At 33.9% G+C, this 57671-nt stretch carries 50 protein-coding genes (2 of these 50 only partly in view); 30 read left to right on the top strand and 20 right to left on the bottom strand.

Annotation, left to right across the window (positions count from 1 at the left end; translation table 11 throughout):
• Window positions 1-94 carry the 3' portion of an MGMT family protein gene (locus FF52_RS13495; RefSeq protein ID WP_008466273.1) on the top strand. Its footprint begins 233 nt before the window's first position, so only the last 94 of its 327 coding nucleotides appear in the window; its start codon lies off the left edge, out of view; it ends in the stop codon at window positions 92-94.
• 187 nt (window positions 95-281) lie between these two features.
• Here FF52_RS13495 and FF52_RS13490 read toward each other — a convergent pair whose 3' ends face one another.
• Both FF52_RS13490 and FF52_RS13485 read right to left on the bottom strand, forming a co-directional pair.
• Entirely contained in the window at window positions 282-1607 is a 1326-nt protein-coding gene (locus FF52_RS13490; RefSeq protein ID WP_008466272.1) for a sensor histidine kinase, read from the bottom strand.
• A gap of 138 nt (window positions 1608-1745) precedes the next feature.
• Window positions 1746-3095 carry a sigma-54-dependent transcriptional regulator gene (locus tag FF52_RS13485; RefSeq protein ID WP_008466271.1) on the bottom strand — a complete coding sequence of 450 codons (1350 nt, stop codon included), beginning with the start codon at window positions 3093-3095 and terminating at the stop codon, window positions 1746-1748.
• A gap of 160 nt (window positions 3096-3255) precedes the next feature.
• Here FF52_RS13485 and FF52_RS13480 point away from each other — a divergent pair, with 160 nt between their 5' ends.
• From FF52_RS13480 to FF52_RS13470, 3 genes are all read left to right on the top strand, one after another.
• Window positions 3256-4500 carry an efflux RND transporter periplasmic adaptor subunit gene (locus FF52_RS13480; protein ID WP_008466270.1) on the top strand — a complete coding sequence of 415 codons (1245 nt, stop codon included), beginning with the start codon at window positions 3256-3258 and terminating at the stop codon, window positions 4498-4500.
• A 145-nt stretch (window positions 4501-4645) separates the two neighbouring features.
• Window positions 4646-5353, top strand: coding sequence for an ABC transporter ATP-binding protein (locus FF52_RS13475; RefSeq protein ID WP_008466269.1), 708 nt, complete (start codon window positions 4646-4648; stop codon window positions 5351-5353).
• A 131-nt stretch (window positions 5354-5484) separates the two neighbouring features.
• Entirely contained in the window at window positions 5485-7911 is a 2427-nt protein-coding gene (locus FF52_RS13470; RefSeq protein ID WP_008466268.1) for an ABC transporter permease, read from the top strand.
• Between the two features lie 66 nt (window positions 7912-7977).
• On the opposite strand, the gene FF52_RS13465 is transcribed toward FF52_RS13470, so the two are convergent.
• Window positions 7978-9579 (bottom strand): L,D-transpeptidase family protein, encoded by a 1602-nt coding sequence (locus FF52_RS13465; RefSeq protein ID WP_008466267.1) that lies wholly within the window; start codon window positions 9577-9579, stop codon window positions 7978-7980.
• Between the two features lie 405 nt (window positions 9580-9984).
• Between FF52_RS13465 and FF52_RS13460 the strand changes: the two genes are divergently transcribed.
• The 4 genes from FF52_RS13460 (at window position 9985) to FF52_RS13445 (ending at window position 12502) form a co-directional block, all read left to right on the top strand.
• Window positions 9985-11115 (top strand): Mrp/NBP35 family ATP-binding protein, encoded by a 1131-nt coding sequence (locus tag FF52_RS13460; RefSeq protein WP_008466265.1) that lies wholly within the window; start codon window positions 9985-9987, stop codon window positions 11113-11115.
• Window positions 11116-11193: 78 nt separating this feature from the next.
• Entirely contained in the window at window positions 11194-11433 is a 240-nt protein-coding gene (locus tag FF52_RS13455) for a NifU family protein (RefSeq protein WP_008466263.1), read from the top strand.
• 214 nt (window positions 11434-11647) lie between these two features.
• Complete coding sequence (locus tag FF52_RS13450) at window positions 11648-12127, top strand: hypothetical protein (protein WP_008466260.1); 480 nt, start codon at window positions 11648-11650, stop codon at window positions 12125-12127.
• Between the two features lie 57 nt (window positions 12128-12184).
• A complete protein-coding gene (locus tag FF52_RS13445) occupies window positions 12185-12502 on the top strand; it encodes a 2Fe-2S iron-sulfur cluster-binding protein (protein ID WP_008466258.1) in 318 nt (105 codons plus the stop codon).
• 68 nt (window positions 12503-12570) lie between these two features.
• On the opposite strand, the gene FF52_RS13440 is transcribed toward FF52_RS13445, so the two are convergent.
• From FF52_RS13440 to FF52_RS13425, 4 genes are all read right to left on the bottom strand, one after another.
• Window positions 12571-13080 carry an SMI1/KNR4 family protein gene (locus tag FF52_RS13440; protein ID WP_008466256.1) on the bottom strand — a complete coding sequence of 170 codons (510 nt, stop codon included), beginning with the start codon at window positions 13078-13080 and terminating at the stop codon, window positions 12571-12573.
• 120 nt (window positions 13081-13200) lie between these two features.
• On the bottom strand, window positions 13201-14190 hold the full coding sequence (locus tag FF52_RS13435; protein WP_008466254.1) for an aspartate-semialdehyde dehydrogenase: 990 nt from the start codon (window positions 14188-14190) through the stop codon (window positions 13201-13203).
• Window positions 14191-14364: 174 nt separating this feature from the next.
• Window positions 14365-14745: a large conductance mechanosensitive channel protein MscL gene (mscL, locus tag FF52_RS13430; RefSeq protein ID WP_008466253.1), complete on the bottom strand. Its 381-nt coding sequence runs from the start codon at window positions 14743-14745 to the stop codon at window positions 14365-14367.
• A 201-nt stretch (window positions 14746-14946) separates the two neighbouring features.
• Complete coding sequence (locus FF52_RS13425; RefSeq protein WP_008466251.1) at window positions 14947-17418, bottom strand: bifunctional UDP-N-acetylmuramoyl-tripeptide:D-alanyl-D-alanine ligase/alanine racemase; 2472 nt, start codon at window positions 17416-17418, stop codon at window positions 14947-14949.
• Window positions 17419-17617: 199 nt separating this feature from the next.
• Between FF52_RS13425 and FF52_RS13420 the strand changes: the two genes are divergently transcribed.
• The gene (locus tag FF52_RS13420) at window positions 17618-18223 is read left to right on the top strand and encodes a hypothetical protein (RefSeq protein ID WP_035691522.1); all 606 of its coding nucleotides are present in this window, start codon (window positions 17618-17620) and stop codon (window positions 18221-18223) included.
• Here FF52_RS13420 and FF52_RS13415 read toward each other — a convergent pair.
• Window positions 18218-18922 (bottom strand): porin family protein, encoded by a 705-nt coding sequence (locus FF52_RS13415; protein WP_008466247.1) that lies wholly within the window; start codon window positions 18920-18922, stop codon window positions 18218-18220. The two genes, FF52_RS13420 and FF52_RS13415, sit on opposite strands and share 6 nt — an antisense overlap.
• A gap of 227 nt (window positions 18923-19149) precedes the next feature.
• On the opposite strand from FF52_RS13415, the gene FF52_RS13410 reads away from it, so the two are divergent.
• The 4 genes from FF52_RS13410 to FF52_RS13395 all read left to right on the top strand — a co-directional run bounded on the left by FF52_RS13410 (window position 19150) and on the right by FF52_RS13395 (window position 25452).
• Entirely contained in the window at window positions 19150-19503 is a 354-nt protein-coding gene (locus FF52_RS13410; protein ID WP_035691519.1) for a hypothetical protein, read from the top strand.
• 160 nt (window positions 19504-19663) lie between these two features.
• A complete protein-coding gene (locus FF52_RS13405; RefSeq protein WP_008466245.1) occupies window positions 19664-21871 on the top strand; it encodes a TonB-dependent receptor in 2208 nt (735 codons plus the stop codon).
• Window positions 21872-22031: 160 nt separating this feature from the next.
• The gene (locus FF52_RS13400) at window positions 22032-24140 is read left to right on the top strand and encodes a prolyl oligopeptidase family serine peptidase (protein WP_035691516.1); all 2109 of its coding nucleotides are present in this window, start codon (window positions 22032-22034) and stop codon (window positions 24138-24140) included.
• A 316-nt stretch (window positions 24141-24456) separates the two neighbouring features.
• Complete coding sequence (locus FF52_RS13395) at window positions 24457-25452, top strand: Gfo/Idh/MocA family protein (protein ID WP_008466240.1); 996 nt, start codon at window positions 24457-24459, stop codon at window positions 25450-25452.
• Window positions 25453-25564: 112 nt separating this feature from the next.
• Here the strand turns inward: FF52_RS13395 and FF52_RS13390 are convergent, their stop codons facing one another.
• Window positions 25565-26497: an outer membrane beta-barrel protein gene (locus FF52_RS13390; protein ID WP_008466238.1), complete on the bottom strand. Its 933-nt coding sequence runs from the start codon at window positions 26495-26497 to the stop codon at window positions 25565-25567.
• A 177-nt stretch (window positions 26498-26674) separates the two neighbouring features.
• A complete protein-coding gene (dnaE, locus tag FF52_RS13385; protein ID WP_008466237.1) occupies window positions 26675-31210 on the bottom strand; it encodes a DNA polymerase III subunit alpha in 4536 nt (1511 codons plus the stop codon).
• Between the two features lie 467 nt (window positions 31211-31677).
• Here dnaE and FF52_RS13380 point away from each other — a divergent pair, with 467 nt between their 5' ends.
• From FF52_RS13380 to leuB, 6 genes are all read left to right on the top strand, one after another.
• Complete coding sequence (locus FF52_RS13380; protein ID WP_008466236.1) at window positions 31678-32481, top strand: SDR family oxidoreductase; 804 nt, start codon at window positions 31678-31680, stop codon at window positions 32479-32481.
• A 77-nt stretch (window positions 32482-32558) separates the two neighbouring features.
• Window positions 32559-33479, top strand: coding sequence for a helix-turn-helix domain-containing protein (locus FF52_RS13375; RefSeq protein ID WP_008466235.1), 921 nt, complete (start codon window positions 32559-32561; stop codon window positions 33477-33479).
• Between the two features lie 516 nt (window positions 33480-33995).
• Window positions 33996-35390 carry a 3-isopropylmalate dehydratase large subunit gene (gene leuC / locus FF52_RS13370; RefSeq protein ID WP_008466234.1) on the top strand — a complete coding sequence of 465 codons (1395 nt, stop codon included), beginning with the start codon at window positions 33996-33998 and terminating at the stop codon, window positions 35388-35390.
• 107 nt (window positions 35391-35497) lie between these two features.
• The gene (gene leuD, locus FF52_RS13365) at window positions 35498-36094 is read left to right on the top strand and encodes a 3-isopropylmalate dehydratase small subunit (protein WP_008466233.1); all 597 of its coding nucleotides are present in this window, start codon (window positions 35498-35500) and stop codon (window positions 36092-36094) included.
• Window positions 36095-36366: 272 nt separating this feature from the next.
• Entirely contained in the window at window positions 36367-37887 is a 1521-nt protein-coding gene (locus FF52_RS13360) for an alpha-isopropylmalate synthase regulatory domain-containing protein (protein WP_008466231.1), read from the top strand.
• Window positions 37888-38040: 153 nt separating this feature from the next.
• On the top strand, window positions 38041-39096 hold the full coding sequence (gene leuB / locus FF52_RS13355) for a 3-isopropylmalate dehydrogenase (protein ID WP_008466229.1): 1056 nt from the start codon (window positions 38041-38043) through the stop codon (window positions 39094-39096).
• A 125-nt stretch (window positions 39097-39221) separates the two neighbouring features.
• On the opposite strand, the gene FF52_RS13350 is transcribed toward leuB, so the two are convergent.
• Entirely contained in the window at window positions 39222-39566 is a 345-nt protein-coding gene (locus tag FF52_RS13350; RefSeq protein ID WP_008466228.1) for an RNA recognition motif domain-containing protein, read from the bottom strand.
• 110 nt (window positions 39567-39676) lie between these two features.
• The gene (locus FF52_RS13345) at window positions 39677-40171 is read right to left on the bottom strand and encodes a DUF6252 family protein (protein WP_008466227.1); all 495 of its coding nucleotides are present in this window, start codon (window positions 40169-40171) and stop codon (window positions 39677-39679) included.
• A gap of 189 nt (window positions 40172-40360) precedes the next feature.
• On the opposite strand from FF52_RS13345, the gene FF52_RS13340 reads away from it, so the two are divergent.
• The 3 genes from FF52_RS13340 to FF52_RS13330 all read left to right on the top strand — a co-directional run bounded on the left by FF52_RS13340 (window position 40361) and on the right by FF52_RS13330 (window position 42237).
• The gene (locus FF52_RS13340; RefSeq protein WP_008466226.1) at window positions 40361-40921 is read left to right on the top strand and encodes a 30S ribosomal protein S16; all 561 of its coding nucleotides are present in this window, start codon (window positions 40361-40363) and stop codon (window positions 40919-40921) included.
• Between the two features lie 15 nt (window positions 40922-40936).
• Window positions 40937-41461 carry a ribosome maturation factor RimM gene (rimM, locus tag FF52_RS13335; RefSeq protein ID WP_008466225.1) on the top strand — a complete coding sequence of 175 codons (525 nt, stop codon included), beginning with the start codon at window positions 40937-40939 and terminating at the stop codon, window positions 41459-41461.
• A gap of 113 nt (window positions 41462-41574) precedes the next feature.
• Complete coding sequence (locus tag FF52_RS13330; RefSeq protein ID WP_008466223.1) at window positions 41575-42237, top strand: tRNA1(Val) (adenine(37)-N6)-methyltransferase; 663 nt, start codon at window positions 41575-41577, stop codon at window positions 42235-42237.
• Here FF52_RS13330 and FF52_RS13325 read toward each other — a convergent pair.
• From FF52_RS13325 to FF52_RS13310, 5 genes are all read right to left on the bottom strand, one after another.
• The gene (locus FF52_RS13325) at window positions 42234-43529 is read right to left on the bottom strand and encodes an HlyD family secretion protein (RefSeq protein ID WP_008466222.1); all 1296 of its coding nucleotides are present in this window, start codon (window positions 43527-43529) and stop codon (window positions 42234-42236) included. The genes FF52_RS13330 and FF52_RS13325 overlap by 4 nt on opposite strands.
• Window positions 43530-43531: 2 nt before the next feature.
• Window positions 43532-45724 carry a peptidase domain-containing ABC transporter gene (locus FF52_RS13320; protein ID WP_008466220.1) on the bottom strand — a complete coding sequence of 731 codons (2193 nt, stop codon included), beginning with the start codon at window positions 45722-45724 and terminating at the stop codon, window positions 43532-43534.
• A gap of 314 nt (window positions 45725-46038) precedes the next feature.
• Window positions 46039-46230, bottom strand: coding sequence for a hypothetical protein (locus FF52_RS23775; RefSeq protein WP_008466219.1), 192 nt, complete (start codon window positions 46228-46230; stop codon window positions 46039-46041).
• Window positions 46231-46473: 243 nt separating this feature from the next.
• A complete protein-coding gene (locus FF52_RS23770) occupies window positions 46474-46656 on the bottom strand; it encodes a hypothetical protein (protein WP_008466216.1) in 183 nt (60 codons plus the stop codon).
• Between the two features lie 62 nt (window positions 46657-46718).
• The gene (locus FF52_RS13310; RefSeq protein ID WP_008466214.1) at window positions 46719-48275 is read right to left on the bottom strand and encodes a vitamin K epoxide reductase family protein; all 1557 of its coding nucleotides are present in this window, start codon (window positions 48273-48275) and stop codon (window positions 46719-46721) included.
• A 527-nt stretch (window positions 48276-48802) separates the two neighbouring features.
• Here FF52_RS13310 and FF52_RS23545 point away from each other — a divergent pair.
• Together FF52_RS23545 and FF52_RS23540 are read left to right on the top strand one after the other, a co-directional pair.
• Complete coding sequence (locus FF52_RS23545) at window positions 48803-48946, top strand: rSAM-modified peptide (protein WP_085949278.1); 144 nt, start codon at window positions 48803-48805, stop codon at window positions 48944-48946.
• Between the two features lie 42 nt (window positions 48947-48988).
• Window positions 48989-49132: an rSAM-modified peptide gene (locus FF52_RS23540; protein WP_085949277.1), complete on the top strand. Its 144-nt coding sequence runs from the start codon at window positions 48989-48991 to the stop codon at window positions 49130-49132.
• Between the two features lie 23 nt (window positions 49133-49155).
• Here FF52_RS23540 and FF52_RS13305 read toward each other — a convergent pair whose 3' ends face one another.
• Window positions 49156-50931 carry a helix-turn-helix domain-containing protein gene (locus FF52_RS13305; protein ID WP_008466212.1) on the bottom strand — a complete coding sequence of 592 codons (1776 nt, stop codon included), beginning with the start codon at window positions 50929-50931 and terminating at the stop codon, window positions 49156-49158.
• A 165-nt stretch (window positions 50932-51096) separates the two neighbouring features.
• Here FF52_RS13305 and FF52_RS13300 point away from each other — a divergent pair, with 165 nt between their 5' ends.
• The 6 genes from FF52_RS13300 to FF52_RS13275 all read left to right on the top strand — a co-directional run bounded on the left by FF52_RS13300 (window position 51097) and on the right by FF52_RS13275 (window position 56053).
• Window positions 51097-52275: an acyl-CoA dehydrogenase family protein gene (locus tag FF52_RS13300; protein WP_008466210.1), complete on the top strand. Its 1179-nt coding sequence runs from the start codon at window positions 51097-51099 to the stop codon at window positions 52273-52275.
• A 91-nt stretch (window positions 52276-52366) separates the two neighbouring features.
• Window positions 52367-53149 carry a DUF3050 domain-containing protein gene (locus FF52_RS13295; RefSeq protein WP_008466208.1) on the top strand — a complete coding sequence of 261 codons (783 nt, stop codon included), beginning with the start codon at window positions 52367-52369 and terminating at the stop codon, window positions 53147-53149.
• 133 nt (window positions 53150-53282) lie between these two features.
• A complete protein-coding gene (locus tag FF52_RS13290; RefSeq protein WP_008466206.1) occupies window positions 53283-54056 on the top strand; it encodes a helix-turn-helix domain-containing protein in 774 nt (257 codons plus the stop codon).
• A 67-nt stretch (window positions 54057-54123) separates the two neighbouring features.
• Entirely contained in the window at window positions 54124-54552 is a 429-nt protein-coding gene (locus tag FF52_RS13285) for a hypothetical protein (RefSeq protein ID WP_008466204.1), read from the top strand.
• 52 nt (window positions 54553-54604) lie between these two features.
• Complete coding sequence (locus FF52_RS13280; RefSeq protein ID WP_008466201.1) at window positions 54605-55357, top strand: SGNH/GDSL hydrolase family protein; 753 nt, start codon at window positions 54605-54607, stop codon at window positions 55355-55357.
• A gap of 189 nt (window positions 55358-55546) precedes the next feature.
• On the top strand, window positions 55547-56053 hold the full coding sequence (locus tag FF52_RS13275) for a GNAT family N-acetyltransferase (RefSeq protein ID WP_008466198.1): 507 nt from the start codon (window positions 55547-55549) through the stop codon (window positions 56051-56053).
• Here the strand turns inward: FF52_RS13275 and FF52_RS13270 are convergent.
• Together FF52_RS13270 and FF52_RS13265 are read right to left on the bottom strand one after the other, a co-directional pair.
• A complete protein-coding gene (locus tag FF52_RS13270; RefSeq protein WP_008466195.1) occupies window positions 56043-57074 on the bottom strand; it encodes a hypothetical protein in 1032 nt (343 codons plus the stop codon). The genes FF52_RS13275 and FF52_RS13270 overlap by 11 nt on opposite strands.
• A protein-coding gene (locus tag FF52_RS13265; protein ID WP_008466193.1) for an NAD(P)/FAD-dependent oxidoreductase crosses the window boundary here: on the bottom strand, window positions 57052-57671 show its 3' portion. 1009 nt of this gene lie beyond the right edge of the window; 620 of the gene's 1629 nt are visible here — the last part of the coding sequence; the start codon falls outside the window, past its right edge — the gene reads right to left on this strand; the stop codon is at window positions 57052-57054. Before FF52_RS13265 ends, FF52_RS13270 begins: the two co-directional genes overlap by 23 nt.

The following is a 57671-nucleotide window of genomic DNA, read 5'->3' as shown; positions in this document are numbered from 1 at the left end:
GCAGCAGCTTTTAGAAAACGAAGGAATCAAGGTGGTCAACAATCAGATTGTAGATTTTGAAAAGCATTTCTGGAAACCGGAAGTTGAATCGTAAAAATCATTTTTACCATATAAGTGATATAAGTTCATTTTAGAAGAAAGAATTTATATTTTTATTTTTCTCTCGCAGATTTTGCAGATCTAGCCGATTCTCTTTTTAAAATTCAAAATCTGCCGAATCTGCAAAATCTGCTGGAACAAAAAAAATCTTTGCGTCTTAGCCCCTTTGTGGCTAAACCACTTTAGATTAAACAAATCACAAAACTTGTTTTATCTTCATCCGTTTGATAGCTTAGATAACCTCCATGTGCTTCTATAATATTTTTAGAAAGCGTTAATCCAATTCCCGCTCCATCTTTTCTAGTCGTAAAAAACGGAAGAAAAACTTTATCTCGAATCTCAGCATCTACTCCTTTCCCATTATCGGCAATCACAATAAAAAAGCGATTGTTTTCAGTATAGCTGGAAATCAGCAGTTTCTTTTCTGTTTTTTCTTTTAATGCATGAATACTATTGGTAATCAAATTGATAATCACTTGCTCCATTTGATTTTTATCAATCATAATAGAACGTGAACTGTGTATTTCATTTATCAATTCGATTCCTTCGTCTTTCAAGATCGGACTCATAATTCGTAAACAATCTTCAAATAAAGCATTAATTGGCGTCATTTGCTTGTTTGGCGTTGGCAGCATTGCCAGTTTACGATAATTCTCCACGAAAAACTGCAAATGATCACTTCTATTGATAATGGTTGAAATACTGCTTTTGATGTCTTCAAAATCATCTTCTTCTAATTCTTCCTGATCTACAATATGAAGCAAATTCTGCGAAAGCGCACGAATCGGCGTTAAAGAATTCATTAATTCATGCGAAATAATCTTCATTAAATTAATCCATGCTTCTTTTTCTTTTTTCTCGATCACGCGCTGAATGCTATCTAGCAAAATGATAAAATATTCTTTATTATACGTTTGAGTATGCGAAGTCTGAAGCATAAAAGTCTGAAGGTCTTGATCTTCAATTTTGATCGAAATGGCAGTTTTAAGTTCTGTAAAACCGCCCTTTTCAATTTCATTGCATAAACTCGGAAGATAGTTTTTAAGGTATTGCCAATGGCTTACTTTTGGCACTTTGAAGAGATTTGAAAAACAGTCATTCATTATAAAAATAGACCAAGAATCGTTTTCTTTCTCTAAAATTAAAGCAGCAGTATCTATACTGTTCAAAATCGAACGATAGATTATTTCTTTGGAAGTCTGTTCTTGTCTCTGGGTTTTTAGCGTATCGTACAACAGATACAAACTATTGAAATTATCTCTTTTATGCTCTTCTGGAAAATGGGCAGAAAAGTCATCATGAAGAATTGAGTTTATCGTTTTATCATAAAACAGCAATTGGTTTTTGACAAAAAAATACATTTCGAAAAGGAAAATCAAAACAAAAACACCAACTAACAATGCATTGAATCGAAATCCTTTATAAAACAATAATGCACTGCAAAGAAAGAGCGCCATGACAAACACAACTCTTACGAACAACGCGTTATAAAATTTCCAGTTTTTCATTTAGTTTTTTTGTTTGCCACTCCCGATAGCTATCGGGATAAAAAGATTAAAGGTTTTTTTTATCTGCTAAATTTGCAAAATCTGCGTGAAACTAAAATTTAAGATAAAGTAAAAATCTTGACTCTTGCTTCTTTTTCTCTAATTCTTCAAATCGTATTTTTCTATTCTTCTGTACAACGCAGCACGCGACAATCCTAATTCTTCTGCAGTTTTACTGATGTTTCCGTTGTGTTTGAACAATGCTTTTTCGATTGCACCTTTTTCCATTTCCGATAACGGATTTTCATCATTGTCTTGAATTTCCTCAAAATCCAAAATATCCAAATCCATTACAGAAATAGTATTGTTTTCAGCCAAAATCAAAGCGCGTTCGATTTTGTTTTCCATTTCGCGGACATTTCCTTTCCATGGATATTTTTCCAGATATGATGCCGCAATATCTTCAAAACGCCAGTTTTCCTGATTGTATTTTTCGGCAATCTGTTCCAAAATAAAGTTAGCCATTGGCACAATGTCATCTTTTCTTTCGCGAAGAGACGGAAGATTTATTTCCATTGTATTTATTCTGTACAATAAATCTTCACGGAACGTTTTATTCTTTACCTCAGTTTTTATATCACTGTTTGTAGCTGCGATCACGCGAACATTCAATGGTCTTGGCTTGCTTTCGCCCAAACGCGTTACGGTTTTGGTTTGCAAAACATGCAATAATTTAGCTTGAAGATGTAGCGGAATATTCCCAATTTCGTCTAAAAAAATAGTTCCGTTTGAAGCATTCTCGAAACGGCCTGGAGTATCGATTTTAGCATCTGTAAAAGCACCTTTTGCGTAACCGAAAAGTTCGCTTTCAAATAAATTGTCACTTAACGAACCCAGATCTACATGCACAAAAGGCTGGTTTCTTCTTTCAGAATGCTGATGGATAAATTCTGCAAAAACATATTTTCCTGTTCCATTTTCACCTAAAATCAAAACATTGGCATCTGTTCGAGCTACTTTTTCGGCGATAGAATACGCTTGCTTTATTTTTGCCGAAGTTCCAACAAAGTATTTCTTTTCAGTTTTTTCTACCTTTTCAGCTGTTTTTTTACTGTTTTTTCTGCTTTCAGTAACCGCTTTATCAATAACTTCTAACAGCTTTTCGTTGTTCCAAGGCTTTAGAACATAATCAAAAGCGCCAATTTTAATGCCTTCTACAGCAGTTTCAATTTTTCCAAAAGCCGTCATTAAAATCACAATAGTCTGCGGAGAAAGTGTTTTGATTTCTTTTAGCCAATGAATTCCTTCGCGCCCGTCTTCAAAACCAATTCGGTAATTCATATCCAGCAACACCACATTTATGTCATTTTCGCTTAAAATTGAAATGATTTTTTTGGGACTATTGGTTGTAAAAATGGTTTCGAAATGCTTTTTAAGAATCATTTTTGCAGAAAAAAGAATTTCTTCCTGATCGTCGACAACTAATATTTGGGCTAGTTTTTTTCTCATGTGGTCTTTTTTCTGTCCGCTTACGAACGGTCAACTGTTCATTATCGGACACTGCTTTTTTGAAGTGTTTTCTGAAGCCTCTTTAAAATCAATACTTTACAAATAATAAATTCTATGGCACAGTATTTACCTATTGATTATCAGTAAAATATTTAAAAAAATGGACACGATAATTCCTCGTAAAAATAAAAAATTTAGATATCTCGCAATAGCAATTGCTGTTTTTTTAGTTTTGCTTACCATCTCGGTTTTCGCTTTTAACACCAAAAGAACTTTAAATGTAAAAGCAGACGAATTGGTAATTCAAAAAGCGGAAAAAGCCTTTTTTGAAGATTTCGTAGTTTTTCAAGCAAAAGTAGAACCTTTGAATGTGATGCTGGTAAACGTTACCGAAGGCGGTTCTGTAAAAGAGATTTTTGTAGAAAATGGCGCAATGGTTACCAAAGGACAATCTCTGGCTCGTTTGTATAATCCGAACACAGAATTGAATTATCTGACTCAGGAAACTGCTATTATTGAGCAAATCAACAATTTGAATACGGGGAAATTAAACATCCGAAATCAGGAATTAAACTTAAACAAAGATTTAGTTTTAATTGAACATGATTACAACGATGCCAAAAGATTGTACGACATGAATGCAAAGCTGTACGACAAGGATGTAATTTCTAAAAATGACTGGAACACCTTTAAAGAAAGCCTTCGTTTTCAAGAAGAACGCAAAAAAACAATTCAGCAGAGCATTCAAAAAGAAAAACAAAGCAATCAGGTTCAGATTTCTCAAATAAACCGTTCGATCCAGACTATGGAAAAGAGTTTGGATATTCTTAGAAATAACAAAAAGAACTTTTTAATCACAGCGCCAGAAACAGGTCGACTGACTTCTTTTGAACCTGTTCTAGGGAAGACTTTTCAGGCAGGCGCAAGTATCGGAAAAATTGATTCTAATAAAGGATACAAATTGACTGCCGAAGTTGACGAATTTTATTTGGAAAAACTTAGAGAAGGATTAAAAGGCCAAGTAGAATTTAAAGGCAAAAATCTTGAAGTTATCGTAACTAAAGTGATTCCTGAGGTTAAAGGCGGAAGATTTACCGTAGAATTGGCTTTTGCATCGAAAGAAAATATTGTGCTTCAGGACGGACTTAGCTTTGGCGTAAAATTGATTTTATCTGAAAAGAACAAAACTTTAGTTATTCCGAGAGGCGCTTTTAATCAGGAAGCAGCCGGAAAATGGATTTTTGTAGTAAACGGAAATAAAGCCGTAAGAAGAAATATCAAATTAGGACGCGAGAATCCTTCTTACTACGAAGTTTTAGAAGGCTTAAAAGAAGGCGAATCTGTAGTCACTTCTTCTTATACCGATTATAAAGATATTGAAGAGCTTTCTCTAAATAAAGAATAGTTTATTTGGTTTCAGGTTTCAAGGTAACGCAACGAAAAAACATGAAACTTGAAACTTGAAACAACAAAAAAACAAATAAAACAATCATCATTTCAATCATCAATCAAAAAACGATTTTAATAACATTTCAAAACCTTAAAAAATTATGATCACAATTCAGAATTTAACCAAAGTTTTTAGAACAGAAGAAATAGAAACTGCTGCTTTGAGCGGTATCAATTTAGAAATAAAAAAAGGTGATTTTCTAACTATCATGGGACCTTCGGGCTGTGGAAAATCGACTTTATTAAACATAATCGGTCTTCTTGACGGCGCTAGTGGCGGAAGCTACAAATTACTAGATCAAGAAATGATTGGTCTGAAAGAAAAAGGAAGAGCGCAGGTGAGAAAAGAAAACATTGGTTTCATTTTTCAAAATTTCAACCTAATCGATGAACTTTCTGTTTACGATAATATCGAACTGCCTTTGCTTTATAACAATGTAAAAGCTTCTGAAAGAAAACAGAAAATTGAAGCTATTGCTGAAAAATTAAATATCTCTCACCGTTTGAAACATTTTCCGCAACAGCTTTCTGGAGGTCAGCAGCAGAGAGTTGCCGTTGCAAGAGCTTTGGTAAATGACCCTAAAATTATTTTGGCCGATGAGCCAACAGGAAACTTAGACAGTAAAAATGGTAATGAGGTAATGGAACTTTTAACCGATTTACATGCTAAAGGTGCTACTATTTTGATGGTTACCCACTCTGATTATGATGCTTCTTTTTCGCAGAGAACCATTCATATGAAAGACGGAGTTATATTTTCTGAAAAGTTAAATCAACGTAATGTTGATGTTTTTATGGACGCTAAATAATAAAGTGATGATTAAAATTATTGTTACTGCACTTGTAGTTCTGGTAGAATTAGTGTGCAAAATATTTACTATGATTTAAGACCGAAAGGTTTCAAAAAAACTGCCATATCAACTATAAAATATACATCAAAATGATTTTTAACTGGTTCAAAATATTTATATATCATTTAAGACAAAGCAAACTGTTTTCGTTTTTAAATGTTCTGGGATTAAGCATCGGAATTGCTTCAATTATTTTTGCCATTCTTTACTGGAATAATGAGCATTCTTACGACCAATGGAATCCGGAAAAAGAAAACTCTTATTTGGTTCTTAACAAAATTGGCTCGGGAGACATTTGGGCTTCCAATTCGATTCCTTTTGGAGAAACTTCCAAAGCAAGCATACCAGAAATTGAGGAAATATGCTTTATGAACAACTGGTACGACGAAGAAGTGATCAAATATAAAGATCAAAAATTGTTGACTAAAAACATTATGGTTTCTGATGAAAATTTCTTCGACTTTTTCCCTTTCGAAATCGTAAAAGGTGCCAAACAGAATATCTTAAAAGAAAAAAATAGTGTAGCCATTTCTACTGAACAGGCCGAATTGCTTTTTAAGAATGAAGATCCTATTGGAAAATCTATTTCATACAATAATAACATTTACACTGTTAAGTCGGTTTACCGATTAATTAAACCTTCATCAATTGAACCAACATACGTTTTTAGCGGTGTAAAAAGAGAAGGAGATTTAAATAGCTGGGGGAATTTTAATTATGGCTTAATGGTCAAAATTAAAGATGGAGTTGATCCCGCTCTTGTTTTAAAGAAAATGCAGAATGTAGTTTATATAAACAGAACGGTAAAAGACGCTAAAGAAAGCGGACAAACTGTCGAACAATATATTAAAGAAAATGGTGAAGTAAAAGTAATTATAGACCAACTGAAAACATCTCGTTTGCACGGTACAAAAAGTTCAGGAGGGAAAAATTTTCCAGAAGGTTATGGCAATTTAAAATTGCTTTATATTATGCTAGGTTTATCTGTTTTGATTTTAGTTTTATCATTGGTAAACTATATCAATTTGGCGACAGCATCGGCAATAAAACGCGCCAAGGAAGTTGGAGTACGCAAAATCGTAGGCGCCTCTAAAAACCAGATTATTGCTCAGTTTATTTTTGAAACTGCCATAATCGTAACATTAGCCATTTTATTTGCTTTGGCTATTGTAGAACTATCATTGCCTTACTACAACAACTTCCTGAACAAAACACTAACTATAAATGGCAGTGAATTCTACCTGCAGCTTATTTTAATATTTGGATTAGTAATCATTTTTGCAGGTATTTTCCCTGCCATTTATATTTCAAATTTTGAAACTTTAAAAGTTTTGAAAGGGAATTTTTCAAGAAGTAAAAGTGGTATCTGGATTCGAAATTCTATGCTTATTTTTCAATTCGGAATCGCTGCATTCTTTATTATTGGCGCATTAATTGTCAATTCTCAAGTTAATTATATGATGGAAAAAGATTTAGGTTTCAGCGGAGATCAGGTAATTTCTATTCCATTTAATAACCTTGATAGATCTAAACGAACAGACCAATATTTAGCCACCAAACAAGAAATCAAAAAAATACCCGGCGTTTTAGGTGTTTCTGCTTTTGCGGGATCTTTTGGAGGAAGCACCAATTCTAGCTCTGGCTTTAAGCACAATGGCATTTTTGTACAGCCAAGAAATGTGGAAATGGATTTTGGTTTCCTTGATATGATGAAAATTAAAATTGTAAAAGGGCGTGATTTGTCTCCTCAATATGCTTCAGATACCATAAGCAGCATGCTTATGAATGAAACCTTAGTAAAAACACTTAATCTTAAAGACCCTATAAATACTATTATAACATCTGGATGGGGAAATGATAAAGGCAATTTGAAATTTAAAATTGTAGGGGTTGTTAAAGATTTTAATATCACTGGCCTTCAGGACAAAGTCCCTCCAATGGTATTCATAAACTTACAAACTTTAAAATGGAATAATTTTAATAATGTGCTTGTAAAGGTTTCTCCTAATAATTTAACAGAAACGTTAGAAAAATTGAAATCATATTGGGAGAAGAATATCAATCCAGACTATCCGTTTGATTACGAATTTGTTAACAAAGGATTTGCGAAGACTTACGCGGAGCAAGTAAAACAGAAAAATCTGTTTTTCATCCTAAATTTGGTTGTAATTGTAATTGCTGTATTTGGATTGTTTGCTTTGGCATCATTTTCGATGGAGAGAAGATTGAAAGAAATCGCCATTCGAAAAACATTAGGAGCCGAAACAGATATCCTCTTAAAAGAATTATCGAAACAATATATTGTTTTCTGTTTAATAGGATTTGGAATCGGAATTGTTCCTGCTTATATATTATTACAGAAATGGCTTGAAGATTTCGCTTTTAGAATTGGAATTTCGACAGTACCTTTTGCAATTGCCTTGATTTCTCTTTTGATTTTAACTTTAGTAATCGTTTTAACAAAAGCATTTCAGGTCACCAAAATAGATGTCTTAAAATATTTAAAATACGAATAAGCTTGTAGACCATTTTTTTTTAAAGAAGCCCGACAGATTTCAGTAAAATCCGTCGGGCTTTTATGTTTAATCTCTCATGGTTACAGCATCATTATAAATCAGCTTGTCTAAACTCTGATCTCGATCATAGACATCTGGAAAAAAGTTGACTTCTCCGTTGTCCTGAACCCAGCAGGTAAAATAACCTATATAAACCGGTATTTTGCGTTTTAGCATACAAGTTGTTTCTTTTTCTCCGCTCATAGCGCTGTCAATTTTTTCTACAGGCCAGTCTGGATCGTCTTTTAGAATATGCAGTGCAAGCTGTTTGGCTTCTTTAACATTTATACAGCCATGGCTAAAAGTGCGCTTTTCAAATTCAAACAAACTTTTTGCTGGCGTATCGTGCATATAAATATCGTTTGGATTGGGGAACATAAATTTTACTAATCCAAGAGAATTCTTTGGTCCAGGTTTTTGTCTCACTTTCCCTCCATTCCATTCCATATTATGATCTGCCAAATAATTTTTATCATTTGCAATCTGAAGTTTTAATTCGTTTTGAATAATACTCGTTGGCACATACCAATACGGACTAAAAACAATTCGATCCATATTGCCGCTAAAAATTACAGTCTCACTAAGTCTATTGCCAACAAAAATATCCGAAACCAGATCATATTTTCCGTCCTTAACATAAAAAAGCCTGAATGAAGGAATATTTACCATAACATATTCTTCAGCCTTGGCCAATTTAGTCGGAATCCATCTGCATCTTTCCATATTCAGCATAATCGTTCTGATTCTTTTGCTGATTGGCTCATTCATCTGATTGATAATATCTCTCGTTAGAGCATAATTAATTTTTAAATTGTATCTCTTTTTATAATTTAAAACTCCCGCCATCAATTCTTCATCATAAATATCGCTTCCAGAATCTTGTTTTAAATCTCCGACCACAAATAAGCGATTTCTAATTTGTTTTATGGCAATAGCAGTATCATCTGGCCTTAAATCTTTAAAAGTAGCACTGTCAATCGTAATTTTCTGCCATAGATTATCGGTTTCTATTTTACGGTATTTTTTTAGTGCATCTTTCAATCTGTAGTATTGGCTAAATAAAAGATTATCATCTTTATCCAATCGATCAGAATCTACCATTAATGAATCTAGAATGTGAGTATACGAAATAGATTTTGCAGGAAGGTACCAGCCTATTTTTTTCAATGTCGCAGGATCAACTCCAGAATATACATTACTGGCATAAAATACATACATGCTTGTCAGCAGTAATTCGGTATCTAGCTGTGATGGTTTACTTGAAGCGCTTTCGTTAAAGGCTTCATCAATTTGTTCTTTATAGGGCATTTTCTCTTCAATTCCCTGATCTTTCAGAACATTTACTTTCTGATATAATAATGAGCCGAATTCTGTTATACTTTTATCATCATACCAAATAGATTTATAATCTTTGGCTTTGTAAATACCCTCAACATCTTTCTGATATTTTTTAAGTTTAGGATATTTTTTAAAAAAGGCATTAATCGAAGCTGCGTCAAGAGTAATGACAGAAACAGTTTTTGAATTTGTTATATCAGCCTTGCTTTTGGCACTATTGGAAAATGAATTGAATGAAAATGCAAAAAAACTGACTGTAACAATAATTAAAGAAGAAGTAAAATTTCGCATATTTTTAAAGTTTTAAATTGGTAGAAACAACTTTAAAAAAAATACCGAAAACCCAATAAATTGCTCAAAAAACCTTAGTTTTCACATATTTTTTTCATATCTGACAATCATCGATTTGGGCTATCAAATATAATGAAGTTTTGTGAGAATTTTATTTAATCGGAAGAAAAACTTATATAAAAATATTCAGTTAAATCGAAAAAGTTTTTCTCAAATCATCAAATCAGTTTTATCATTTTTTATAAAAATTACTTTTGAATAATTTTGAATAATCTCAATATCAATAATTACAATTCAAAAACGCTTAATTTCCGAACTTAATCTGTTATCTTTGCACCCTGAAATCAGTTTAAATAAATATAATCTTATGAGATTGATTTTGGAGAATAAAAAAAGCCCATTACAATGAAACTAGATAGAAAAGAAATTCTAAAAGCTTTAGAGACCATCACTATTGCTGGAGAAGGAAAAAATATGGTTGAAAGCGGTGCCGTAACCAATGTAATTACATTTGGAGACGAAGCTGTTGTAGACCTTGTATTGCATACACCTGCTATGCACATCAAAAAAAGAGCGGAAGATGATATTAGAAAAACAATTCATGATTTAATATCTCCTGATGCAAAAGTAAAAGTAAACATTAAAGTTGAAGCTCCAGAAAAACCGGAAATTAAAGGCCGTGCGATTCCTGGAATCAAAAATATTATTGCAGTGGCTTCTGGTAAAGGAGGAGTAGGAAAATCTACCGTAACTGCAAACTTGGCTGTTACGCTTGCCAAAATGGGGTTTAAAGTTGGTGTTTTGGATGCCGATATTTACGGACCTTCAATGCCAATTATGTTTGATGTTGAAAATGCAAAACCTGTTTCTGTAACAGTTGACGGAAAATCAAAAATGAAACCAATTGAAAGCTACGAAATCAAAATGCTTTCAATCGGATTTTTTACAGCTCCAAGCCAAGCTGTAATCTGGAGAGGGCCAATGGCCGCAAAAGCATTAAACCAAATGATTTTTGATGCAGATTGGGGAGAATTAGATTTCATGCTTCTTGATTTGCCTCCTGGAACTGGAGATATCCACCTTTCTATCATGCAATCGCTTCCAATTACTGGAGCTGTTGTAGTAAGTACTCCGCAAGCGGTGGCACTTGCAGATGCTAAAAAAGGTGTGGCTATGTTTATGCAAGACAACATCAATGTTCCTGTTTTAGGAATTATTGAAAACATGGCATATTTTACACCAGAAGAATTGCCAGAAAACAAATACTACATTTTTGGACAAGAAGGTGCTAAAAACCTTGCCGAAGATTTAGGCGTTCCATTTTTAGGAGAAGTTCCAATTGTACAATCTATTCGTGAAGCAGGAGATTACGGTCGTCCAGCAGCATTGCAGACTGCGTCTCCAATAGAAAAAGTATTTGAAGGAATTACTAGAAATGTTGTACAAGAAACCGTGAACAGAAACGAAAGCTTGCCTGCAACAGAAGCAATCAAAATTACAACAATGGCAGGCTGTTCTGCAGTTAAAAAGAATTAGATAATTGAGATAATGAGATAATTAGCTAATTTTAAAAAATTTTCTAATTGGCACATTTTCTAATTGAACATTAATATTATGACAACAGAAGAAATAACAAGCAATGTTTTATTGGCCTTAGATGAGATAAGACCATTCTTAAAATCTGACGGTGGAGATATTTCATTAATCTCTATTGAAGATGACAAACATGTAAAAGTTCGTTTGGAAGGAGCTTGCATTAGCTGCAGCGTTAATCAAATGACCCTAAAAGCGGGTGTTGAAACTACAATAAAAAAATATGCTCCGCAGATCGAAACTGTGGTAAATGTAATGTAACAAAACATCGTCTTTTTATAAGAATTGAACCTTTAAAGTTTAACAAGAATAATAAGTGTTTTGTTATTTGATTAAGAAAATGATAATATAACACTAAAAAAAAGACGTTTTTTGTCACATTCATAAAAAACAACGCAAAGATTTAAGAGTTTCAGTTAAGGAATTGTTACATTTTTAACTTAAATTTGTCACAAAACCCTTAAAATCTTAAATTATGAAAAACTATTACGCTCTTTTTTTCTTATTGTTTTTTGTTTCTGTAGATTATGCCCAAAGTAAGAATGTTGTGGTTGACAAGGCTTGGGTAAGTGAATCTGAAGAATGGTCGGATTTTCAATATTCAGGTAAGATTGTTTTTTCAATCAATCCAAATGAAGAACCTGGAACATTACGAATCGGAAACTATGACTTCTTGTATGACTTTGTTGAAGGCAAAGCCAAATTTACGGTTAAAACAACTTATAGTTCAGCCGAATTCTCTCATCCGAGAAAAATTTCTGCTTCAACAGACAAACAAGGTGTTTTAAATACGACTTACGAAGGAACATTAGTTTTTCAATCCGACAGAGATTACTATTCTGTAATTGCAGTAGTTACAATTCTTGAAAAAAATGATAATGTTCTTGGTGTAAAAATGCGGTTAAAGGACAATAATAGAAAAGAATACGCATTTAGTACTAAACCTACTAGCTAATATAAATTAGGATTTTTTCACGTTATAAAATCCTGCCAAAAAATTCCAATAATTAAAATGGATGTATTAATAAAGATTAAAGATCGAGAAGGAGTTGTACACGAATTACAAGCTCCAACCGATATGGCAATGAATATAATGGAGTTATGCAAAGCATACGAACTTCCTGTTGAAGGAACCTGCGGAGGAATGGCCATGTGCGCTTCTTGCCAGTGTTACGTTCTAAATGATGTTGCATTACCAGAAATGGGTGACGATGAAGAAGCCATGCTTTCGGAAGCATTTTATGTGAAGTCTAATAGCCGTTTAGGCTGTCAGATTCCAATTACTGAAGATTTAGAAGGATTGGAGTTAGAGTTGGCACCAGAATACTAAAAAAACAAATTTACAATACTATAAATTCCAAATTCTAAAGCATCTTCTGCTTGGAATTTGGAATTTTTTTAATTGGAATTTAACAGACCACTTGGATCAAAAGGCTCAAATTCTCTTTCAGAAAAAGCTTCTGTCAAAACTCCTGATGAGCATAGCCAAGTAATTGTTTCTTCTAAAGAATTTCCTGCTTTATAAATCATTTCGCTATATCTAGGCAGAATATAATATTGATTATTTAGAAATATAATTTCATCGCCATCAAAAGTATCTCCAATTCGGATAGATTTCAGCACTTCTTCCTTGGTTAAAACTTCTTTTCCTTCATCCCAAAACCAATATTCAGTAATACGGTTTCTCCATTCTTCCAAGGTTAAAACAATAGTTTCAGGAAGATAAATCCGTACATAAGTACCTCCAAGAATACCGCTTCCATATTTTTGAACATACTCTTTATAATCTTCATCAAAAGTTATGTTTAATGTTTTCTCACAAGCCAGTATATCTTCTTCATCGGCTGTAAAAAGATCTGTTTTATTGGTGTTATAATTAGGGATTATTTTATAGTTATCGAAATTCATAGAGTTTAAATTTTAACCGCTAAGTTACCTATTTATTAAAACTATTTCTCACAAAAAAACCGTAATTACATTGCTGCAATTACGGTTTTTCCTTTATAACAATTTAATTTAATCTCCCGATTATACCAAACCTGCTTTAATTAAGTATTCAGCGATTTGGATGGTGTTTGTTGCAGCTCCTTTTCTTAAATTGTCAGCAACAATCCACATGTTTAAAGTATTTGGCTGGCTTTCGTCACGACGAATTCTTCCAACAAACACCTCATTTTTACCTTCTGCATATAATGGCATTGGATAAGTAAAAGTATCTAAATTATCTTGAACCACAACTCCATCTGTATGGTGCAGAATTTCACGAACTTCATTTACATCAAAATCATTTGTAAACTCAACGTTCACAGCCTCACTGTGTCCGCCTACAACTGGCACACGAACTGCAGTAGCTGTAACTCTGATGGTATTATCACCTAAGATTTTTTGAGTTTCGCGAACTAATTTCATTTCCTCTTTAGTGTACCCGTTTTCTTCAAAACTATCGCAGTGTGGAATTGCATTTCTGTGGATTGGATATTTGTAAGCCATATCTCCCTGAATTCCTGCGTACTCGTTTTCTAATTGTTTAACTGCTTTTACACCAGTTCCTGTAATAGATTGGTAAGTAGAAACGATAATTCTTTTAATGTTGTATTTTTTGTGCAAAGGAGCCAAAGTCATTACCATTTGAATAGTAGAACAGTTTGGGTTTGCAATAATTTTATCTTCTTTAGTTAAAACATCAGCATTGATTTCTGGAACTACCAATTTTTTAGTAGGATCCATTCTCCATGCAGAAGAGTTGTCGATGACAGTTGTTCCGGCAGCAGCAAATTTAGGAGCCCATTCTAACGAAGTATCTCCTCCAGCAGAGAAAACAGCGATATCCGCTTTCATATCAACAGCCGTTTGTAATCCTACTACTTTATATTTGGTTCCTTTGTATTCTATTTCTTTTCCTACTGATCTTTCTGATGCAACAGGAATTAATTCTGTAACAGGAAAATTTCTTTCTGCTAAAACTTTAAGCATTACTTCGCCTACCATTCCAGTAGCGCCTACAACTGCAATTCTCATTTTTATATTTTTAAATAATCAATTAATCTAATTTGTAACGCAAAAGTAAGTATAATAAAAGTCATGACAAGGTCATTCACAAAAAATAACAAAATGTTTAATTTGTAACATTTTATAAAAAAACCGCCTCTTTAGAAGGCGGTTAAGTTAGACTTGTGTAGCGGTATTATATTTTTATTTATTTTTCAATAAATCTCTAATTTCTGTAAGCAATTCTTCTTGGGTTGGTGCAGCAGGCTGATTAGGTGCTGGCTCCTCTTTCTTTTTAAGACTGTTTAGTGCTTTAATAATCAAGAACAAAACAAAAGCAACAATGATAAAGTTAATTACTGCTGAAAGAAACATACCGTATTTAACTCCTCCGAAAGCAGTTAAATCTTCAATTTTTGACAAATGAGCTGCATCTAAAGCAGGTTTTAATACCAGCGGCGTAATTACATCCTCAATAAATGAGCTTACAATTTTACCAAAAGCCGCTCCAATAATTACTGCAACAGCAAGATCAACTACGTTGCCTTTCATTGCAAATGCCTTAAATTCTGAAAAAAATCCCATATCTGATTTGTTTAGTTTTTAATAAATGAATATCGAAAATACGCAATTTTATTGAAAAAAACACATTCGGCATCCTCTTTTGAACCATATAAGTTATAATAGAAATTATAAGCGTCACGCGATTGAAATGCATAGTACGCTAAAAAAAGAAGTACATTTGGACAGAGATGGACTTATATATCTTATATGGTCTAAATACTATTATCTAAAAAATACCCTCTTAACGCGCTGCGAAATACTCGTCATGATCTCATATGGAATTGTTTTTAAGGCTACAGCCATCTCTATCACAGTCGGACTTTCGCCAAAAATAATTACCGAATCGCCTTCTTTGCAATCTATATGACTTACATTAACCATCAGCATATCCATGCAGACACTGCCTACAATTTTTGCTTTTTGATTTTTAATGGTTACATACCCAACTTCATTTCCCCATAATCTCGAAATTCCATCTGCGTAACCAATTGGGATCGTCGCAATTTTGGTTTCTCGGTCTGCCATAAAACGACGTCCGTAACCTACGCTGTCGCCTGCAGGAATGGTCCTAATTTGAGAAATTATAGATTTCAGAGTTCCAACATTTTCCAAATATTTCTGTTCTGCAGGATCGTTTGAAACACCATACAAACCAATTCCTAAACGAACCATACTGTATTGTGCATCAGGAAAATTGCTAATTCCCGAAGTATTCAAAATATGTCGAATTGGATTGATATTTAATTCTAATATCAATTTTGAAGAAAGTTTTTCGAACAAAGCAATCTGCTGTCTTACAAAATCAAAATGTTTTGGTTCGTCACTTGTCGCCAAATGCGATAAAATACTCTGAACACGAACTGTCGAATTGCCTTTTAAAGTCGCAATCAGCTCATCGATTGTATTATTTTCAAAACCTAAACGATGCATTCCCGTATCCATTTTGATATGAATTGGATAATCTTTTAAATTCTTTTCACGAGCAATTTTTAAAAAGGCATTCAGTCCTTTCAAGCTATAAATTTCAGGTTCTAGCTGATACTGAATCATAGATGGAAAACTCGTCGATTCTGGATTCAAAACCATAATTGGCACTTTTATGCCGCCATTTTTTAGTGATATTCCTTCATCGGCGAAAGCCACACCCAAATAATCAACTTTATGATGCTCCAAAAGTTTAGCAATTTCTAAACCTCCATTTCCGTAGCCAAATGCTTTTACCATAACCATCATTTTGATACCTGGCGCCAATTTCGATTTATAGTAATTAAAATTATGGCTGATGGCATCTAGATTTATCTCTAGAATGGTTTCATGCGTTTTTTCTTCTAGCAACGAAACGATTTCTTCAAATTCAAAAGATCTTGCTCCTTTTATTAAAATCGTTTCATTGTGAAAATTAAAATCATCGATTGCAGCAATAAAATTGCTTGTGTTTTCAAACATAGTACTATTTGGAAACTTAGCTGCAAAAGAAGATATTGTTGGTCCAATACCAATTATACGATTAATTTTATTGTCTGAAATTAACTGGGCTACTTTAGAATATAATTCTTCATTTGTAAACCCGCTCTGAAAAATATCTGATAGAATGACTGTTTTTGAAGCTCCTTTTTTCTTCTGGCTTTCCAAGAAATCCAAAGCAATTTTAAGCGACTGAAAATCGGAACTGTAACTATCGTCAATAATACTGCAATTATTGATTCCATTTTTCACTTCCAAACGCATTCGAATTGGGTATAGCATCTGGATTCGACTTTGGATTGTCTCCTGATCGTAATTAAGATGCAGTAAAACCAATAAACATGAAATTGTATTTTCTATAGAAGCTGAATCGTTAAACGGAACTTCTAAATTGAAAGTTTCATTTTGATAATGGTATTGAATAAAAGTATGGTCGTTTTTATATTCTCGTTTTTCAATAAAAACATCAGCTTTTTTATCTGTAAAACTCCATGAAAAAAGCTTTCGCGGATGAATCATATATTCTGCGGCAAACTGAGTCAGGCATGATTCTACAACCTCTGTTTTTTGATAAATAATGATCGGACAGTCTTTAAACAAAAGCAATTTTTCATCAATCTTTTGTACTAAATTCAAAAAGCCTTCATCATGCGCACTTCCAATATTGGTGAGTACACCTATTGTGGGTTTAATGATTTTCTCCAGTTTAACCATTTCATTAACTGTCGAAATTCCAGCTTCGAAAATGCCTAAATTATGTTTTTCATTAATTCCAATTACCGAAAGAGGAACTCCAACTTGAGAATTATAACTTTTTGGACTTCTAATAATATTATAGTCAGGACTTAATAAAAAATTAAGCCATTCTTTTACAATGGTCTTACCGTTGCTTCCTGTTAATCCAATAACCGGAAAATGGAAAAGACTTCTATAATAGGCTGCAAATCCCTGAAGTGCAAGAAGCGTATTTTCGACCACCAAAAAATTAGCTTTATCAGCGTAACCCTCTGGAATATATTGAACAACAAAATTCCGAACATTGTTTTCTATTAAATCAGGAATAAAAGAATGAGCATCGTTATTAACACCGGCCAGAGCAAAAAATAAGGTTTGCGATCCGTTTTGAAGCGAACGGCTGTCAATTGAAATATGATCTATTAAAATAGCAGCATTTGAGCCAGTCCATTTGGCATTTAACACTGAAATCAGGCTTTTTATATTTATGCTCATTTAGAAATTTCTTTTTTTCAAATTTAAAAAAGGTTTGCCACTAATTTCCCAAATTTTCACTAATTATTCTATTTGCATCTTTCTTAAAACTATGGCTACAGATTAAAGGATTTTGTAAATGAATTGCTAAAATTTGTGTAATTCGTGGCAGAAAACATTTATTGAGTATATTTGTTTTTACACCACAAATTTCCATGTTTTGAAAAAAGTACTTCCCATATTCTCCTATATATTACATCCGATTTTTATATCGCTATACGCTACTTTGTTTTACTTATTTTATAAAGACGATATTTTTAGTACGCAGGAAAAATATTTCGTTTTAATACAGATTTTGGTCATTAATGTAATTGTTCCTGTCTTATTTTATTTATTGTTAAAATCGACTGGCCATGTAAAATCAATAATGTTGAGTCAGACTTCAGAACGAACGATTCCGCTCATTTTGCAGTGTTTTTTATATATTTTGCTCGTAAAAAGAAGTATCGTAATAACGCGTTATCCTGAGCTTCATTTCTTTTTTCTTGCCGCTTTATTCAGCACTATTTTAGCATTGGTGTGCGTGCTTTTTAAAACAAAAGCAAGTTTGCACATGGTGGCTATCTCAGGATTAACGATTTTTATTATCGGATTAAACATTCATCTTCAGCTGCATAATCCGTATTGGCCAGCTTTGCTTATTTTATTGTCAGGGATTGTGGCTTCATCGCGTTTAGAAATGAATGCTCATACTTCAAGAGAAATACTAATCGGATTGTTTATTGGAATAATGCCACAGCTTTTATTTTTATATCTATGGTTATAAAATATAAAAAATAAGTCCCGCGTTTAAGGTTTTCATATTGATCTTTTCGCCATTCAAAGTCGTTGCTGACTTAAATAATGGACTTAAACCATAATACACATACAAATTCCAAGTATTGTATCCTGCAGCAAGATAGGGTCCGTACTGAAATTTATTAATATCAGCATTATTGTTGATTTTATATGTTTTTTCACCATCATCAAGAGTAGATGCGCTCGAAAAAATATAACTCAGTTTTACGCCGCCATAAATACGCCAGAACTTAGTGCTTTCATATGTAGAATTACGCCATCTAAACTCAATTGGAAGATCTACAGAATATTGTCTATACCGATTAGAAACAAATTCGCCATAATCGTTAACTCCATATATTATAGATCCCGAACCGTCCTCGGAAATGGTCAGATTTTGATAATAATTTTGATAACTTAAACCTAAACCCGCAGCGATAGCAACGGTTCTGGATTTATTAACGGGCATGTCACGCAAGAAACCTCCTGAAAGTCCAAGAGAAAATTTATTCTGCTTAAAATTGATTGGAATATCGGTAAACATATTATAGGTAACCGAAAAATAAAATTGGTCTTCTCGATACAGAGAGTCTATTTTTATAACTGGTTTTATCTCAGGTTTAACTTCTTCTTGTGCAAAAGAGTTAAAAAAAGTGAGTAAAAATAAGCAGCTAAAAATAATTCGCATATCGTGGTCTGTTTTTTTTAAAGAGATAATTATAAACAAACGTTTTTATACGCCCATTTATTTCACATACAAATATAACATAATGCTTTCTGCAGTAAAGATACAAAGTAAAAATATTCTCATTTTGACTGCGAATAAAATTAATTGCTGCATTATTTTCAATAAATCCATTCTCTGAAATAAAAAATTAATCAATTTTGTTTTTATCTTTTATACCTTTGCAGAGTATGAAGAAAAAGCAACTCATATTAAGTCTATCATTTGCTGTAACGATATTGTTCTCGATATTGTTTCAGTCGATACACAGTTATGAGCATATCGTAAAACAACTTTCAGAAAAACAATGTCATCATAATTACAATGATCCGAGCGGAGAAATAACGCATCAGCATCATGATTATGACGTTTGTTTTGTTTGCCATTTTGCTTTTGAATCTTTTATTCTTCCGCAAAATTTCTCTTTTGAATTTCATGCATTTGATAAAGAAACGCCTTATTTCTTCCCATTTTCAGAGAAGATTTTTTCTATTTCAAACACTTCGTATTTCTTACGAGGGCCACCTTTCGCTATAGTTTCTTAAGTTTCGATTATTCGAAAAAATTACATTTCTTTTAATTCAAATTCAAAAAACATTGAGTTTCCTAATCCTATTTTCATCAATTAGGATCAGAATGCTTTATTGTACGTTTTTGGTTTTCATTCGAAGAAAAAAATCCATTTAACTATAGCATCATTTTCAAATGAAAAAATTTATAATTGCCCTTATTTTAGGGTTTTCGGGCGTACTGACTGCTCAAAATTCGGTTTCAGGAACTGTAACCGATAATCAAAATAATCCATTGCCAGGAGTTTCTGTTTATGCTCCAGAATTACATAAAGGGACCACGACAGATGCAAACGGAAAATACGAATTGAATAATCTTCCAAATGGAAGCCTTCGCATTGCTTTTACATATGTTGGATATGCGAATCAAAATAAAACTATTGCAAAATTGCTTAAGCAAAACACATTAGACATTGCTCTTGAAGAGTCTATTTTAGAAATGGATGAAGTAGTGGTTTCGACTCCTTTTAACAAACTGCAATCGCAACACGTAATGAAAATTGAGCACGAAAGCATTAAAACATTACAGCAGAAAGGAACTTCAACTTTAATTGAAGGTTTGGCGACAATTCCGGGAGTTTCTCAGATTTCAACGGGAACTTCTATCGGAAAACCTGTAATTCGCGGATTAAGCGGTAATCGTGTTTTAGTGTATTCACAAGGTGTTCGTATCGAAAATCAACAGTTTGGAGACGAGCATGGTTTAGGTTTAAATGATGCGGGAATTGAAAGCGTTGAAGTTATCAAAGGCCCTGCTTCTTTATTATACGGTTCTGATGCTTTAGGAGGTGTTTTGTATTTTAATCCTGAAAAGTTTGCTGACGCTGGCGATTTTAAAGCTAATTTCAGCCAAAAATATTTTACAAATACACAAGGGAGCAATTCTTCTATTGGATTAAAAACTTCTACAGATAACTGGAAATTCTTAGCTCGCGGAAGCTACAACACACATTCTGATTACAAAATTTCAGGTGGCGATCGCGTCACAAACTCTCGTTATAACGAAACTGATTTTAAAACTGGAATCGGTTACAGTAATTCAAGTTTTTCAAGTGTTTTAAGATACAACTACAACAAACTGGATATTGGAATTCCTGAAGACGGAATTGCAGAACAATCTTCAAGCAAAGACACTCAATTTCCACGACAGGGGATTTTCAATCATTTATTGAGTTTAAACAATGTAATCTTTTTTGAAAATTCAAAACTGGATGTTGATTTAGGATATATTGCTAATGACAGAAGCGAATTTGAAGACAGCAATGAAGCTTCTCTACATATGAAATTGAATACTTTCAACTATAACGCAAAATATCATTTTCCTAAGTTTGGAAAAATTGAAACTATTCTGGGAGTTCAGGGAATGCATCAGACCAATAAAAATTCTGGTGAAGAATACTTAATTCCAGACGCCACAACCAATGATTTTGGAGTTTTTGGAACTGCAAATTACGAATGGGACAACAGCGTTATTCAAGCAGGATTGCGTTTTGACAACCGAAACATTACTTCGATCGCTCACGGAATCGAAGGTGAAGAAGGATATTTCCAAGCTTTAGACCGATCTTTTGACAGTTTTAATGCTTCTTTGGGGTATAAAACCAAACTTGCAGAACCTTTAACTTTCCGTTTGAATGTTGCGACAGGATTTAGAGCTCCAAACTTAGCTGAATTAACTTCAAATGGTGTTCATGAAGGAACAAACCGTTACGAAATTGGAAATGCAAATCTGAAAACAGAACAAAACGTTCAGACCGATTTAAACTTAGAATACAAAAACTCACACTTTGAATTTTTCGTAAACGGATTTTACAATCACGTAAACAACTACATCTATACTTCGCCAACTGGAGAAGTTCTAGATGACAATGACGTTTTTGCATACGTTCAAGATAATGCTCAATTGTATGGTGGTGAAGTAGGTCTGCATTTTCACCCGCATCCGTTAGATTGGCTGCATTTTGAAACTAGTTTTGAAACCGTTACTGGTAAAAAAGAAAACAAAGATTATCTGCCTCTAATTCCTGCAAACAATTGGAATAATACTTTGAGAACTGAATTTAACATCAAAAACTGGCTAAGCGAAGGTTTTGCTTCGTTAAATGTTTCTTCAACTTTTAGCCAAGATAATGTAAGTGGTTTCGAAACGGCTTCTAAAGGGTATACTTTGGTAAATTTAGGTTTTGGTGGAACTGTCAAACTAGGAAAAACGGCTTTCGATATTACCCTAAACGGAAACAATTTATTTGATAAAAAATATATTGCGCACCTTTCTAGATTAAAAACAGATGGTATTCCAAACATTGGAAGAAATATCGTTTTGGGCGTAAATTTCAATTTATAAGATTTGTTTAACCGCAAAGAACGCAAGGAAAAACGGAGAGAGCGCAAAAGCTTTTATAAACTCTGCGAACTTTGCGAAAAACTCTTTGTGTTCTTTGAGGTTAATAACACAACAATCTCACAGAAAGTGCTATTTTTGTTACAACAGATAAAAACTAACTATGAAAAAAACATTTTTATTAATGGCAATTACAACCGCTGGAATTTCGTTTGGACAAGGTAAAATGCAATATCCGCAAACTAAAAAAGGAGAAACTGTTGATGTTTACTTTGACACCAAAGTAAGCGATCCGTACCGTTGGTTAGAAGATGATAAATCTGCCGAAACCGGTGCTTGGGTAAAAGCTCAAAATGAAGTTACTTATGCTTATTTAGATAAAATTCCGTTTCGTGAAGAACTTAAAAAACGAATGGAAAAACTTTGGAACTACGAAAAAATTGGAGCTCCATTCAAAGAAGGAAAATTTACTTATTACTCTAAAAACAACGGACTTCAAAATCAATCTGTTGTTTATAGAAAAGATGAAAGCGGAAAAGAAGAGATTTTCTTAGATCCGAATACTTTCTCTAAAGATGGAACCACTTCTCTTGGCGGACTTGATTTTTCTGAAGATGGAAGCAAAGCTGCTTATGCAATCTCTGAAGGAGGAAGCGACTGGAGAAAAGTTATCATCATTGATGCACTTTCTAAGAAAGTTTTAGAAGATACTTTGGTTGATATAAAATTCAGCGGTATCTCTTGGCACGGAAATGAAGGTTTTTACTATTCTAGTTATGACAAACCAAAAGGAAGTGAATTATCTGCTAAAACAGATCAGCACAAATTATATTTTCACAAACTAGGAACTTCTCAAAAAGACGACAAAGTAATTTTTGGAGCTGACAAAAAAAGAAGATATGTTGGCGGATATGTTACTGAAGATAATCGTTATTTAGTGATTACAGCTGCCAATTCTACGTACGGAAATGAATTGTACATTAAAGACTTAACTAAGGCCAACAGTCCAATCGTTACAATCGTTGACAACTTTGATAGTGACAGTGGTATCATTGACAACCAAGGAAGCAAATTGTTTATTGAAACAGATTTTAATGCTCCTAACAAACGTGTTGTAACGGTAGATGCTGCAAATCCAAAACCTGAAAACTGGAAAGATTTTATTAAAGAAACCAAAGATATTTTATCTCCATCAACTGGTGCTGGATATTTCTTTGCAAACTATACTAAAGATGCTGTTTCATTTGTACAGCAATATGATTACAATGGAAAACTAGTTCGTGAAATCAAACTTCCAGCTGTCGGAACTGCAGGTGGTTTTAGCGGAAAAAAGAACGAAAAGATTTTGTATTACAGCTTTACGAATTACACTACACCTGGAAGTATTTACTCTTTTGAACCAAAATCTGGCAAGTCTGAAATCTACCAAAAACCAAAAGTAGATTTCAAAAGCGAAGATTATGAGTCAAAACAAGTTTTCTATACTTCAAAAGACGGAACAAAAGTTCCGATGATTATTACATATAAAAAAGGGACAAAATTAGACGGTAAAAACCCAACGATCCTTTACGGTTATGGTGGATTCAATATTAGCTTAACGCCAAGTTTCAGTATTGCTAATGCGGTTTGGATGGAAAACGGCGGAGTTTATGCAGTTGCTAACTTAAGAGGTGGCGGTGAATACGGAAAAAAATGGCACGATGCGGGTACAAAACTTCAAAAGCAAAATGTATTCGATGACTTTATCGCTGCTGCGGAGTATTTAATTGCTCAAAAATATACCTCATCTGATTATTTAGCTATTCGCGGAGGATCTAACGGTGGTTTATTAGTTGGTGCCACTATGACTCAGCGTCCAGATTTAATGAAAGTAGCATTGCCTGCGGTTGGAGTTATGGATATGCTTCGTTACAATGCCTTTACAGCAGGTGCAGGTTGGGCTTTTGATTACGGAACTGCTCAAGACAGCAAAGAAATGTTCGAATACTTAAAAGGATATTCACCTGTTCATAACGTTAAAAAAGGAACTCATTATCCAGCAACAATGGTTACTACTGGAGATCATGATGATCGTGTAGTTCCTGCACACAGTTTTAAATTTGCATCTGAATTACAGGAAAAACAAACAGGAGAAAACCCAGTTTTAATTAGAATTGATGTAAAAGCTGGACATGGCGCAGGAAAATCTGTTGCCGCTACTATTCAAGAGAATGTAGATATTCAAGCTTTCACGCTTTACAATATGGGTTTTAAAGCTTTACCGAAAAAGTAAGACTTTAAGCCGAAATTTTTTAAGCCACGACTTCACGAATTATTTTCTGAATATCGTGGCTTTTTATTTGCCTTGAATTACACGAATTTTCTTTTTTCTTCCTCTCGTAGATTTTGCAGATAGAGCTATTAAAATAAAAATTCTGTATTAATCTGCTTAAATCATTTTATCCCGATAGCTATCGAGAGCGTGAAATAAATTTGTGCAATTCACACAACAATTTTAAACGTGTAGATTAAAATAATTCGTGAATTCGTGGCAGACCTTTTTTAAACAATCCATTTCTCTTAAATTTGAAAAACTTAAAACTTACACAATGGAAATTATAAAATGGGGAATTATTGGCTGCGGGAATGTGACCGAAGTAAAAAGCGGACCTGCTTTTCAGAAAGCTCCAAATTCAGCTTTAGTTGCAGTAATGCGAAGAGATGCGGCTCTTGCTGAAGATTACGCAAAACGTCATAACGTTCCTAAATGGTATTCTAACGCTGAAGATTTAATAAATGATCCAGAAGTTGATGCCGTTTATATTGCCACTCCTCCTTCTTCTCATAAAGAATATACCCTTTTATGTGCAAAAGCTGGCAAACCCGTTTATGTAGAAAAACCAATGGCTCTGACTTTTGAAGAATGCAACGAAATGATCAATGCCTGCAAAGAACATAATGTTCCCTTATTTGTTGCTTATTACAGAAGAGCTTTACCACGTTTTTTAAAAATAAAAGAAATTATTGATCAGGGAAAATTAGGAACTATTAGACACGTAAACTGTGTTTTGTACCATCCTTTTGAAGCACGTTATGATGACGAAATCAATCTCCCGTGGACCGTTTTACCACATATTTCTGGTGGCGGAATCTTTGTTGATTTGGCTTGTCATACTTTAGATTTTCTTGATTTTGTTTTAGGTCCGATAAAATCAGTTCGCGGACATGCGACTTCTCAGTTACTGGCTTATCCTGCCGAAGATGCGGTTTCGATGTCATTTTTATTTGAAAATGGAGTTCACGGATCTGGCATTTGGAATTTTGCGAGTTTTGAACGTTACGACAATACTGAAATTGTGGGTGACAAAGGGAAAATTTCATTCTCTACTTTCGGAAACGATCCGCTTCATATTCAATATGCAAATGGAGAAAAAGAAAGTCTCACTATAGAAAACCCGCTTCACATTCAGCAGCCATTTATTGAAACTGTTATTGCTGAATTATTAGGGAATGAAGGCGCTTCTCCATCTAAAGGAACTTCTGGCGCAAGAACCACTTGGGTTATTGATCAGGTTTTGAAGGAGTTTAGAGAGAATTCGAAATAGTTCGCACTGTTTGTCATAGAAATCGAAATGACAAAAAATGAGCATAAAAAAGAGGATATTCTTTCGAATATCCTCTTTTTGTAAACTATAAACTATAAAAAAATTGGAAAAATTATAGGCTGTATTTAAGTCCAAAAGTCAATCCAAGACCTGAGATACCAACGTAAGAACTAATATCGTCTGTTGCTTTTGTATTATCAAAACCTGCTGCATTCGTAACTTTACTATTCGAAGTAGTGTTAATTTGCTCTACATATTTTGTATGACTTGCAGAATAAGATGCGTCAGGACGGAAAGATGTTGGAGTATTTAATTTATCTACACCATTTTCAGTATACACTTCTGTTTCTTTAGTTTTCCCATGAACTGTAAAATTGCGGTACTCTAATTCAGCAAAAATCGAAATATGGCTGCCTAATTTATAAGATGTCCCTAATGCTGCCATAAATCCAACTGTAGGATTAGGCTTTACCACATCTTTAGTATAACTGTTAACTACTCCAGCTGGATTAGTATATGTTCTGTTTGTTTCAATTGTTAAATCTCCATGAATTGGAACAATAACCCCTACTTTTGTATAAGGCTCAAATCCATGTGTTTGACCCAAGAACAAAACCAATGCAGGAGCTACATCAAAAGCTCTAATTTTTCCTTCTGCTTTACCTGTTGCAAAAGTTGGTCCTGCAGCTACTAATCTATTTGTTGTTTCAACCATAGTTTTACTGGCACTGCTAAAATAATTAAAACCTACCTCTACTCCTAAACGTGGAGTAAAACGATATCCTGCAGTTAAACCGCTACGAAAACCTTCACCAAAAGAACCATGATTTGTTTCTCTAGAGATTAAAGTCGTACCGTCTGCTGCATAAACATCTGTATTAGGCAAGGCTCCTGAAACAGTTGGAAATTCTGTTGCAGCCGTTTGAATAAAATATGATCCTCCTAATTTAAAATACCAGCTTTCTGGTTTTTCTGCTTTTTCTGTCTGCGCCACTGTCGCCATTGAGCAAACTAATAATCCTAATAAAAATAGGTTCTTTTTCATAATTTTGATTTATTGATTAGTACAAACATAGAATATTTTAACACATTCGTACAGTTTGTAAAGTTAGACTTGGAACGAAAACGTTGTAATTTGGCGCAATATTACTAAAAAAGTATTATGCATGCATATTTTTAACACAAAAAACTACCATCTTTTTAAATTTTAACTGTTAATTTTTTAGTTCAATTTAAAATTAATCTGCATTTTCTCCAATTCTTGCAATAATTCAGTTGAGATTCTAACCTTCACACGGCGGCTAGGCATCGTTAATTTGGTTACTACTTTTATTTCTTCAACTTCATTTACCTCTTGCACTTTTGTACTTTCGAGTGCCGCATCTTCATTTTCATTCTCATCTTCAAAAACGGCATCATCGGCTTCAAAATCGGTTGGCGTTTCTATCTCAACTAGACGCTTTATTTTTTCTAATTCCATAATTTCAAAAGTTACTGAATTCTCTCCTTTATTTTCAGCAAACAAATGACTTAATTTATGAATAAACTCCGGATGCAGATCTTTAATATTCAATAAAACAATTAACTTTTTAGCGAAAGCTTCCAAAATATCCTGCAATTGGCGAATCTCCACAAACTGCATTCTAGGATCCGATTTTTTACCAGTATCGTGATTTACCCATCCATCTTTAATCAATATTTTTATAAAAGCAAAATTGTTCTGAATTAAGAAATGGCGGAATTTCAAATATTCTTCTCCAAAAATCTTAAACTCATAACTCTCATCATAACCTTCTAAGTTGAAAGCCGCCCAACCTTTTCCGTTTTTAGCCACACGATGTTGGACGTTATTAATAATTCCAGCAAACATTAGATTTTTCCCCACATACTCGTTCATGCTTTTTAATGCTTCTAAACGGGCATTACAGAAATATTTCATTTCGAATCTAAAATCATCAAGCGGATGTCCAGAAATATAGATTCCGACAACTTCTTTTTCTTTTGCCAGTTTTTCCATTGTACTCCAGTCTTCGCAAGGTGGCACAACAGGCTCTGCGATTTGCACTTCGCTGGTTTCGCCAAACAAACTTACTTGTGAAGAGTTTTCATTTTCCTGAAACTTAGATCCGTAGCGCATTGCTTTTTCGTAGAAAGTTATTCCGTCACCATCATCATGGAAATACTGCGCTCTGGTAGTTCCTTCAAATGAATCAAAACCTCCAGCCAATGCTAAGTTCTCAATCGCTTTTTTGTTAGCTGCGCGAAGGTCAATTCGCTTCGCTAAATCAAAAATCGATTTATATCTCCCATCTTTTCTGTTTTCTACGATCGTTTCTACAGCTCCTGCTCCCACGCCTTTAATAGCGCCCATTCCGAAACGAACCGCATAATCATCATTTACTGTAAATTTATAGTACGACTCATTTACGCACGGCCCTAAAACCTGCAATCCCATACGTTTACATTCCTCCATAAAGAACGAAACCTGTTTGATATCGTTCATGTTATTGGAAAGTACCGCTGCCATATATTCGGCAGGATAATGCGCTTTCAAATAAGCCGTTTGATATGCAATCCAAGCATAACAAGTCGAGTGCGATTTATTGAAGGCGTAACTCGCAAAGGCTTCCCAGTCTTTCCAGATTTTCTCCAAAATTTTAGCATCGTGGCCTTTTGCTGCAGCTTGTTCAACAAACTTCGGCTTCATTTTGTCTAGTACGTCTTTTTGCTTTTTACCCATCGCTTTACGCAAGACGTCGGCCTCACCCTTTGTAAATCCTGCCAAAGACTGAGACAAAAGCATTACCTGCTCTTGGTAAACGGTAATTCCGTACGTTTCAGACAAATATTCCGCACAGGCATCTAAGTCGTATTTGATTTCTTCGTCGCCATTTTTTCTCCGAACGAAAGACGGAATATACTCCAAAGGCCCTGGACGATATAAGGCGTTCATGGCAATTAAATCTCCAAAAACTGTTGGCTTCAGGTCTTTCATGTATTTCTGCATCCCGGGTGACTCGTATTGGAAGATTCCAACAGTTTCACCTCTTTGGAAAAGCGCATACGTTTCTTCATCATCGATTGGGAAAGTATCTGGATTCAATTCAATTCCCGTTCTATATTTTACCAGTTTTACGGTATCTTTTATCAGCGTAAGGGTCTTCAGACCCAAGAAGTCCATTTTCAGCAATCCGGCACTTTCTGCAACCGAGTTGTCAAACTGCGTTACATATAAATCGGAATCTTTTGCGGTTGTTACGGGAACATAATTCGTAATATCTGATGGTGTAATAATTACCCCGCAGGCATGAATTCCCGTGTTACGCATAGATCCTTCCAAGATTTTTGCCTGCTGAATGGTTTCTCCTGCCAAATCATCTTCATTTGCAATGGCAATTAATTCTTTTACATTGTCAAATTCGTCCGAACGAAGGGCTTTTTTAACCTCCTCTTCACTCTCGGAAATAAAACGCGCCAAATTCCATTTTGACGGCATCATTCCCGGAATCAATTTTGCGATTCTATCGGCTTCAAATAATGGCAAATCCAGTACACGAGCTGTATCACGAATTGCCGATTTGGTCGCCATTTTACCATATGTGATAATCTGAGCTACCTGTTTTTGACCGTATTTGTTGATTACGTATTCCATTACACGTCCACGACCCTCGTCATCAAAGTCAATATCAATATCGGGCATCGATACACGGTCAGGATTTAGGAAACGCTCAAAAAGCAAATCGTATTTAATCGGGTCGATATTGGTAATTCCGAGACAGTATGCAACGGCAGAACCCGCTGCAGAACCACGTCCAGGCCCTACCGAAACGTCCATTTTTCTTGCCTCAGCGATGAAATCCTGGACAATCAAGAAATAACCGGGATATCCTGAGTTCGAAATTGTCATCAATTCAAAATCCAGACGTTCCTGAATCGATTCTGTGATTTCGCCATAACGTCTTTTTGCTCCTTCCATGGTAAGATGTCGCAAATAAGCATTTTCCCCACGAACGCCATTGTCTTTTTCATCTTCAGGATCAACAAATTCCTGTGGAATCTCAAATTTAGGAAGCAAGACATCTCGATAAAGCGAATATCCTTCTACTTTATCTACAATTTCCTGAATATTGATAATGGCTTCTGGCAAATCGGCAAAGAGCTTTTTCATCTCTTCTTCCGACTTGAAATAATATTCCTGATTTGGAAGTCCGTAGCGGTAACCACGTCCTCTTCCTATTGGCGTTGCCTGTTTTTCACCGTCTTTTACACAAAGTAAAATATCGTGAGCATTGGCATCTTCTTTATTTAAATAATACGTATTATTTGTCGCAATTAATTTTACATTGTGTTTTTTTGAAAACTCAATTAGGGTTTTGTTGACACGATTTTCATCTTCCTGATTGTGTCGCATCACTTCCAAGTAGAAATCGTCTCCAAATTGTTCTTTCCACCAAATCAAAGCTTCTTCAGCTTGGTTTTCACCGATGTTCAGGATTTTACTCGGAATTTCTCCATACAAATTCCCAGACAAAACCATGATATCACCTTTGTATTGTTCTACAATCGTGCGATCTATTCTCGGAACATAATAAAAACCATCTGTATAGGCAATCGAAGCCATTTTCGCCAAATTGTGATATCCGGCTTTATTTTTAGCCAATAAGACAACTTGGTAACCATTGTCTTTTTTACTTTTATCTAAATGGTTGTCGCAAATATTAAATTCGCAGCCAACTATTGGTTTAATTTCGGTTTCCGTCGGTTCTTCTCCCGCTTCAACCAAAGCTTTGTTTTTTGCGGAAGCGCCTTTGTTGTGGTTCATGACAGCACTCACAAAGTGGAAAGCTCCCATCATATTTCCAGTATCGGTCATAGCAACAGCCGGCATTCCATTTTTAGCGGTAGCAGCCACAATATTACCTATTCCTATAGTCGATTGAAGTACCGAAAACTGTGTATGGTTATGTAAATGCGCAAATTTTGCAGCTTTAAAATCGGCTTTGTCTTCTTCTGAAACAACATTTTGCTGCCCTTCTCCAGCTAAAGCTTTAAGCTGTTCCCTGATTTTATCAGAAGCCGCTTTTAAATTGATGTGTTTTAAACCAATAAGCTTAAATGGCTCTGGATTTCTTTCCTGAAAATCTTTGAAATATTCTTTCGGAACGTCAAGCTCTTCTTTAGTAAAAACTTCTCTTCTAACCAATTCTAAGAAACAACGCGTAGTTGCCTCAACGTCGGCAGTTGCGTTGTGCGCTTCCGCGAAAGGAACATTGAATAAATATTCATGCAATTCGGTCAAAGTTGGAAGTTTGAATTTTCCTCCACGACCTCCCGGAAGCTGTAACAATGAAGCTGTAACTTCGGTACAAGTATCCAAAACAGGGATTGAAGCCATAGTAGAATCTACTCCCATTCTATGGAATTCTGCACCCATAATATTCACGTCGAAACCTAAATTCTGTCCAACAATGAATTTGGTTTTACTTAAAGCAATATTGAATTTCTCTAAAACTTCGGCCAAAGTGATTCCATCGGCTTCAGCCAATTCAGTCGAGATTCCGTGGATACGTTCAGCATCATACGGAATGTTAAATCCTTCTGGTTTTACCAAATAATCCTGATGTTCAACAAGCTGTCCCATTTCATCATGAAGCTGCCACGCGATTTGTATACAGCGAGGCCAGTTGTCAGAATCGGTAATTGGGGCGTCCCAGCGTTTTGGTAATCCGGTTGTTTCGGTATCGAATATTAAATACATAGAGTTGTAAAAAGTCAAATTTTAGAACTCCAAATTCCAAATCACAAACATTGCAAACCATTGATAACATGAAATATAACAAAATGTGAAATGAAAAATAGGAGGAATTCAAATTTACGCTTTTTTTACAGAAATAAAGAAGTGAAAGTTGTTAACAAAAACGTTAATTTAAATACGCTCGTAAATAAATAAACACATAGAAACATAGATTTTAGTTTTGTAAAAAGAGATTTTAGAAAATCTAGATTTTCACATATAGCTATGTGTATTTAAAATAAGTATAACGCCTTTTTATACAAAGAAAAACTATGTCTCTATGTGTTTAAAATAATTAAACTCAAAGCTTTTTAATCCAAAAAAGTTCGATTATCCATTTTGGATACTCATTACTCCAAAATGAACACTTTTAAACTACAGTGTATCGTGAACTTTGCTTCATCAAATTATAACAATTAAAAATAATAATCATGAAAACAATTTTTATCACAGGCGCATCATCAGGTTTAGGAAAAGCAACAGCAAAATTATTCCACGAAAAAGGATGGAACGTAATCGCAACCATGAGAACTCCTGAAAAAGAAAAAGAACTTTCTCAATTACCAAACGTAACGCTTTTACCTTTAGACGTTACCAATTTTGATCAAATTCAAAATACAGTTCAAAAAGCTCTAGAAATTAGCGATATAGATATTGTTTTTAACAATGCTGGTTATGGATTAATAGGCCCTTTGGAAAGCCTTACGGATGATCAAATTACAAAACAGCTAAACACTAATTTATTGGGAGTAATTCGCGTTACAAATGCTTTTATACCGTATTTCAGAGAAAGAAAAAGCGGTTTGTTTATCTCTACAACTTCTATTGGCGGATTGATTGCTTTTCCTTTAGGATCAATTTATCATGCAACAAAATGGGGATTAGAAGGCTGGAGCGAAAGTATGGCTTATGAATTGAATCCGTTTGGAATACATATTAAAACGGTTTCTCCTGGCGGTATCAAAACTGAATTTCTTCATGGTTCATTAGATACTGGTGCCAAACCTGAATATCAGACAATGGTAGATAAAATGTTTGCTAGTGTTGACACCATGTTTGAAATGGCATCAACTCCAGAACAAATTGCCGATGTTGTTTACGAAGCTGCAACTGACGGAAAAAATCAATTAAGATATGTTGCCGGCGAAGATGCAAAAGCATTTTACAAACAAAGACTAGAAGTTGGAGACGAAGTTTTTCGTTCTGAATTTGGCAAACAATTTTTTGGAGAATAATTCATTTCAAACTAATACCGTTCAGGTTTCAAGAAGCCGAACGGTATTAGTCTTTTAAATTTTCATACCTTTATATCATGGAAAAGAAAACTCATAATCCAGCAAAAATCTCTTCTATATCGCAGTTTCATGATCTATTTCAACTTCCAAAGCCGCTTCATCCGATGGTGAGTTTGGTAGATAACACACAATTGGTCATAAATGAAAATTTAGCGAATCACGCCTTTTTGCTCGATTTTTACAAGATATCCTACAAGTTTTCTACCAACGGAAAAATGGGCTACGGTCAAGGCTATTATGATTTTAATGAAGGCGGACTCATGTTTGCTTCTCCCAATCAGTTAATTTTTACTGAAAATGAAGAAGGCGCAGAATACGGCGGCTATACACTTTTATTTCATCCCGATTTTATTCGGAATTATCCTTTGGGGAAAAGCATCAAAAAATATGGTTTCTTTTCTTATGACACCAATGAAGCACTGCATCTTTCTGACAGTGAAAAAACAACCATTATCGGATTATTACAAAGTATCGACAACGAACTCAATACCACAATAGATGAAATGAGTCAGGATGTAATTGTTTCTTATATTGATGTTTTGCTAAATTACAGCAATCGTTTTTACAAACGCCAATTCATTACCAGAAAAACTATCAGTCACGATTTATTATTAAAAGTTGAAGAGACTCTGGACAACTACATCAGCAACGCAGAAACCTTGAAAAAAGGATTGCCAACAGTAGAATTTCTAGCTTCACAAGTTAATGTTTCAAGCCATTATTTAAGCGACATGCTTCGCAATTTGACTGGTTTAAACGCACAACAACATATTCATTCGAAATTAATTGAAAAATCAAAAGATTTTCTGATTACGACAAATCTTTCTGTAGCAGAAATTGCCTATCAATTAGGTTTTGAATATCCGCAATCGTTCAGCAAATTATTCAAAAAGAAAACCAGTCTTACTCCATTAGAATTTAAAAATTCACTGAATTAACTTTCAGAAATACTACTTTAAAAAAATCAGTTTTTGCTTCAAAAAAACATAAAATTTCATAAAAATACACTTCTTGGATGTCGTAGTTTTTGATGTTTTATTGAATCTAAATAATGTCAAAAAAACTCTTTTAAAAGCTTTAAAAAACTCAAAAAGCGCTCTTTAAGCAAAATTTTTAAAACTAACAATTATTACTATTTTTATGTAATTTGTTAGATTTTTTCAATCAAATTCTTATATTTTATATTGATTTTGAGATAAATTTGCAAACTATTAAAACATAAAATAAACAAGAAAAATTAAAGCCGAAAAAGAAAATCTAAATCAGTTTCTTTATCATTTTTCTGTCAAATTTTAGTTGCAAAAGCCATTTGGCAATTTGTAAATTAGTTTGGGTATCGTATATAATGAAATATCGAAATTGACGCTTTTTTATCTTTTTTTACTTTTGTTTTGCTATTATAATGAACAGGAAATTGCTGTGGTTATAGAAATTACAATTTAAAAAAATAAAAAATGAGTAAGACATTATTTGACAAAGTATGGGATTCACATGTTGTGCGTAAAATTGAAGATGGGCCAGATGTGTTTTTTATTGACCGCCATTTCATTCATGAAGTTACGAGTCCTGTTGCTTTTTTAGGATTAAAATCAAGAGGCGTTAATGTATTATACCCAGAACGTACTTTTGCAACTGCCGACCACAATACACCAACCATAAACCAACATTTACCAGTTCAGGATCCGCTTTCTGCAAACCAGCTTAAAGCTCTTGAAGACAATGCCGCTGAATACGGAATTTCGCACTGGGGATTAGGCCACCAAAAAAATGGAATTGTACACGTAGTGGGTCCTGAAAACGGAATTACTTTGCCAGGTGCTACTATTGTATGTGGAGATTCGCATACGTCTACTCACGGTGCTTTTGGAGCTATCGCTTTCGGTATCGGAACATCTGAGGTTGAAATGGTGCTTTCTACTCAATGTATTATGCAGCCTAAACCAAAGAAAATGCGTATTAACGTAAACGGACAACTTAGTAAAGGTGTTGGACCAAAAGACGTTGCGCTTTATATCATCTCTAAATTAACTACTTCTGGAGGAACAGGTTATTTTGTGGAGTACGCTGGTGATGTTTTCGAAAACATGACTATGGAAGGCCGTATGACAGTTTGTAACTTAAGTATCGAAATGGGTGCTCGTGGAGGAATGATTGCTCCTGACCAAACAACTTTCGATTTCCTTGAAGGAAGACTTTACGCTCCAAAAGGAGAAGCTTGGACAAAAGCTGTTGAATACTGGAAAACTTTAAAAACAGATCCAGATGCTGTATTTGATGCCGAATTAAATATCAAAGCGGAAGACATCGAACCAATGATTACTTATGGTACAAACCCTGGAATGGGAATTGGCATCACAAAACATATCCCAAGTGCAAAAGAAGTTGAAGGCGGTGAGGAAACTTACAAAAAATCTTTAGCTTACATGGGCTTCAACGAAGACGACGTTATGATTGGAAAACAAATCGATTATGTTTTCTTAGGAAGCTGTACAAACGGACGTATTGAAGATTTTAGAGCTTTTGCTGAAATTGTAAAAGGAAGAAAAAAAGCAGATAATGTTACAGCTTGGTTAGTTCCAGGTTCTCACGTTGTAGAAGCGCAGATTAAGGAAGAAGGAATTTTAGATATTTTGACAGAGGCTGGTTTCGTATTACGTCAGCCGGGTTGTTCCGCTTGTTTAGCAATGAACGATGATAAAGTTCCTGCTGGAAAATATGCAGTAAGTACTTCAAACAGAAACTTTGAAGGTCGTCAAGGCCCTGGTTCAAGAACACTTCTTGCAAGTCCAATTATGGCTGCTGCAGCTGCTGTTACAGGAAAATTGACAGATCCAAGAGAACTGTTCTAGTCAATGACAATTTCAAAAATTCAATAAAATTGCTTTTAGATTTATTATAGATTCTCATTTTAAGAAATCTAAAATCTAAAATCTAAAATCCAAAATCTAAAATTAAAATGGCATACGATAAATTTAATATACTTACTAGCAGTGCAGTGCCACTGCCAATTGAGAACGTAGATACAGATCAAATCATTCCAGCTCGTTTCTTAAAAGCTACAAAACGTGAAGGCTTTGGAGACAATCTTTTTAGAGACTGGAGATACAACGGAGATGATACTCCAAAAGCAGATTTCGTTTTAAACAATCCAACTTACAGCGGGAAAATTCTTGTAGGAGGAAAAAATTTCGGTTCTGGATCTTCTAGAGAGCACGCTGCGTGGGCGGTTTACGATTACGGATTCCGTGCTGTAGTTTCTAGCTTCTTTGCTGACATCTTCAAAGGAAACTGTTTGAATATTGGTGTACTGCCAGTTCAAATTAGCCCTGAGTTTTTGGAAAACATTCTCAAAGCTATCGAAGCTGATCCAAAAACAGAATTAGAAATCAATCTTCCAAACCAAACGATTACTTTATTGTCAACTGGTGAGCAAGAGTCTTTTGCTATTAATGGTTACAAAAAGAACAATCTTATTAATGGTTTTGACGATATTGATTATTTACAAAACATGAAGGAAGACATTAAAGCTTTCGCCGATAAACTTCCTTACTAATAGAAATATCATTCACTCTATTAGACCCGACAGGCTTCAAAACCTCTCGGGTCTTTCTAAATTAAATTAGAAAATATAAAACGCGGATGAAACAGATTTGCTATCGCAATCCCGATAGCTATCGGCAGCAGATTGACACGAATTTTTGTTTTAACTAAAAAAATAAAATCCGTTTTTTTTCAGCGTCTTCGCGAAAGCGAATCCGTAAAATCAGCGTCACAATTAAAATCGGATATTAAAATATCCAACCCGTTAGAAATTAGAATATCAATATGGAAAAAAGAAAAATTGAAATAATGGATACGACGCTTCGTGATGGTGAACAAACCTCCGGAGTATCATTTTCTGCTGCAGAAAAACTGACCATTGCGCAATTGTTGCTGGAGGAATTAAATATTGATAGAATAGAAATTGCTTCTGCACGCGTGAGCGAAGGAGAATTTCAGGCTGTAAAAGGCATTACTTCATGGGCTGAAGAGAAAGGATATAGTAACAGAATTGAAGTTCTAACATTTGTTGATGGAGGCGTTTCAATTGACTGGATGAAAAAAGCCGGCGCCAAAGTGCAGAATTTATTGACCAAAGGTTCAATGAATCACTTAACGCATCAATTGAAAAAAACTCCAGAACAGCATTTCTCTGAAATCGCCCAAATCATTTCTTTAGCAAAAAAAAACAATATTGAAACTAATGTTTATCTGGAAGACTGGAGCAACGGAATGAGAAATTCGCCAGACTATGTTTTTCAATTCTTGGATTTCTTAACAACTCAGCCAATTAAAAGAGTTTTACTTCCTGATACTTTAGGAGTTTTAATTCCATCTTTAACTTTTGAATTTATTTCAAAAATCAGAGCGAAATATCCAAACATTCATTTTGATTTCCATGCACATAACGATTACGATTTAAGTGTTGCCAACGTTATGGAAGCAATAAAAGCAGGAATCAACGGACTTCACGTAACGGTAAACGGAATGGGAGAACGCGCTGGAAATGCACCTCTTGAAAGCACTGTTGCTGTTATTAACGATTATTTGCCACAAGTAAACATCAACGTAAAAGAAACTTCTTTGTATTCTGTGAGTAAATTGGTAGAAACTTTTACAGGCTACAGAATCCCTGCAAATAAACCAATTGTTGGCGACAACGTCTTTACGCAAACAGCTGGAATTCACGCTGATGGAGATAATAAAAACAATCTTTATTTTAATGATCTTCTTCCAGAACGTTTTGGAAGAAAACGTAAATATGCTCTCGGAAAAACTTCTGGAAAAGCCAATATCGAGAAAAATCTTCAGGAATTAGGCCTAAAATTAAACAATGAAGATTTGAAATTGGTTACCCAAAGAATTATTGAATTGGGCGACAAAAAAGAAACCGTAACAAAAGAAGATCTTCCATACATTATTTCAGATGTTTTGGATAGTCATACTTACGAAGAAAAAATTACGATAAACTCCTACATGCTGGTTCATTCTAAAGGAATGCGCCCATCGACGACTTTATCTTTAAATTTAAACGGAGAAATAATCGAAGAAAACGCCCAAGGAGACGGTCAGTTCGATGCTTTTATGAATGCTTTATCGAAGATTTATAAAAGCAAAAAACTTACGCTTCCGAAATTGATCGATTATGCCGTGAGAATCCCGCCAGGAAGTAGTTCTGATGCGTTGTGCGAAACCATTATTACATGGGTCAACAACGGAAAAGAATTCAAAACCCGCGGATTAGACTCTGACCAAACTGTTGCAGCGATTATTGCAACGCAGAAAATGTTGAATATAATTACATAGGTTCTAAGTTGCTAAGATTCTAAGCCACTAAGTTTTTCTTCTTTGAACTCAGAATCTTCGCAACTCAGAATCTTAAAAACAAAACTAAGTAATAAGAATAAAAACTTAGAATCTTAGCAACTCAGAACCTTAGAACCTTTTAAAAAATATAGAATGAAATTAAACATAGCCCTTTTAGCCGGAGACGGAATCGGACCAGAAGTAATCAATGAAGCTGTAAAAGTATCTGATGCTGTTGCGAAAAAATTTGGACATGAAATCACTTGGAAACCTGCTTTAACTGGAGCTGCAGCAATTGATGCCGTAGGAGAACCTTATCCAGATGCAACTCACGAAATTTGTAAAAATGCTGATGCGGTTCTTTTCGGAGCAATCGGACACCCAAAATACGATAACGATCCTTCTGCGCCAGTACGTCCAGAGCAAGGTTTATTAAAAATGCGTAAAGCATTAGGTTTGTTCGCAAACGTAAGACCAACTTTTACATTCCCATCTTTATTAGACAAATCGCCACTAAAAAGAGAAAGAATTGAAGGAACTGATTTAGTTTTCTTAAGAGAATTAACTGGCGGAATTTACTTTGGTGAAAAAGGAAGAAAAGATAATGGAGATACAGCTTATGACAACTGTGTTTACACAAGAGCAGAGGTTCAGCGTTTAGCTAAAAAAGGTTTCGAATTGGCCATGACACGTTCTAAAAAATTATGCTGCGTTGATAAGGCAAACGTTTTGGAAACTTCTCGTTTGTGGAGAGAAACAGTTCAGGCAATGGAAAAAGATTATCCAGAGGTTGAAGTGAGCTACGAATTTGTTGACGCTGTTGCAATGCGTTTGGTTCAATGGCCAAACTCTTATGATGTATTAATTACTGAAAACTTATTTGGAGACATCTTAACAGACGAAGCTTCTGTAATTTCTGGTTCAATGGGATTAATGCCTTCTGCATCTATGGGAGCTGAAGTATCTTTATTTGAACCTATTCACGGTTCTTACCCACAAGCTACAGGATTAAATATTGCAAATCCAATGGCTACTATTTTATCTGCTGCTATGATGTTCGAAAACTTCGGATTAATGGAAGAAGGAAAAGCAATGAGAGATGCCGTAAACAAAGCTTTAGAAGCTGGAGTAGTTACTGAAGATTTAGCAAACGGAGGCAAAGCATACGGTACTAAAGAAGTTGGTGACTGGTTAGCTGCGAATGTATAACAGTTTATTTTGTTTCAGGTTTCAAGTTTCAGGTTGTTGGAACGTGAAACTTGAAACAAATAAAACTTGAAACAAAAAAAGGGATCAACTTTCGTTGATCCCTTTTATATTTTAGAAAAAAAACATTAATATTCTCTTCTGTTTCCGCGATCTCCGCCACGGTTGTTTCCGTAACCACCACGATCGTTTCCTCTGCGGTTGTTATTAAAACTTCTTCTTTCGCCCTCTGGTTTTGGCTCAGATTTATTTACAACGATTGTACGACCTGAAACAACAGCACCGTTCAATTCATCGATAGCTTTCTGTGCTTCACTATCATTTGGCATTTCAACAAAACCAAAGCCTTTACTTCTTCCAGTAAATTTATCAGTAATAATTTTAACAGAGTCAACTGTTCCATAAGCCTCAAAAGACTCTCTTAAATCTGCTTCCTCAATACTGAATGGAAGGCTCCCAACGAAAATATTCATAGATATTTATTTATAATAAGAAGCAAATGTAGTCTTATTTATATCTAATCTACTATGTTATGGATTTATTTAAGTTTTTATTCTGATTTGATGAGGCTCAAATTAGGAAATTAATTGTTGACTGGAACAAAGTTAGGCCCCTGTGTCACTGGAATTTTATAAAAAACGCCTTCCGAAAAATGCATAGTTTGTTTTTCAGCATTTGGATCACTATTAACCGCTGTAAATTTAAACGTTCCTGAAATAGTGTTATCAACAGTATTGTATTCTGTAACGATAATTTCTCCTGTTCCTTTGCCTGTTCCAGTGCTAAATTCTGCTTCCTGTCCTTTATAAGTATCCTTATAAATGGCTTTTACATCATCATTTATACCTAAAACATATGTTTTCTTAGACGGTTCAGAAAGTTGAAGTTTGATTTGCTCGTAGCCCAAAGACCCCTCAATAACAAAAAAATCATTCGTTTCGATTCCAGCCTCATAAACTTGTGCTCTCCAAAAAGTATTATCTTTTAAGGTCTGAAAAGCTGGATTATTAAATTTTATATCCTCGGTACAAGATACAAGCAGAAGTAAAAGTGATAAAAAATAAAAGTATTTTTTCATATTTAAAATGAATTTGATGCAAAAGTATCGCATTAAGAGCTAAATACTTAAATTAAAAAGTCAAAAAAATGCTAAAAAAACAATTCAAATAGATTTAATCTCTTTTAAAACGCATTTTTCATAAAAAAATTATATCTTTGCGCCCTTAATTAACAGAGGTCGAGTACCTCAAAATTTAATCACTAGATTATGTCAGTAAAAATTAGATTACAAAGACACGGTAAAAAAGGAAAACCTTTTTACTGGGTAGTAGCTGCAGATGCACGCTCAAAAAGAGATGGTAGATACTTAGAGAAAATCGGTACTTACAATCCAAACACTAACCCAGCAACTGTTGAGTTAAACCTTGACAGCGCAGTTAAATGGTTACACAATGGTGCTCAACCAACTGATACTGCTAGAGCTATCCTTTCTTACAAAGGTGCTTTATTGAAACACCACCTTGATGGAGGAGTTCGTAAAGGTGCTTTAACACAAGAGCAAGCAGATGCTAAATTAACTGCTTGGTTAGAAGCAAAAGCTGGTAAAGTTGATGCTAAAAAAGATGGTTTATCTAAAGCAAAAGCTGATGCTAAAGCAAAAGCTTTAAAAGCTGAGCAAGAAGTTAACGCGAAACGTGTTGCTGATGCTGCCGCTGCACAAGCTGAAGCTGCTGCCGCTGCACAAGCTGCTGAGGCTACAGAAGAAGTTGCTGAAGCTACTGAAGAAGCTCCTGCTGCTGAAGAGAATAACGAAACAACTGAAGCATAATTTTACTTAGCGATAATGCGTAAAGAAGATTGTTTTTATTTAGGTAAAATCGCTAAAAAATTTAGTTTCAAAGGTGAAGTCTTAGTCTATTTAGACACAGATGAACCTGAGTTATACGAAAATCTGGAATCAGTGTTTGTTGAAAGCAACAAACACTTGGTTCCTTTTTTCATTGAAACAAGCTCATTACACAAAAACGACTTTTTAAGAGTTCGTTTTGAAGATGTAAATACTGAAGAAGATGCAGATGCTCTTGTTGGCAGTCCTATCTATCTTCCTTTAACTATGTTGCCAAAACTTACTGGTAACAAATTTTACTTCCATGAAGTTATTGGTTTCGAAATTGAAGACAAACGTTTAGGCGTTTTCGGAAAAATAACTTCTATTAATGATTCAACTGCACAGCCTCTTTTTGAAGTTTTAAATGGTGAAGTCGAAATCTTAGTTCCTATGATTGATCAATTTCTAGTAAAAATCGATCGTGAGAACAAAAAAGTTATCATGGATCTTCCTGAAGGCCTTATTGAGATGTACTTATAAAAGTATTCAGTCTCGGTCACAGTTTTCAGCCATTACCTATCGTAAATTTTATTTATTCAGAAATGTGTTTATTTAGCTTCAAGCAATTTTCTATTAAACAAGACAGAACCGCTATGAAAGTTGGCACCGATGGCGTTTTATTGGGTGCTTGGACTCCTATTTCTCATAACCCTTTTAGTATTTTAGATATTGGTGCGGGAACTGGAGTTATTGCTCTGATGCTGGCACAAAGAAGTCATGCTGAACAAATTGATGCTCTTGAAATCGATGAAGATGCTTACGAGCAGGCTGTAGAAAATTTTGAAGCTTCTCCTTGGGGCGATAGATTATTTTGTTTTCATGCCGGCCTGGATGAATTTATTGATGAACCAGAAGATGAATACGATTTGATAGTTTCGAATCCTCCTTTCTATTCTGAAGATTATAAATCCGAAAATGAACAGCGTGATCTAGCACGTTTTCAGGATGCAATGCCTTTTGAAGAAATTGTTGAAGCTGCCGATTTATTACTTTCAGAAAACGGAATACTTGCTTTAATTATTCCTTTCAAAGAAGAGGAAAAATTTATTGCTCTGGCGAAAGAAGCCGAGTTATATCCTCTAAAAATTACTCGAGTAAAAGGAACTCTAAAATCAGAAATTAAACGCAGTTTATTGGCTTTTAGCAGAAATAAAGTTTCTGAAATTGAAATAGATGAATTAGTGATTGAAATCGATCGCCATGTTTACACTCCAGAATATATTGAGCTGACTAAAGATTTTTATCTTAAATTTTAAACCTGTTCAAATATACTTTTAAACTGATACAAAATTCTTTCAATCAATCTCAAATCTTCGGTTACAATTTCTGCACTTCCTTTCATTTCCTGCTGAAATGTAATCTGTTTATTATACGATGTTTTCAGTCCATTTGGAAGCGCAACATCTATAAGAAGATTGCCATCCATATCGGGCACCAATGAAATATTTTTGATTTCGCCTTTCAAAACGCCAAACTCCCTATCTGGGTAGTTTGCCAAACGGATATTGACACGCTGCCCCACTTTTATTTTTCCTGAATTTAAAGCTGGCGCTTTTACCTTTCCTATAAAGCTGTTCTTAGCATCTGGGATTATAGAAAATACATTATCTCCAACATTTATGGTCTGATTTTCATTCCACACCTGCAGAAAAGTTACTTTACCGCTGATAGAAGATTTTAATGCATATGCCAGCTCCCATTCCCTAATCACTTTTTTCAGCTGATAAAACGACTGTGACACGTTACGTCCAAGATTAACTTCTTCTCTAGTGCTGTTTATCTGCGAATTCTGACTTGATTTTGTGTTATCAATCAAAGAAGACCTTAATTGGGAAATCGACGATAATAGGCTTCTATAATTCTTCTGTGCCTGAAGAAAACTCAGTTTTTTAGCTTCCATTTCTTGGGCAGAAATAATTCCTTTATTAAATAAAGTCTCAAAGCGTGCTACTTCATTTTTTTGCAGTTCCAGCTCATGTTCGTTAATTGTTTTCTGTTGCTGCAGAATTTCTATTCTTTGGGTTATCTGGATTTTTTCAGACTGCTGTGCTCTGCTTTCCACCTGATAAGGATGAAGGTCTTTATTTAGTTCCTGAGCCTGATAATCTTTCTGAAAACCTGCGAAAGCACTTTCTATTTCGCCGAGCTGTTTATTTTGCAACAGATCAAAAGGAAACTCTTTTGTTGAGCTGCTAATATCATAACTGTCCACAATTTTTTTCAGCAGAAAAACATCTTTATAATTCGCCGTATTTTCAATAATGGCCAGCGTGCTATTTTTATCCACCTCTGTTTTATCTTTTACTAAAATCGCTTCAATTCGTCCAGAAGACTTTGATACTATTTTCTCTGGCGGAATATTAGTTGTAATTACAATTTCTGTTTTTACAGTATCTGGATATTTGACGAACCAAGAAACAAAAAACAGCATGATAATAATGGCAAATATCAGAACGGTTCCCCATCGTATCATCCAATGCGGAACTTTGATCAGAATATCCTGAACCTCTTCACTTCTTAATTCAAATGTATCGTTGTTTTCTGCCATGACTAATTTCCTAACTGCAATTGATTTTTAACCAATTCAAAATAATTTCCTCTTTGTTCTACCAGTGTGGTATGGTTCCCTATTTCAATAATTTTACCTTTATCCAAAACCACAATCTGGTCTGCATTCATGACCGTGCTTAATCGATGCGCAATTACAATTACGGTTTTGTTTTTAAAGAAAATATCAAGCTTCTGCATAATTTCTTTTTCATTGTTGGCGTCAAGGGCAGATGTTGCTTCATCGAAAAACAAAATTTCAGGATTTTTATATACTGCTCTGGCAATCAGCAATCGCTGTTTTTGCCCGGTGCTCATTCCCAATCCTTCTGCTCCAATTTTGGTGTTATAGCCCAATGGGAGCTCGCTTACATATTGTGTAATATTTGCGACATCAGATGCATAAAGCAATCGTTCTTTGTCGATTTTATCAGCCCCAACTGCAATATTATTTGCAATTGTATCGGTAAAAATATACCCCTCCTGCATAACCGCTCCAATATTAGATCTCCATGCTTTCTGTGAAATATTTTTCAATTGAGCACTCCCAATACTGACTTCGCCTTTGTCTGGATTGTAAAACTTCAGCAAGAGTTTCATCAATGTTGTTTTTCCGCTTCCGCTTACTCCCACTATTGCTGTCACTTTATTAGCTGGAATCTTTAAACTTAAGTTATCTAAAACAGGAACATCTGAACCTAAATACCTATAAGTAACATTTTTTAATTCGATATCTGAATCATACGGCACATCAATGGACTGATGCTCTTCTTCTTGCGTTTCGTCTTCTTTTTCGTGAATTTCTGATAATCTTGCCAATGAAATTTTAGCATCCTGAAGCTCTCTCACAAATTGGATCAGCTGTGTAATTGGCCCATTCAAACTGCCTACAATCGAATTAATGGCCAGCATCATCCCCAGCGTTATAGAACCATCAATAACTAATTTTGCAGATAAAAACGTAATGAAAATATTTTTCAGTTCATTTATTACTGACGAACCAATGCTTTGCGACTGCTCTAAAACCAAACCTTTTATAGAAACCCTAAACAATCTTGCCTGAACATATTCCCAGCCCCAGCGTTTCTGTTTTTCTGCATTATGGAGCTTAATTTCCTGCATTCCGTTTATCAGCTCCATTACCTTGCTTTGCTCTACAGAAACTTCAGCAAAACGTTTGTAATCCAAAATTTCTCTTCGTTTTAAAAACATGCTTATCCAGCCAAAATAAAGAATGCTTCCGACAAAAAACACCAGAAATATCTTGAGATTAAAATAAGCCAAAACTGCCCCCAATACAAACATATTGATAACAGAAAATAGCACATTTAAAGAGGATGTTGTAAGTATTTTTTCGATTCTACGATGATCATTAATTCGCTGCATGATATCACCGGTCATCCTTACATCAAAAAAAGAAATCGGAAGATTCATTAACTTGATAAAGAAATCAGAAATTAATGAAATATTAATGCGGGTGGAGAGATGAAGCAGTATCCAGCTTCTTATGAGTTCTAAACCTGTTCTCCCAGCAAAAAGGAACAGCTGAGCAAATAGGATCAGATAAATGAAATGAATATTCTGATTCTGGATTCCGACATCGACAATGCTTTGGGTTAAAAATGGAAATATCAACTGTAATAAACTACCCGCAAATAGCCCAATAGCAAGCTGAATAAGAAATGATTTGTATTGAAAGAGGTATTGGGAAAGGAATCTGAATCCCAACCCTAAATCTTCTTCTTTATCAAAATTAGATTGAAAAAATTTTGGAGTCGGTTCAATCAATAATGCTATTCCTTCTTTTATCTCATCATGAGCATTATTTCCAATCCAGAACTTTACAAATTCATCTTTACTGTATTCCAAAAGACCAAAAGCTGGGTCTGAGATATAATATTTGCCTTTTTTTATTTTATAAAGTACAACATAGTGATTATCGTTCCAATGCAGAATGCATGGCAGCGGAGCTTCTTCGATTCTTTTTACAGAGAGTTTTACCCCTAAAGTTCTAAATCCAATTTTTTCAGCAGCATCACTTAAAAAAAGCAAATTACTTCCTTCACGAGTTGTTTCGCTAATATTTCTCAACTCCTGAATGTTGATTGTTTTACCGTAATATTTAGCAATAATTTTTAAACATGTCGGTCCGCAATCTTTGTTATCTGCCTGTTTATAATGAGCGAATTTTTTCAATTTATTATGATTTATTCCAGACCAAATTAAGAAAAAAATTTCTTGTTAATCCATAAAAAAACAGAGAAGACCTAAATCTTCTCTGTTTCAGTATTTAAAAACAAATTTTTTAGCAACACAATTTCTTTAGGACATGGCCGCGGTTACCCTAACCAAATAAAAATAACCTTGCGACCAACTCCTAAGAATCTCAGTACCAATCATCAATACTGAGAATATGCTCAATGTTCCACGATCGAGCGCCTATACATTAAAAAAAACATGACTAAATTCTAAATAAGGCTATATCGTATTACTTTTAAAAAAGTTAAAAATCAACAACAAAGACGACTTGTATCACAAATACCTGATGATGTATTTAGCGGACAAGTTTCGCCTGACGGTATTAAAAAACATCCTGCTTCTAAGGCTTGAACCCAACATTCTGGAATTCCTCCTTTCATAGTTTTCTGTTCATTTTTGTTAATGGACTGAGCACCTTCAAGACTTAAAATTTTCTTTAACATAATTAATACCTTTTTTATCTAGTACAACAGTTTGTTCTGCCTAACTATTTAATATTTCTCAACAACAGTATCATGGCAATTGATATCTTCTGAATATTCATTGCCCAAGATGTTTTTCTGCTCTTTTTTTGTCAGCTTTCTTGTTTCCTTACTTTTTAAAATCTTTTCTAACATAACTGGCTATTTACATTTTTTGGTTTAAGCCTCAAAGTTGCAATAACTTGATGCTTAAAAAAATCCTCTTTAGCAACTTCCGACATAATTATTTGGTATGCAGTTCCAGTATGCTGGCACAGTACCAAATTCTGTACATCTTTTAGCTTTAAATCCATCTTCACAAATAGGAGTATGATCTCTATTCATTGTTTTCAGTTCACTTGCAGTTAATTCTACTGCACCCTTCAATTTTAAAATATTCTTTAACATCACTGCAGGTTTTAAAGTTGGGGTTAACTAATTTCTATTTTAACAGTCTAAATTTCTGTTTCTTAGGCTATTTTCTCTAACACTTGAACTTCTTCTACATAATCATTTAAGAAATATTTCAATTCGTTCAATTCATATTCATTTGGAAATAACCTTTCGTTTACAATCTTAATTGGTGTATAATTAAAATTGTTCATCGAGCACCAATCATATTGCTTCTGAATTTCCTGATTTATCATCATGCTTACAGAATCAACATTCCATTTTTTTAACCACTTTTTGTGAGTCATTCTTTTAATGTACCAATCTGAAATCGCTTCAACTGTTTTTCCAGGTGTTGTTCTGTTAATAGTTAAAAGCCTTTCTACAACTGCTTTGTAAGGGTTGTCATTATTTTCTGGATTAATATTAAAAAGAACGTTCAAAAATATTTTATCTGGAAACTTTAATACCAAGTCAAAAGCTTCTTGAAAAGTTTTATAACAGTGTCCACAACTTGGGCTAAGAATTACAGAAAGTCTAACTCCTGCATTTCTATTTCCAAATGTCAAACCTCTTAAGTCTTCAAACCCTTTGTTATATTTTACTTTTTTAGATAAGAAATTCAATAAGGAATAGTTTCTTTTGAATTTCTTAAGTTCTTTGAGCGAGTTTTCATTATCAAGCATTTTTCTAATCATCACTTTAACTGCCGCCCAGATTGGTATTAAAAGCAACAAAGAGAATACATAAGGAAAAATTTCATTAAAGCTGAAACTCAATGTAAAAAGATCTGAAGAAAACCAAACAACACTCTGTGCCAATATTAAAAATGATATTGCTAAACACATTATGCACCATTTTTGAATCTCAAATTTTTGAATCCAAATCGAGCATACTATTATTGGAATAGCTAATAAACTTAAGAATCCAACAAAAATCGCTGAACTTAAAGGCTGAACCAATATTGCTATAATACTTGAACTAAAGAAAAGCAATGGCAAATCTGAAAAACTCAACCATTTATTTGCTATATCATCATTAAAGCTTATTACCGAGTGACAAGAAGAATTAGTACTTAAATTACAGAATTTTGAAATTACAGTATTTTTAACTCCCCACTTCTCTTGAACTATAAAGATACTTACGATTAAACCGAGAACTGATGTCACCAAAAATGAAGCGCTAAACCAATCAAAACGATTATAGAACAAAGACAATCCTGCTACAAGCGCAAGAGGCAGAAAATATTTTAGCCAGTTGTATTCTATTTTTAGATTATCTCTTGCTACAACATTGTTTGGTTCAATGGCCACAATTACTCCATTCCAATCTAAAAGGAATTTATCATAAGATAATTTTTGGCTTCCTTTTTTTGAGGTTGTGATTCTAACACCGCTTTTAATCTTTTCAACTAGTGTCAATTCATCTTTAAAATATGCCAAAAAATTTGATGGCAAATCTTCAATCTGTTCTTTCGAAACTCTTACAGCAGCATTCTCTACAGAAAGCAAATCAAACGAGTCTGTAATGGCAAACAAACTCGGATAATTTGGATGAGACAAAAACAGATCCTTAAACTCATTTTTGATATCTGAGTAGCGGTTGATTTGCAGAAATTTTTGGACAAGTTTTAACATCGCTTTTGATCGTTTTTAAATCATTTTACACTGCAAAGATTGGGGATTTTATTGATAAAAATCGCATAAACACATACATTTTATTAATTATACCACATACAATTTATAAATTATACCAAGTATAGTATTCTTTTTAATATATTGATTTACAATGATTTACATGTTTGTTTTTTGAATAAAAAGCTTAGAAAGTCCATTTTCGATTAACGGTTTTGCTTTTTATCTAGTTTTGGAAAAGCAATAATCTAAACATTAAAAAACATTAAAAATAGGCTCATAAAAATAGATGTTTTTTTAAAAAAAAATCACACGAATTGGGTTTGAAAAAAAGACTAAAAGAGTCAATTTAAGTTTCTAAAAGATAAAAAAAGCATTTCCAAAAATTGATCTAAGCAGTACATTTTCCGACAAAATAACCCACTTACAAAGCTCTTTTATAATACTGCATTTAGGGATCTCATAAAAATCGTTTAAAAATATTACGAAAGATTTATAGTACTAATTTATTAATTCAAACAAAATATATCATGAAAAAGTCAAAATTAACATTCGAAGATTTTCTACTAGATACAATTTCTAAGAAAGAACAGAAAACAATTAAAGGAGGAGATGAAGAGCCGCTTCCTGAGCCATATCCAAGTAAAGGAAATGGTGGAAATGGAAGTACATAAACAGAACGAAAACATTTAAAAGTAAATCAAAAAAATCAAGTCATGAAAAATAGCAAATTAACATTCGAAGATTTTCTACTAGATACAATTTCTAAAAAAGAACAAAAAACAATTAAAGGGGGAGATGAAGAACCGCTTCCTGAGCCATATCCAAGTAAAGGAAATGGTGGTAACGGAAGTACATAAAAATTACAATCAATTTATTAAAACTAGATATTATTCGCAAACTGAGCTGGAGACACTCCAGTTCTTTTGCGAAATGATTTTGCAAAAGAAACTGCATTTTTAAATCCTACGCTTTCCGCAATTGCTTGTGTAGAATATTTGCGGTACAAATGGTTTGTAATCATTTGGTTAATAACATAATTAATCTTCAACTCATTAGAATATTCACTAAAAGATTTTCCAAATCTTTTATTCACAACATAAGATAGATAAGTAGTATTGGTTTTTATTTTTTTAGCGACATAAGAAAGCGTAAAATCAGCATTTAAATATTCTAGTTTTTCTTCTAAAGCCAATAATTTTTCGACTATCTTATTTTCTTTAGCCTCATCAATACTCAAATTTGCATTTTCCTTTTTCAACGCAACATCTTCTGTTTCAATAACCTCCATAGCCGCTTTTTCAAAAGGTTCTTTCTCTATTCTTGTTTTTTCAATTTCTTTTTTCTCCAGATTAGCTTTGAACTCTTCAATTAAAGCGTTCATTTTCTTTTGGGCTTTATTTTTATCCCGAATATTTTTTATAAGGAAAAATACAATTCCGATTACAAGAATAACATAAAATATTTTTAATGCTTTATTCCAAAACACTTCATATTTATACTTCTCCTGAACACTAATCATCTCGTCACTAAGGTCTGCTGTTCCCAGTTTGTAGTTTACCTCTAATGTCTCTTCCCTAAGATTTCCTTCATATTTCTCATAAGCATCCAAGTATAGCTTGGAATATTTATAAGCCTGCTCGGGTTCATTTTTGATACTGTAGATTTTAGCTTGTATATAATTAGACTTAAAATAACTATTATCTATAGTCTTAGTCTTTTGGCTAATAGAATCTACCTTTTTTAAAAATATAAGAGCTTTATCGTATTTCTTTATAGAATAATAAAGATCCCCTAAATTATAATTCGCAATTTGATACAAATCTTCATTATCAGTCTGTTTTGCATAAAAGGAGATATCATAATAAATTTTTTCAGCATTTACATAATCCTTTTTAATCAGATAAATATTTCCTAAACTAAGTTTAGAAATAGTCTTGTTGTCAATAAATCTATCCGAATAGGCTATACTTTTTTTATAATAATATTCTGCAGAATCTAATAAATATGCTTTTTCTCGATTCTTGTAGTAATATCCTTCATAAGAATTTCCAAGATTTGTGTAAGTATTACTTTTAGAATTCTGAAACTGATCTTTTTCATACAAACTCTCATTCTGATCGAGAAATGCATCATTCTGTTTTAAGATTTTTATAGACAACTGATAATTACCAACGCCTTCATTTAGTAAAGCAATATTGGCTTTAAATTTTACAATTTGTACAACATCATTTATTTTAGAAGAAAGTTTGACTCCTTCCTGATAACTGCTAAGAGCTTTACCATAGTTTGATCTTTTCCAGAAAGTAAGGCCTCTGTAGTTGCATAAATACGCATGTAACTTTATTTTATCATTAGACTCTGGAATTTTAGCTAAATGCTTTATTGCTTCTGAATACATTTTATCAGATTGACTAGCATTTCCTTTTAGTTGATACAGGTAAGAACCTGCAGCATAAGCGAAGGCTTGATGAATCTCATTTTTAGACTTAATCATCTGATTTACATAAGATAAACCCTCATCATAATTTCCATTAATGCTAAAACGAATTTTATCCTGTAATTCTAAGTACTTTTGTTCCGTGAGCTCTCCTGTAGTTTGAGCAGCCCCACTGGAATAGATTAATAGTAAAAAGAAAAAAGAGATGATCAGCCTCATTTAGTTTGTTTTTGGAATTCAAAAATAGTCTATAAATTATCAATAAACTACAATTTATTTGCCAAATTCCTATTAATATTATTTTTACTATAAATAAATATAACATTTTAACATGTATTTGTTATATTTTTATTGTGTAAATTTGCTTTGCTAAATTTAAAAATCATGAAACCAGACCTATTTCAATCTCCAGATTATTTTAACTTAGACGATTTACTATCTGACGAACATAAATTAGTTCGCGAATCTGCTCGTGCTTGGGTTAAAAAAGAAGTTTCTCCTATTATAGAAGAATACGCGCAAAAAGCAGAATTTCCTAAACAAATTATTAAAGGTCTTGGAGAAATCGGTGGTTTCGGACCTTATATTCCTGTAGAATATGGCGGAGCAGGATTAGACCAAATTTCTTATGGTTTAATTATGCAGGAAATAGAAAGAGGTGATTCTGGTGTAAGATCTACCTCATCTGTTCAGTCTTCTCTAGTCATGTATCCTATTTGGAAATATGGAAACGAAGAACAAAGAATGAAATATCTTCCAAAGCTTGCTACGGGAGAATATATAGGCTGTTTCGGATTAACCGAACCAGATCACGGTTCTGATCCTGGAAGTATGATTACCAATTTTAAAGATATGGGAGATCATTATCTTTTAAATGGTGCCAAAATGTGGATTTCTAATGCTCCTTTTGCTGATATAGCGATTGTTTGGGCTAAAAATGAAGAAGGAAGAATTCACGGTTTAATTGTAGAACGAGGAATGGAAGGCTTTACAACGCCAGAAACTCATAACAAATGGTCATTACGTGCTTCTGCGACTGGAGAATTAATTTTTGATAATGTAAAAGTTCCAAAAGAAAATCTTCTACCAAATAAATCTGGTCTTGGCGCCCCTCTTGGCTGTTTAGATTCTGCGCGTTACGGAATCGCATGGGGAGCAATCGGAGCTGCAATGGATTGTTATGATACAGCTTTAAGATATTCAAAAGAAAGAATTCAGTTTGGAAAACCGATTGGAGGAACTCAGTTACAGCAGAAAAAACTGGCAGAAATGATTACCGAAATCACAAAAGCACAACTATTAACTTGGCGTTTAGGTGTTTTAAGAAATGAAGGTAGAGCAACTTCTGCTCAAATTTCGATGGCAAAACGCAACAACGTAAATATGGCCATAACCATCGCTAGAGAAGCAAGACAAATGCTCGGAGGCATGGGGATTACTGGCGAATACTCCATCATGCGACACATGATGAACCTTGAAAGTGTTATTACGTATGAAGGAACTCACGACATACATTTATTGATAACAGGAATGGATGTGACTGGAATTCCAGCATTTAAATAAACACTAATTATTAAAATATACATAAAATCAATCTAAAAAGCTTCTTCTTGACGGAGAAGCTTTTTATCTTTGCATCAAAATTTTTTCAAAAATGAATATCGAAACGATAAACAAAAGCATTCAACCTCAAAAAGACCAACTATTAAACCACTCTTTATACAATAAGATTCAAAATATAAATGATCTTCATAGCTTTCTAGAAACTCACGTTTTTGCTGTTTGGGATTTTATGTCACTTTTAAAAGCCTTACAGGCCAAACTTACTTGTACAACAACACCTTGGTTTGCTACCAAAAATCCAGAAACACGTTATTTGATTAATGAAATTGTTCTTGCAGAAGAGAGCGATTTAAGTATTGATGGAAGAAGACAAAGCCACTACGAAATGTATCTTGAAGCTATGGAAGACTGTGGCGCAGATACAACAGGAGTTTTAAAATTCTTATCAGAGGTGACCTCTCTTCATAATATATTCGTAGCAATCAAACAAAGCTCACTGCATCCAAATGTAAAAGCCTTTTTAGATTTTACTTTTAGAGTTATCGAAGAAGGAAAATCACACGAAATTGCAGCAGCATTTACTTTTGGAAGAGAAGATTTGATTCCGAGTATGTTTACTGAAATTTTGAAAAACTTCCAGAAAAACCTTCCGGAAACCGATTTAGCAAAATTACTATACTATTTTGAAAGACATATCGAATTGGATGCCGATGAACATGGACCAATGGCTATGCAAATGATTACAGAACTGTGTGAAAACGATGCTCAAAAATGGAAAGAAGTTGAAGAAGTTTCGATTCTTGCTCTAGAAAAACGCATCGGACTTTGGAATGCTATCGAGGAAGAAATTTTGATGAAAGCCGAAATGGTTTAAAAATTACTATAAGTTATGTAACATAACTTATTTCTTAAAAATTCCAATAACTGAAACTGTTTAATGACAGATAAGTTATTGGAATTTTGTTTTTTCATACCTTTGACATTCAGCCTGTTGAAAATACTTTCAAATGAACATTATCGATTTCATTCCAACAGAACAGTTAAGACCTTTTATTAAGACTTACAGAATTATCGAAAGCGAAGACGAATTGGTAAACCGGGTTTTACCCAGCACCTCTCTAGCAATTGGTTTTCGTTGCAAAGGCTATGTTAATTATATTAAAGAAAATCAGCACGAAAAACTGCCCGTTTCTACAATTTCAGGTATTCGCAAATCAGTACGATTAATTAATTACGCAAAAGATACGGCAACTCTTATCATTCAGTTTAAAGAAGCTGGAGCTAAAGCTTTTTTTAAAGAACCGCTTCATGAATTATTCGAAGAAAGTGTTTCGCTCGACAACTTTATTCCACAGCAAAAAACTGCCATTATCGAAGAACTTTTAGTGGAAGCCAAAACCAACAATCAAAAAATTGCAGTTATAGAACAGTTTCTTTTATCAAGACTGCACAATTACAAACCCGACAATCTAATCTCTGCTGCCATTACTATCATACAATCAAAAAAAGGCATCGTTAAAATAAAAGAGCTTGCTGATGCGCTTTTTATCAGTCAAGACGCATTTGAAAAAAGGTTCCGAAAAACAATTGGATCTTCTCCGAAACAATTTTGCTATGTTGTTCGCATAAAATCAATTATCGATCACAAACAAAAAAATCAAAACCTCATCGATCTGGCTATTGATGCCGGATATTTTGACCAGCCCCATTTTAATAAAGATTTCAAGTTGTTTACAGGACAAACTCCAAGTGAGTTTTTCAATTTTCCTTCTTTTTGGTAAATCAATGATTTTTTACAAGGATTAAGTTTTCACAATTCTGAATTTTACATCAATAAAAACAGGAGTTATGAAAACAAATATTTTAATCGGAATTGTCTTTTTGATATTATTCAACTATAGAACAAATGCTCAATCAACAACAATCAATTCAGAAATTGAACTTAAAAAATCAGAAACCATGCAACAAATTTTTATCGATAAATTTATTGTTCCCGAAAAATCAAAACAAGAATTTTTAGAACGAGTATGCATTAACCGAAACTTCATAAAACATTTAAACGGCTTTGTAAATGACAATGCGTACGAACGCATTGACGAAAATGGAAATTTAATTTACTTAACGATTGCTATCTGGAAAAATGAAACAGTCTTGAAAAGCGCCAAAGAGGCCGTGCAAGCTTACTATAAAAAAGAAGGTTTTAATATCTCTGAAATGTTTGCAAGATTAAATATCACCATGGAAAGAAATATTTATAAAGAAGCCGTAAAACCGTAACGCCCTATTTAACGTAACTATTTGTTTAAAGCCAATTTAATTTAAAAAAATTATGAAACCAGATTTTAAACAGATAGTTATTGTTATACTCTCAGGATTTCTTTTGAGCTGCAGTTCAGATGAACCCTCATCTCCTACGACAACCACTCCTCCAGTTGTAAATCCGCCTACAACAAATCCTCCAATTTCGAGTTCTGTAAATTATTTGGCATTAGGCGACAGTTACACTATTGGTCAGAGCGTTTGCGAAACATGTCGTTTTCCAGAACAGCTCAAAGCAAGTTTAAACGCCATGTACTCTAGTACAATTTCATTAAAAATAATTGCAACAACTGGCTGGACAACATCTAATTTGCTTTCAGCAATCGAATCGCAAAAACCAGAATCCAATTATGATTTGGTAACGCTTTTAATTGGGGTTAACAATCAATATCAGCACAAAAGCTTTTCTGTTTATGAAAAAGAATTTCCTGAATTGGTCAATAAAGCTATTATGCTGGCCAAAGGTGATCGAAAAAATGTTGTTGTCATTTCTATTCCTGATTATGCTTACACGCCCTATGGACAAAGTTTATTCGGACAGCAAAGCACCACAATTTCTGCAGAAATAGATCAATATAATTCTTTTGCAGAAAACTATTGCAATAACAATCAGGTTGCTTTTGTTTCGATTACAGATATTACGCGTATGGGGTTAAGCAATCCAAATCTTGTTGCCTCAGACGGTTTACATCCTTCCCAAACAGCTTACAAAATGTTTGTAGACAGAATGATGCCGAAAGTCAAAATCGCTTTACAGAATTAGTTTTTTAATTTCTTGAAGCAGAACATTCATTTTCAAAACAAATTTAGTCCCGCTATCCACTATATCTTTTGTTCTGAACCCCAGAACAAAAGGATATCGTTTCTATCGGGGCTAGATTAGAAGTTATCCGCTTTAAGAAAATATACTTAATTTTGCCTGGATAAATTCTTAAAATACAAGCACTACGTAATGATTATTTCTAAAACTACAATACAAGATATCGATGCCGTTTTCAATATTTACAATCAAGCTACATCATATCAAAAGACAGTAAACAATAAAAGCTGGAGAGGTTTTGAAAGAGCATTAATAGAAAAAGAAATTGCTGAAAATCGCCATTACATAATCAAAGAAGGAAACGAAATTGCTTGTACATTTGTGATTACTTTTAATGATTTAATTATTTGGAAGGAAGCCAGTAAAGATCCTGCTATTTACCTTCATCGCATTGCTACCAGTCCAAAATTTAGAGGACGATCTTATGTCAAAAAAATTATTGAATGGGCTAAAGAATATGCCAAACAAAAAGGTAAAGAATATATTAGGCTTGACACACACAGCGGAAATGAAAGAATAAATAAATATTACAGCAGCTGTGGCTTCACTTACAAAGGAATAAGCACTATCGAATGGACAAACGAATTACCAGAACATTATAAAGAAGGTTCTTTTAGTTTGTTTGAAATTAAACTCTAGATTTAGTTTTGGTTTTCCAAATAAAACCATCCAATAAATAATGTGTAAACTGTGGTACGGTCAATAAAGGAACTAACAAAATCTGCCAGCTTGAAAAATCAAAATTTGTGATGCTGATATTTTCATTCCAAACAAAAAATTCCCAAAGAAATTCTTCCGAAAAAGCAATCAAAAGCAAAATTCCAATGTAAATTAAAAGACCTTTATACTGTTTTAAAAAAGATAAACGCCCCAATTCTGTTTCCGATTTTCCGTCAATTTCTTTAAAATAAACCAAAGCCATATACGGAATTCCATGCGATACGACATTTAACAAAGTAAAAATCAAATCGTCATTAAAATACACAATTCCAAAATACCAGGACAAAGCAGTTCCCAGAATAATGCTGTTTTTTGGAATATTAAAAAATCGGTTCTGAATTGATTTTACAGCCGTATAAACCACATACAGAATCAAAATCCCAATATAAACCCAAAACAGGATTTCTAGAATTCTTTGATTTTCAAACCTAAAAAATTCATTTTCTACAAACCAGTTGAATTTTCGCTTAGACGAAAAAAACCAATATAGCATCGGGTATCCAGTTGAAGCATAAATCGCAAGATTATCAATCCAAATCGAGATTTTGGTCTTCGTTTCTTTTCTGGCGTACAATCTCATAAAACCATATTGCTGTCTTATAAAATGAAAAACAGCTACGTAAGCCAAAAAAGACCAAAAAACTAAACTTCCGAAAGAGAAAAGCACAATTCCGGTTACGAAACAAAAAAGCGGCAACAGAATCAATCTTCTTTTTTGTTTCTGAAATTCATCTGCAACAAAATAAGTTTTGAATAAAGTTGCATAAACGTGTGCAACATCAATAAACACAATCAGGAAAAGCCAAGTATAAAAAGAATAATATTCTTCAATCTGAGCAATATAATCCTGAAAAATGAAAATGATCGCCAAAACAAAAAATGACGGACCAATTATAAAAGCTAAATCGGTTTTGGCTTTATGAATCCACGGTTGTTCCATCTATAATTTCATTTACAACATTAATTCCCTGATGAAAAGCTTCTTCAAAAATCGAAATTCCTGATAAATCGCTATGAGCAAAATATATTTTATTTTGAATGTTTTGCTTGGCTTGTTTTTTCGCTTCTCCAAAAATAAAGCCTGGAGCAGGCGAAATCATTCCGTGCCCCAAAAGAAACACTTCTATATCTTCTGTACATTCTTCAATATCTGGATGCGCCACTTTTAAGTCATTCAAAACAAACTGTTTCCAATATTCTTTGTCTTTTTTATACAGCTCTTTTCTGGTTTTCTTCAAATCGGCAGACGAAAAACTATAATAATATGTAATCACTTTTTTGTCCTGAACCTGATTCACGGTCTGATGCTGATCGTAAACATATCCCAAACCTTTTGCATCATAAATTACATTGTCCCAAGAAAGCGGAAAACTAAAATCATCTGATAAATCATTTACAATCAGCGTTGCCAAAAGCCAAGGCGTGTAATGAAAATATTCAGTAAACGCTTTTCTGTCTTCAATCAAATATTGATTCACAAACTGCGGAGAACTCATAATCACTTTATCAGCAATTATTTCAACCGAGGTTTTACTTA

Source organism: Flavobacterium sp. F52 (genome assembly GCF_000278705.1).
Taxonomy (GTDB): domain Bacteria; phylum Bacteroidota; class Bacteroidia; order Flavobacteriales; family Flavobacteriaceae; genus Flavobacterium; species Flavobacterium anhuiense.
Note: the sequence above shows the minus strand (reverse complement) of the source record. Positions and strands in the feature narration are given on the sequence as shown.

Coding starts and splice junctions, on each gene's coding strand:
- FF52_RS13390 (WP_008466238.1), bottom strand. CDS start 26,497: ATGAAAAAGAACCTATTTTTATTAGGATTATTAGTTTGCTCAATGGCG.
- FF52_RS13350 (WP_008466228.1), bottom strand. CDS start 39,566: ATGAATATTTTCGTTGGGAGCCTTCCATTCAGTATTGAGGAAGCAGAT.
- FF52_RS13475 (WP_008466269.1), top strand. CDS start 4,646: ATGATCACAATTCAGAATTTAACCAAAGTTTTTAGAACAGAAGAAATA.
- FF52_RS13375 (WP_008466235.1), top strand. CDS start 32,559: ATGGAAAAGAAAACTCATAATCCAGCAAAAATCTCTTCTATATCGCAG.
- FF52_RS13400 (WP_035691516.1), top strand. CDS start 22,032: ATGAAAAAAACATTTTTATTAATGGCAATTACAACCGCTGGAATTTCG.
- rimM (WP_008466225.1), top strand. CDS start 40,937: ATGCGTAAAGAAGATTGTTTTTATTTAGGTAAAATCGCTAAAAAATTT.
- FF52_RS13310 (WP_008466214.1), bottom strand. CDS start 48,275: ATGTTAAAACTTGTCCAAAAATTTCTGCAAATCAACCGCTACTCAGAT.
- FF52_RS13450 (WP_008466260.1), top strand. CDS start 11,648: ATGAAAAACTATTACGCTCTTTTTTTCTTATTGTTTTTTGTTTCTGTA.
- FF52_RS13460 (WP_008466265.1), top strand. CDS start 9,985: ATGAAACTAGATAGAAAAGAAATTCTAAAAGCTTTAGAGACCATCACT.
- FF52_RS13480 (WP_008466270.1), top strand. CDS start 3,256: ATGGACACGATAATTCCTCGTAAAAATAAAAAATTTAGATATCTCGCA.
- FF52_RS13270 (WP_008466195.1), bottom strand. CDS start 57,074: ATGGAACAACCGTGGATTCATAAAGCCAAAACCGATTTAGCTTTTATA.
- FF52_RS23545 (WP_085949278.1), top strand. CDS start 48,803: ATGAAAAAGTCAAAATTAACATTCGAAGATTTTCTACTAGATACAATT.
- FF52_RS13425 (WP_008466251.1), bottom strand. CDS start 17,418: ATGAGCATAAATATAAAAAGCCTGATTTCAGTGTTAAATGCCAAATGG.
- FF52_RS13285 (WP_008466204.1), top strand. CDS start 54,124: ATGAAAACAAATATTTTAATCGGAATTGTCTTTTTGATATTATTCAAC.
- FF52_RS13300 (WP_008466210.1), top strand. CDS start 51,097: ATGAAACCAGACCTATTTCAATCTCCAGATTATTTTAACTTAGACGAT.
- FF52_RS13405 (WP_008466245.1), top strand. CDS start 19,664: ATGAAAAAATTTATAATTGCCCTTATTTTAGGGTTTTCGGGCGTACTG.
- FF52_RS13330 (WP_008466223.1), top strand. CDS start 41,575: ATGAAAGTTGGCACCGATGGCGTTTTATTGGGTGCTTGGACTCCTATT.
- FF52_RS13490 (WP_008466272.1), bottom strand. CDS start 1,607: ATGAAAAACTGGAAATTTTATAACGCGTTGTTCGTAAGAGTTGTGTTT.
- FF52_RS23770 (WP_008466216.1), bottom strand. CDS start 46,656: ATGTTAAAGAATATTTTAAAATTGAAGGGTGCAGTAGAATTAACTGCA.
- FF52_RS13440 (WP_008466256.1), bottom strand. CDS start 13,080: ATGAATTTCGATAACTATAAAATAATCCCTAATTATAACACCAATAAA.
- dnaE (WP_008466237.1), bottom strand. CDS start 31,210: ATGTATTTAATATTCGATACCGAAACAACCGGATTACCAAAACGCTGG.
- FF52_RS13325 (WP_008466222.1), bottom strand. CDS start 43,529: ATGGCAGAAAACAACGATACATTTGAATTAAGAAGTGAAGAGGTTCAG.
- FF52_RS13455 (WP_008466263.1), top strand. CDS start 11,194: ATGACAACAGAAGAAATAACAAGCAATGTTTTATTGGCCTTAGATGAG.
- leuC (WP_008466234.1), top strand. CDS start 33,996: ATGAGTAAGACATTATTTGACAAAGTATGGGATTCACATGTTGTGCGT.
- FF52_RS13305 (WP_008466212.1), bottom strand. CDS start 50,931: ATGAGGCTGATCATCTCTTTTTTCTTTTTACTATTAATCTATTCCAGT.
- FF52_RS13360 (WP_008466231.1), top strand. CDS start 36,367: ATGGAAAAAAGAAAAATTGAAATAATGGATACGACGCTTCGTGATGGT.
- FF52_RS13465 (WP_008466267.1), bottom strand. CDS start 9,579: ATGCGAAATTTTACTTCTTCTTTAATTATTGTTACAGTCAGTTTTTTT.
- FF52_RS13340 (WP_008466226.1), top strand. CDS start 40,361: ATGTCAGTAAAAATTAGATTACAAAGACACGGTAAAAAAGGAAAACCT.
- FF52_RS13280 (WP_008466201.1), top strand. CDS start 54,605: ATGAAACCAGATTTTAAACAGATAGTTATTGTTATACTCTCAGGATTT.
- FF52_RS13410 (WP_035691519.1), top strand. CDS start 19,150: ATGAAGAAAAAGCAACTCATATTAAGTCTATCATTTGCTGTAACGATA.
- FF52_RS13395 (WP_008466240.1), top strand. CDS start 24,457: ATGGAAATTATAAAATGGGGAATTATTGGCTGCGGGAATGTGACCGAA.
- FF52_RS13290 (WP_008466206.1), top strand. CDS start 53,283: ATGAACATTATCGATTTCATTCCAACAGAACAGTTAAGACCTTTTATT.
- FF52_RS13415 (WP_008466247.1), bottom strand. CDS start 18,922: ATGCGAATTATTTTTAGCTGCTTATTTTTACTCACTTTTTTTAACTCT.
- FF52_RS13445 (WP_008466258.1), top strand. CDS start 12,185: ATGGATGTATTAATAAAGATTAAAGATCGAGAAGGAGTTGTACACGAA.
- FF52_RS13485 (WP_008466271.1), bottom strand. CDS start 3,095: ATGAGAAAAAAACTAGCCCAAATATTAGTTGTCGACGATCAGGAAGAA.
- FF52_RS23775 (WP_008466219.1), bottom strand. CDS start 46,230: ATGTTAAAGAAAATTTTAAGTCTTGAAGGTGCTCAGTCCATTAACAAA.
- FF52_RS13470 (WP_008466268.1), top strand. CDS start 5,485: ATGATTTTTAACTGGTTCAAAATATTTATATATCATTTAAGACAAAGC.
- leuB (WP_008466229.1), top strand. CDS start 38,041: ATGAAATTAAACATAGCCCTTTTAGCCGGAGACGGAATCGGACCAGAA.
- FF52_RS13345 (WP_008466227.1), bottom strand. CDS start 40,171: ATGAAAAAATACTTTTATTTTTTATCACTTTTACTTCTGCTTGTATCT.
- FF52_RS13295 (WP_008466208.1), top strand. CDS start 52,367: ATGAATATCGAAACGATAAACAAAAGCATTCAACCTCAAAAAGACCAA.
- FF52_RS13380 (WP_008466236.1), top strand. CDS start 31,678: ATGAAAACAATTTTTATCACAGGCGCATCATCAGGTTTAGGAAAAGCA.
- leuD (WP_008466233.1), top strand. CDS start 35,498: ATGGCATACGATAAATTTAATATACTTACTAGCAGTGCAGTGCCACTG.
- FF52_RS23540 (WP_085949277.1), top strand. CDS start 48,989: ATGAAAAATAGCAAATTAACATTCGAAGATTTTCTACTAGATACAATT.
- FF52_RS13275 (WP_008466198.1), top strand. CDS start 55,547: ATGATTATTTCTAAAACTACAATACAAGATATCGATGCCGTTTTCAAT.
- FF52_RS13435 (WP_008466254.1), bottom strand. CDS start 14,190: ATGAGAATTGCAGTTGTAGGCGCTACTGGAATGGTAGGCGAAGTAATG.
- mscL (WP_008466253.1), bottom strand. CDS start 14,745: ATGGGATTTTTTTCAGAATTTAAGGCATTTGCAATGAAAGGCAACGTA.